Origin of the sequence: Paenibacillus sp. S02, from assembly GCF_019454065.1 — a bacterium.
Lineage (GTDB): Bacteria > Bacillota > Bacilli > Paenibacillales > Paenibacillaceae > Paenibacillus > Paenibacillus polymyxa_B.
On sequence record NZ_CP073682.1, the window covers coordinates 4,394,585 to 4,452,255 of the forward strand.

Genomic DNA, 57,671 nt, shown 5'->3' on the forward strand with positions numbered 1-57,671 from the left:
TCCCGCACGGCAGTCCCGTCGAATGGACCAGCCAATAATCGTCCAGGCGCTCCTGCCGTACCGGAGGCGTCATAAACAGAATATTGGAATGCCGTTCCTCCCGGATTCGGGAAGGCAGAGTTCCAGAACAAAAGCGATGCTCCTGTCACTTGAGCCACTTCCGACTCAGGCGTCATTCTGACTGCCCATGAATTGCCTGCCGCGTTAAAGGCTCTGGCATTTTCTCCTGTCCCGTCATCGTAGGCGATGCCTCCCTGGAACCCGATGAAAGGTTTCAACGTGACATTCGCTTCCACACTACCGTTCGGAGGAGCAATAACGGATACACTGTCGCTATAATAATTCTCAGCTGAAATAGACAATGTGTATGTTCCTTCCAGCACGTCCAGCGTAAATTCTCCAGCCTCATTCGTCTCTACCGGAGCAATACGTGCATCCTCCAGCACCAACACTTTCGCTTTTTGGATCGGTTCACCGGATTGCTTGTCGGTAATGACCCCGTGAATCGTACCGTGAGGTATGGCCTGAAGACTAAAGTTTGCTCTAATGACTTTGTTATTCTCAATCGTGACTGCTTTCGTTTGAGGCACGTAACCATAGGCTTCAGCCTTCAGCGTATAGTCGCCCGCTACATGGGTGAAGCTGTATTTGCCTGTGGTCGGATCCGTTTTCACCGAACGTCCGGTTTCCAATACCGTAACCGTAGCACTGGCTGGAAGACTGTCGAGCCCGACACGTCCACTATCCACCGTTGTTTCTGCCGGCTTCACTTTCTCCTGGAATTCACTCTTTTCAGTGCTTGTAATTTTGTACAGCGGGAATTGTTCTTCCGCTTTTTCCAGCTTGATATTCGACTCAGGTACGATGTCCTTGGTCACTGTCGCAGCTGGAATACCCAATACACGGAAATCGTCAATGTACCAACCGTTCTTGTTCACACTGTTATCCGATTTCAAACGGAAGCGAATTTGAATCTCATTGCCGGTGTAGCTATCCAGATTGTAATAAACTGGAGTCCACTTTTTTCCATTCGTATTGTGAGAGAACTTGCCCAGCTCGCTCCACGTGTCGCCATTGTTTTTGGACACTTCCACATAACCGTAATCATAGCCAGCCTCAATTTCAAACCAGTGATTGAAGGTCAGTGTTGCGTTGCGTACAGCCTGCAAATTAATTTTTGGAGAAACCAGCGAAAATTCAGCTCCGTTCTCATAATTGCTATCAAGATCGGTTGCCCACACATTTGGTCTGGACACTGCGCTCTCTGGTCCTACTTCCTTCGGAATGCCACGTTCCCACTCATCCTTGGTACCGGAATGAGTCCAGCCATTATCCGAGCTGCCGTCAAAATGATCGCTATACAGCGTATCCGGCACGTCTACTCTCAGAGAAGCCTCATTTGACTTGATTCCTTCATTGCCACTATAATCCTCAGCCGCCACTGCATAATGATAGGTTGCTCCACCGACCGTGATGGTATCTGTGAGTGTCAGTGCTGAGGTTGTACCGATGGAAGTATAATTTTTGCCTGATTGGGTAGAACGATACACCTTGTACTGCTTCACATCTTCATCGGAGGAAGCATTCCAGGCCAGCGTGACGTTGCCCACAGTATCTGCTTCAGCAGTCAAATTGCTCGGCGCAGCAGGTGCAACGGTGTCTGGCTCCTGAATCGACAGATCGTCAATATACCAGCCATCTTTCACAACCGTATTGTCACTAGTAAAGTTGAACAGGAGGTATACCTTTTGACCCGCGAATGCCCGCAAATCAAGATATTGTGTTTTCCAGCCGTTGCTGGTGCCAGTAAACGATAATACCTGCTCAAACGCATTCTGATTGTTTGTGGTTGCTACGTATACTTTGCCGAAATCAGAATTGTTTTCAAGATCGTACCAATGCTTGAAGCTGACCAGTGCCCCTTTTGAGCTCTCGGTCAGATCAATCGGAGGGGCCATAAAATAACTGTTGGAGTTGGCCTGATATTGGCCTTCGAGATTTGTCGCGATGACCTTTGTACCCGAATGTGCGCTTTTAGGGCCGCTTGTCGGAGTTCCCCATTTCCAAACACTGCCCTGTCCACCGATATTAATACCAGCAATGTCTTTTTCAAAGTCTTGTGTGTAGCCTGGTTTTACGCCTTTGGAGATTTTAACCTTGTATACTTCAGTTTCAAATCCGTTATTACCGTAATCATTTACACGAATATAGTATTCCAGACCAGCGCTGTCCACCAAAAAAGTCGGGATGGACGCTTGATATGTACCATCTTTGCTGTCGCCGGAGGTCCGTTCCAACGGAATATATACATAGTTTGACGTACCTGCTGTTTTGGCAAATGCCTCAACGGCTGTCACGCCGACATCATCCGTTACATGAGCAGTCAGAGGTATATCAATACCCTCGAATGCCGCTGCGGGCGGTGTATGCTCGAGAACAGGTGCTTCCAGATCGTCGCCACCCGTTACAACTTTACCAGACACGGAGCCCAGACCTTGCATGACCGAACCGACTGCATCCAGCGCATTAATGACACCATGTCCGTAGCCATTGTTTGGCGAAGTAGGATATGTGCTGTCCGTGCGCGGTGTAGCTGTGTTCATCAAAATTTCCTCAAGCTGGTCTACGGTAAGCGAATGATTCGCTTGCAGCAACAGAGCCGCAAGGGCCGCCACATGAGGTCCCGCCATAGAAGTACCGTTATATCCGCCTTTATAGGCGCCACCAGCGACAGATGACCGGATATTCACACCCGGTGCGGAAACTTCTGGCTTCACCTCACCATAGGGTGATGGTCCTAACAAGGAGAAGCTGGCCAGTTTATCATTGATATCGGTGGCTCCAGTAGCGAAGGATTCCGGATAGTTCGCCGGATTGGCTACCGAGGCAGGACCGCCCGGATTGGAAAGAGAGGTATTACCTGCGGAGAATTCGGGGAAGATTTGAGCATCCCTCCATGCCTGAACCACAGGCCGGAACCATTCATCAAGACCCGGTCCGCCTCCCCACGAGTTGTTCACTACGTCTGGAGCAAGCTCGGGATGAAGATTCCCTTGGGCATCTTTTGGCGCAAGCAGCCATTGACCGCCATCCAGTATAATCGCATCCGTCGTTTCCGGATTAAAAATCCGAACCGCAATCCACTTCGCACCAGGTGCAACGCCAACTCGGTTCGTTCCGTTTTCCTCAGAGCCGACCATCGTGCCCATCGTATGTGTACCATGGGAATCGTCTTCCTGATCGACCGGAAGCGTCGCATGACTATGCGGATCGTACCAGCTCAGCTCGGGATTCACGACATTGCCTGCCGCGTCCAGACCCCGCCATTTGCGATGAAGGGCCGGATGTGTATAATCTACACCTGTATCCAGATTGGCGACCACGATTCCGGTTCCGTCGATTCCTTTTTCCCACACTTGTGGTGCGTTAATATGGGATATGTTCCATTCCACCGTAGATGGGTCTACAGCGTTCTTACCTGCATTGCCAGGCTTAGCCGATGTTTTGCCATCGTCCTTCTCCAGCTCTACAGCTTTCTCTACCGTTGCAGACTTCGCCGTTGCTGCTGTCGCTGTTTCAGCCGTTTTGGCATTTGCTCCCTCTGCTTGCTTGTCAACCGTCACCTTTTGCAGATAACGCGTTTCATTCGGCAAGACTTTATCGACCTCAGGCAGCTGCGAAATATGATCCAGCACCTCCTTGGTGCTTGTTACAGCCAATGCATTGACAATAAAAAAGCTTTTATATTCCTTCACTCCGCCGCTCTCTGATTGCTTATCCAAATAATTTTCAAGCCCATATTGGGTTCTTGAAGCCGTTTCACGCAGAGAGCTGATCACATGGCTACGTGCAGCCATTTTGGCAGCGGAGGGTGTTATTTTCTCAAGTGAGGCCTTTTGGAGGGCATTTTTGGAAACCTTGTTGGTGTCTACCTGTTCTTTTAATTTGACCAGATAGGTAACATAGTTATTCTCCTCAAACTGTTTGGTCAGTTTCGGGGACACCTTCGCGGTCGTGACCTTGTGCGAGGCAGATTTCAGCTCCAGCTTGGAGCCATCCGGTGTGTTATTCGCCAAAGCAGGTTGAACAAAGGAAAAGGCCATTAGTAAAGATAGTCCGATAGATAGTGGTTTCTTGAATCGTTTAGGTTTAATCAATTACTTCTCCACTCCTTTTACTAGGTTTAATGTTTCTGGAATAACCTGTACAGAGTAAGACCTCATGCCTAGCACATCAAACACACGGGTTGCGCAACACGATGTGGTTGGCGACCACCTCCTTCATAGAATATAGAGGCACAAAAATATTTGGCTGTTCATAGGTGGCAGTACTTCATAGGTGAGTTTACAATCCCAATAGAAAAGCGATGAAATTCAGTAGAAACCAAGGAGAATAAGCAGGAGAACTTCGAAGAAAAACATGTTATATCATTACATTTTATATTAAAAATTGATATATAATCATATATTATGGAATAGTATAAAGTTATCAAAACAGATATACAAGTCATTTTTTTGCATTTTTCTTGAAATTCTATGACTTTTATATTCTTTTATGTACGAAAACCCCTTTTTTGCGGCTACGTAATAGTGCATTACACGGTTAACAGGTGTATGCAATCTCTGTACGAGCCGCTCAAAGGGATTTTCGGAGGTCTTTCTTAATCCTGTCTTTCGATCTATATCTTGTTCATTGGAAGTCGCTTATGGGATTTTTGTAAAATCCTCAGTTAAGTACTGAATTGACTGCAGCAAGCGCGTCGATCAGACCATATCCGTAACCATTGTTCGGTGAAGTACGATACTGGCTGTCTGTCAGCGGTGTCGCTGTTTTTGAAATAACATTCTCCAGTTGATCCACAGTCAAAGATGGTTTGGCCTGAAGCAGTAATGCTGCTAATCCGGCAGTATGCGGGCCTGCCATGGAGGTACCGTTCCATCCCCCCTCATACACTCCGCCCGGTACAGAAGAACGGATGTTTACACCAGGAGCCGAAATTTCAGGCTTCACTTCGCCATAAGGAGAAGGACCGCGCAGAGAGAAGCTGGCCAGCTTGTTGTTTACGTCCGTGGCTCCTGTCGCATAAGCTTCCGGTAGATTCGCCGGATTGGCTACAGACCCAGGTCCGCCCGGATTGGACAGTGTTGTGTTGCCGGCGGAGAACTCAGGGAAAATCTGAGCCGCTCTCCACGCCTTGGTAACTGGACGATACCATTCATCCAGGCCAGGTCCACCGCCCCAAGAGTTATTCACTACATCCGGTGCAAGCTCAGGGTGCTTTTTACCGTTTTTATCTACAGGAGCAAGAATCCACTGTCCACCGTCCAGTAAGATGGAGTCGGTGGTATCTGGATTGAATACTCGAACCGCAATCCATTTGGCGCCGGGAGCAACACCGATTTCATTCGTACCGTTGCTGTCCGAGCCAACGCTCGTCCCCATCGTGTGTGTACCATGTCCATTTGAATCAGTTGGCAGAGATGCCCCGTTAACCGCATCATACCAGCTCAGCTCTGGATTCACGACTTGACCGGAAGCGTTCAAACCGCGCCATTTTCTTTTCAACGCAGGGTGAGTATACTCTACGCCCGTATCCAGATTGGCAACGACAACCCCTTTGCCGTCAATGCCTTTGGCCCACACCTGTGGTGCTTTGACTTTGGTAATATTCCATTCAACCCGGCTTGGCGTTACAGCATCCTTATACACGGATTCTTCCACCGACTTCTGAGCATTCTCTTCCGTCACAGCCGTGTCTACAGCGACTTGATCTGCAACCGCCTGGTCAGCTGTCGATTCCTCAACTACGGGCTGGGCATCCTTATCTATTTCTACCTTTTGCAGTTCCCGCTTTTCATCCGGTAAAATTTTGTCGATCTCAGGAAGTGTGGCGAGATTATCCATGACCTCTTTGGTGCTGGTTACCGCAAATGCGTTCACGATAAAGTAACTCTTGTACTTTTTGACGTTTCCGTTATTGACTTCCTTCTTTAAGTATTCTTCCACGGATTGTTGCGTTTTTTCTGCTGTATCCATGAGAGAGTTCACAACTGTTGTACGTACAGAAAGCTTGGCGGCAGCGGGTGAAATTTGCTCTGCAGAGGCCTTTTGGAAAGCATGCTTGGCAACTGACTCCGTATCCACCTGATCCTTCAATTTAACCAGATAGGTGACATACTCACTGGCACTGAATTGTTGGTTCAGCTTGGCTGAAACCTTGGCGGAAATGGTTGATCCTCCTGCTGAGGTGGTTGTGCTGGAATCTCCATATACCGGAGAAATTAGAGAAAAAGCAAGAAGAGCGGTAAAACTGACCGACAGCGTCTTTTTGATATTTTTCGACTTAATCAATACTTTCCATCTCCCTTTACTTGGTTTTTTAATTCTCAAGGACAACCTTCCGGGCAGCTGCGTCAAAAGCTCACAAAATAGCCTCTGGTACTCACCTCCTTTAAAAAATATAGATTCCACTGGGGTGAAATCCATAGGTCATCATTCTGAGGTGAACAACCCTTGGTGCAGACCGCAAAGAACGAGCATCGGGTAGGAACAGGTGGACAAGTTTGAAAATGGTAAGTGAAAAAAATGAAGAAAAAGGTAGGGTAAGAAACTAGAAGTGATCGAGGAGGTTGATAAGCAAGTATTAAAATACAATTTAAAACAAAAGAATGAAACATATGGTATCTTTTGAATCTAGTATAGTGTCATAAAATCAGATATTCAAGCATTTTTTTGAATTTTATTCCTTTTTTTCTTTAAGAAGAGAAAAATCTCTTCCATTTTCGAAGCAAATGCAAGTCTTCATTGTGCACTTGGTTTCGGAGATTAGAAGAGATTTTTCGGCATTCAGCAACAAATTTAAAAGAGTGTTATCTGCCGCTATTTACAGGTATGGGAACCGAAACGGCTCCGTCTGGAAAGGAAGATTTGGTTTGCTGCGATCTGCGGCACAGACTCGTACATTCTCGGAAAGCCATTTGCCTGCATCCACAGCAATGATCCTGATTCACCAGCGCAAGGGCAGCCGTAAGGGCCTCTCCTGTATGTTCGAAAAAATGCTTTTGTCCAATCATGTCGTAGCATCCGGTTTTCTGTAGTAATGCCAGCGGTTGAGGCTGGAGTCCGGAAACAAGCACCGTCCCGCCAGACTTCCGGTATTTCTGAATTAATGCGGTAAAGTTACCTTCTCCCGTCATATCCATAAAAGGGACCTTTCCCATACGCAACAACAAAATCCCTTGTAGGTGGTTAGTCTGACCTCCCACACCTGAGTTTTCCAATACTGAGGCTGCACCAAAAAATAGAGGGCCTTCCACATTGTAAATAGCCACCTGCGGGCAATCATGCTGATCTGTGACCATATGCGCGCCTACTTTTTCATGTTTTACAGAAGGATCAGGAAGTACCTTGTCTACTGAAAGTGTATTGCTCATACGTTTAACAAACAATACAACCGCCAGAATTAAACCCACCTCCACAGCCGTTGTCAGCGTCGTAAAAACCGTCAGCAAAAAGGTGACCACCAGTACGATAGAATCCGCTGTCCGCGTTTTGAGAATATGCGCAAAATGCTTGCGCTCACTCATATTCCACGCTACTACCATCAGCACCGGAGCCATACTGGCCAACGGAATATTAGATGCATAAGGTGCAAAAAGCACCAGAATAAGGAGCACCACGAACCCATGTACGATGCCTGACATAGGAGAAACAGCACCGTTACGGATATTTGTGGCGGTGCGGGCAATTGCACCTGTCGCAGGAATACCGCCGAACAGCGGTGTCAGCAAATTAGCAATCCCTTGTCCAACCAGTTCACGATTGCTGTTATGCCGGGCTCCCGTCATACCGTCAGCTACCACCGCTGAAAGCAGAGATTCAATAGCTCCCAGCATTGCAATAACAAGTGCTGGCGGCAAGAGTTTCACGATCAAATCCCACGTCATCGCAGGAATATGTAGCTCAGGTAAAGATGCTGGAATTGCGCCATACGCAGATCCAATCGTAGCCACCTGCCCAGGAAAAAGTAAAGCTGCCACCAGCGTTGACAAGAGTAGGCCAACCAGTGAGCCGGGTATCTTGGGCCATTTTTTAGGCACCAAAATAAGCGCGGCAAGACAGATACAAGCCGTCAGGATACTATATACATTCAGTGAAGGAAGTCGATGGATGAGCTCTGCCATGGAAGGCAGAAAAGTTTCATGCCGCTCTACCCCGCGCAAGCCGAGAAAGTTAGCAATCTGACCGCTGAATATCGTCACGGCAATTCCGGCCGTAAAGCCAATTGTTACTGGCTTGGGAATAAACTTAATCAGTGCCCCCAGCCTTAGCACACCCATTAAAATGAGCATAATGCCCGCCATAAAACCGGCTATGAGTAAGTTCTCATAACCGTATTGCATGACAATAGCCAGCAAAATCGGAATAAATGCACCTGTAGGTCCTCCGATCTGGAATTTGGACCCTCCCAGCAGCGAAACCAAAATGCCCGCAACAATGGTCGTATACAGCCCATATTCCGGCTTTACTCCTGATGCAATGGCAAACGCCATACCGAGCGGAATCGCCACAATAGCTACAATACTTCCGGAAATTAGATCCTTTCGCAAAGCCCCTGCGTTATAGCCTTCGAACCTTCCTATCCACTTCATTCCTATAACCCTTCTTTTCTGTAATAGCATTACTTCTCGTTACGTATACCTTCCAGCAACGAGATAGCTTCGACCAAATGATTGTCAAAAATCCGCCGCGCTACCGCAAGCAGCTCCGTCAAAAGCGGATCACGTAGTGAATACACGACCGATGTACCTTCCTTGAAGCTGTTCACCAAATTTTTGGCCCGTAAAACGGCCAATTGCTGCGATACGGCAGAACCTTCGGAACCGAGCGCAGTCTGCAGCTCGTTCACATTCCGTTCTCCTTCACTCAGCACCTCCAAAATGCGGATGCGCAGAGGGTGAGCCAATGCTTTGAAAAAGTCGGCCTTAAACTTCTGGAGATCTCCTTCCATGCCTGCTCCGTCCCCCTCACAGAATTGTCCTATAAACGATCAACAATATCTGAATATTTGAATATTCAGTACAATAACAGCTTTGGGCCAATTGAACTATGATGTTACTCACACTTCACCATGAGTAAAGTCACATTCTCCCACACTTCTACCTTTCAGGGGTTGACAGCTTCCACAGGTTTCCATTAACATAGCAATTAACTTTAAGAAAAGGGGGCCGACAGACATGACCGAGCTTTACATGATAACGACAGACAGGCAGCACGATACAACCACATATTTGAGTTTTCGTCTCATCGGCCCCGCTCGGGCGACATGATGGGTGATATCACGCTGTCTGACGGCGTGATTAGCCAGGCTTTTTTATTTTTTTATGCTATTGGAAGAACAGGTTATTTTACGTATTTATGATGTATTGATCATAAAATGTAATGACACTTTCGGTGCAGGAAGCCGTAGACGACAAGTCTGCGGCTTTTTTTGTTTTTTAATTATTCTATGCAAGTAATATGAATTTACATGAAGAAGGGAACTACCCATTTATATGAATATACAACATACAACCGACTCGTCCTTGCATGAAGGAACATACAGCCATCTGATGAAGCTTCCGGCAGGTGATCTGACCGTATATGCTTCTCAGCAACTTTTCTCCTCACTGGACTATAAGGTGTTCGAGATGGCTAATAACAATTTACAAATTCCAGGTATCCGCTATATGGGATACACACCAGATGTACATGTAGGCATCGGAACCTGCATCGGTACGACAGCTGTATGGGGAATGGAGAACGGCTATGTATCTCCCTCCATCGTCGGCAGCGATATTGGCTGTGGCATGCGCGTACACCTGACCAATCTGCACAAGGATGCTTTGAAGGAAACCAAGCTGCGCCGTAAGCTGGTCAAAACCATCGACAAATACCTGCCTATGGAAGCCCACCAGCGCGGGCATTATTCGGATATCCGACTGGAGCATATTGTACGCAAGGGTCTACACGGCTTACCCAACAAATATATTCCGGACAGCTACACTCCTAAGAAATCCACCTCACTCACCCATGTAGAGCACAGTAAGTTCTCCTTTGACGAGGAGGTGCTGAATCTTGTCGAAGACCGTACATGGCATCGGGCTCACCGACAGCTAGGCACACTGGGTGGAGGCAATCATTTCGTCGAAATTCAGGCGATTGAAATCGCGGAGGAAAACCGCGAAACAGCTGAAGCGTGGGGTATGTTCGACGGTCAGGTGGCTGTGATGATTCATTCTGGATCGCGGGCTTGGGGTGGAGCAGTCAGCCAGGCCAGTTCATCTGCTATTGCCAAGACGATGAGCCGTCTCGGACTCGGTACCTCTGACCCGAGACTGGTATTCGCACCGCTGGACCATCCCGAGGCTGCACATTATGTCGATATGATGTATTCGGCGCTAAATTATGCCGTGGTGAACCGACATCTCATCGCATACTCGGTGCGTGAAGCCTTCCGCGATGTCTTTGGTACAAAGTGCGAGTTGCGTACTTTGTACGATCTAATGCACAATTATGCTTGGGAGGAATCCCATCCGGATCACGGCAGCGTGTTTGTGCATCGTAAAGGTGCTACGCGTGCTCTTCCAGCAGGACACCCCGACAATCCGCGGCCTTATCAGGCGACAGGGCATCCGGCCCTGATCCCCGGCTCTATGGGTACAGCCTCTTATATTATGGTAGGTTTACCGGGCGGTCAGGATAACTTCCACTCCATTTGCCATGGAGCAGGCCGGATTCGTTCGCGTTCTGCGACCAAACGACTCGTCAGTGTGGAGGATTTTGCAGGGGCCCTGGGTGTAGGGACAGACGACGAAATTGTGGTCAATCAGGCATCGCTGGAAAGCATTATCGACGAATCTCCGCAAGCCTACAAAAATGTAGATGATATTATCGAAAGTGTCACCGGGGCAGGACTCGCAGCAGTTGTAGCCAAATGCAAGCCGCTAGCCGCCCTGAAAGGAGCCAAATAATTTGAGTATAGACATCCCAGCTATTTACGAATTTGATGAACGTACAGATGGACGCATTACCGGTTATGCCGCTTATGCCCGTCTGATCGACGGTATCAGTGAAGCACTCTATAACCGCTACGGCGTAAAATACGTGCTGTATGCCAGCGATGATCCCAATATTGAGTATTGGGATCTGCTGGAGGAGGATATTCGTGCAGGCAGTCCCGATCTGGAGCATGTGGCACGGGTCTTCGATCGTTTGGAGGAACGCACCATCCAGTATGACGATGACGGGCCGACTCCTGAATATGGCGTGCATCTGTCGATGCGTAATAATGTATTCGCCTATCCCAAGTGGGGCATCGCGCTGGCGCGAGTTCCCTTTTTCCGTGATAATGGTGTGTACAATGAGGATTACGTATTTGCGATAGGCGACCAGGAGCTGCAAGGCTTCCTCGCGGGAGTACGCGGTCGTGAACGTAAGCAGAATATGAAGCGTGTCACCGTTTTTACCGACACAAGCCGTGGACTTTCTCGGCAGGCAGAGCCGATAACCCGCGCAATTACGCGGGATGACGTGATTTTAAAAGCGGAAATCAAACGGGATATTTTCCGATCACTTGACCAGTTTTTTGAAGCCGATCGTACCTTCTATCAGACTTATAACATTCCTTACAAGCGCGGTATTCTACTATACGGCCATCCGGGCAACGGTAAAACAACACTTGTAAAATCAATTGCCAGCAGTGTACCGGGTCCGGCAGCCTACTGGCAAATTACGGAGTATACAACCAGTGAATCGGTCAAAGAGGTGTTTGAGGCGGCTACTCGCCTGGCCCCAATGGTCCTGGTCATTGAGGACATTGATTCCATGCCTCAGGAGGTTCGTTCCTTTTTCCTGAATACCCTCGACGGCGCTACATCCAAGGAGGGCATCTTCCTGATCGGAACGACCAATTATCCCGAAAAAATTGACCCAGGTCTGATGAACCGGGCAGGGCGTTTCGACCGGGCTTATGAAATCAGTTTGCCTGACGAAGCGCTGCGACTGGCGTATCTCAAGCTGCGCAACTTCCTTGTTTTTGCAGGGGAAACAGGTACACAGAAGGCGGCATCCATGACTGACGGGTTTTCGCTGGCACAGCTCGGAGAACTGTATGTCAGCACTGCTCTGGAGTGGCATGAGCAGGGAAAAGCCGATATTGAACTGATTATCAAAGGTATGCGAGGCGAGCTCGATAAGAGCCGTAAGCAGGACTGGTTAAAAAATGTGGCCGAAGGACGAGTCGGGTTCTTCTGATTTATCCTTTCATTGCCTTATCAAGAAATTTATGTTACGTTTATAAATAATAAAGTATCGAAAGGGTGACCTTAAGCCAATGATCTACTAATCCTATTCCACCAAAGAAAAAAATCGTAATCTTACGAATTTTCTGGATAGGATTAGTGTAGGCTTTGGGTATTAACGATAAGAGCATTGCTTCTTTGACGGGAGCGGTGTATCTTCTTGTTCGCACGTCTACCTCCTATCCAGAAACCAATGGATAAGGAGGTTTTTTGCATGAAAAGAATACTTGGAATTCTAATGATTAATATCTTCATCGTTATGGTGGGCGTTGGTTTAATTACCCCCATCCTGCCAGAACTGATCATTGAGTTTGGAGCCAGTGGACGGGCGATCGGTTTATTGGTAGCAGCCTATGGCATGACACAATTCCTGCTCTCTCCCCTGACTGGACAGCTGTCTGATCGATATGGGAGAAAGGCATTCATCGTCGTAGGTGTCATTGTTTTTGCTGTGGCTAAATTTATCTTTGCTATTGGAGATGAGCTGTGGATGCTGTATACCTCAAGACTTCTGGAAGGAATGGCAGCAGCCCTGATTGTTCCACCCATGATGGCATATGTAGCGGATATTACAACAACCGAAGAACGCGCCAAAGGAAATAGCCTGCTCGCCGCAGCCATGTCATTCGGATTTGTTATTGGACCTGGACTGGGTGGTCTTCTTGCAGGATATGGAACGAGAGTGCCGCTTTACGTAGCGACAGGTGCTGCTATGGCTGCTGTTATTTTTTCAGTGTTTTGTTTGCCTGAAAGTTTATCGAAAGAGCAAACGAAAGCAGCGCGGGCAAGCATGATTCAGAAGGAATCTATTTACAAACAATACGCGAGATCGTTGAAGTCAAAATATACGATGCTCTTTGTGCTTGTCCTGGTGATGACCTTTGGGCTCGCTAATTTTGAATCTGTTCTTGGTTTATATGTAACGAACCGCTTCCAATTCTCACCTCAAAATATTGCTGTCATTCTGACCGCAGGTGCTGTGATCGGAGTCGGTATGCAAGCATTAGTTGTTGCTAAAGTAATCAATAAGTTTGGTGAACAAAGGGTGATCAAAGGATCGCTTCTTTTCACCTCAGTTGCTTATATTTTATTTCTCTTAGCCAAAGATTTTTGGAGTATCTTCCTTGTCACTTCCCTTATTTTCTTTGCCACAGCTATGCTTCGTCCAGCTCTTAATACACAATTATCGAAGATGGCCGGGAATGAGCAAGGATATGTAGCTGGTATGAATAATGCCTATATGAGTGTCGGGAATATTGTAGGCCCTACTCTAGCAGGATTTTTGTTTGATGCAAATCTGTTCGCTCCATTCATAGCAGGCTGTTGTATTCTGTTGATCACTTTTTTACTTACATTAAAATTGAAATAAAAGAGGACAACTGATGAGCAAAAGGCAGCTACGGGTTCGAGGCTTATTTTTCAAATGCCCGGCTGTAGCTGCCTTTTTATTCAGTCTAATCGCTTATAATTAACAAACACTCTAATACCCTTTATTCCGCTTCACCGCTCAGACGATTCAAAAACTGAATAGCCCGTGGACTGGTGGGCTGCTCCAGAACCTCATGCGGCGTACCCTGCTCAACGATTACACCCTGATCCATCAAAATCACATGGTCCGCGACCTCAGCTGCAAATTTCATTTCATGGGTGACAATGACCATGGTCATTCCTTCAGCAGCCAGTTGCTTCATGACCTTAAGCACCTCGCCTACCAACTCGGGGTCAAGCGCAGAGGTCGGCTCGTCAAACAATAGTACCTCAGGTTCGACCGCCATTGCCCGGGCAATACCGACTCGTTGCTGCTGTCCTCCCGACAACTGATGCGGATAGGATTCCGCTTTATCAGCCAACCCCACTTTTTTAAGCAACTCCAATGCACGTTTGCGCGCCTCATCCTTGCTCTTTTTCTGAACCGTGACTTGTCCCTCCATCACATTTTGTACGGCTGTCATATGCGGGAAGAGGTTGTAGGATTGAAATACCATCCCTGTCCGCTTACGCAGCGCCAAAATGTTTTCTTGCCGGAGCTTCGTTCCTTTCGCAAAATTCAGTGCAATATCCCCTACTTGGATCTCTCCTTGGTCAGGAATTTCCAGCAAATTCAAGCAGCGTAAAAGCGTTGTTTTACCAGAACCGGAAGGACCGATGATAACAAGCACTTTCCCCTTACCCAACATCACGTCAACACCCTTAAGCACTTCCAGCGAGCCGAACGATTTGTGTATATTCCGAATTTGGATCACCGGTACAATCTCCTTTATCTGACGGAAAAACGGCCTAGTCGCTTCTCCAGGTAATTTTGCAGCACAGTCAAAATGGTGCTAAACAGCAGGTAAATAACCCCCGCCTCGGTATACACCAATAGCGGTTCGTATGTGGTAGCTACAATCTGGTTAGCCGTTCTGAACATTTCCACATAGGTGATGGTCGCAGCCAGTGAGGTATCCTTCACCAAGCTGATGAATGAATTAGCCAACGGAGGTACGGACACACGGGATGCTTGCGGGAGCACGATACGCCGCAATACTTGCCAGCGCGTCATCCCCAGAGAGTATCCCGCCTCCCATTGGCCTTCCTGAATGGATATGATAGCCGCACGCATAATTTCAGAGCTATAAGCCCCTACGCTGAGGGTAAAGCCGATCACTGAAGCAATAAACGGGTCCAGTGTAATACCCACGGAAGGTAAACCATAGAAAATAATATACAATTGCACCAGTAAAGGAGTTCCTCGAATCACCCATACATAGAAGCCGAAAATCAGCTTGAGTATTCTCCATTTGGACAGCCGGGCCAACGCTGTAATCAGCGCCAGCACGAGTCCCAGAGCAAAGGAGATAAGCGTGAGCGGAATCGTAAAAGAAACCCCTGCTTTTAGCAGAGGCAATAATGAATCGATAATGATTTGTATTTGGCGATCATCCATTGTACAGACATCCTTTGAAAAGATAGGTTTGAGAAGATTCGGTTCGACTTGGCGAACGTCTATCTTCATTTATTATTTGGATACGTCGGCTCCAAAATATTTCTCGGAAATTTTCAGGTACGTACCATCAGCCTTCATATCAGCCAGCGCTTTGTTTACTTCCTTGATTAAATCTTCACTGCCTTTATTGAATACAGCTGCGCTGTGTGAAGCATCTGGAGATTCGTCCACCTTTTTGATTGGTGCGTCAGGCTTTTGCTTTTTCAGATCGAGATAGGATAATCCATCATTGACGGTCGCATCCACCCGTTTGGAAGTGAGGAGGTCAATGGCTTGGTTGAATCCCTCTGTTGCCACAATTTCCGCACCGTTGCTTTTCGCGATTTGAGTCAGGTTACTGGTCAGGGACTGCCCAGCCTTTTTTCCTTTTAGATCAGCAAATTTCTGGATGTCTGTATTGTCTTCGCTTACGATCAGAACTGCCTTGGAGACAATGTACGGATCGGAAAAATCATATTTTTGCTTACGCTCATCTGTAATGGATACTTCATTAAAAACCGTGTCAAACCGCTTGGAGTTCAACCCTGCGAATATGCCATCCCATTGCGTCTCGATAAACTCCGGTTGTACCCCCAGGCGTTTACTCACTTCAGTCGCAATATCGACATCGAAGCCTGTCAGTTTACCAGCAGCATCATGGTAGGTAAACGGAGCATAGGTACCTTCCGTGCCAATTCTTAGCTTGCCGCTTGCTTTTACAGATTCAAGAGTAGCTGTAGCAGTAGTATCTGCTTTTCCATTATTAGATCCGTTATCTCCGGTAGATGCATTATTGGTACTGGCGCCTTTATCGTTGTTACCGCAGGCCGAAATCAGCAATGCCATCACGATGAGTACAATCGGCAAAAAACTAAATTTTTTCATGGTATCCACACTCTTTCCCTTTTTCTTGATAACCCAGCACGCGGCTGGTCATTGAATAGTACATCATTCATTTTCACGCGTCAATGCTTTTATCCAATAATCCCTATGCAAAAGGTAAGTTATATATCTTTGCAGCCTAAAGTTATTCTAGGTTGACTCTTTCATTGGCAGGCTATTCATTACAACTCCCCTCACAGCAACTTTTTCTGTACCCTTACGTTAGAGATTTCGTATAATAGGTTTTAATATGCATTTGAATCCATTTCATAAATGATTAAACCAACGAAATGTATAGTACATATAGACAAATTAAACCATTTTGATCTATATGTACTCTTTATTAAAGCTACTGAAGGTATTATGAAATAGATTCAGTTTAGAAATATACCGGAGTGTGATCATGGATACCCAAAATTCAACCTTATCCTCTACTTCACCTGAAGGAAGTCACTCGGCCTGGGCTACCTTCACTTCACCTTTAAAACAATCCAAAGCGTTCACCCTGTTGTGGCTTGGACATTGGATCGCAATGTTGGGGAGCTCAGTCACCACAGTCATTTTGCCACTGGTTATCTATTCCCTAACAGGCTCGACTACTATCATGGGACTGGCGATGACTGTTTATATGCTGCCTAACGTACTTATTCTGCCTTTCGCAGGAATGATCGTGGACAGAATTGACCGAATTCGTCTCCTTCTGTTTACGAATATCGCCCGGTTTGGACTGATGTTCATTGCGGCGGTGCTGATGTTTACAGGCGGGATGAAATTGCCGGCTCTATTCGTTGGCCTAGCGTTGTACGGATTGATGGACGGTATCTTTAATCCTGCTTATTCTGCCTTACGCGCACAGGTGTTCACACCGGACATACGTAATGCAGCTAACGCGCTTAGTCAGATCAGTATACAAGCCGTCCGTCTACTTGGCCCTCCGTTAGGAGGCTTCATTGTATCTTTTTCCTCACCGGGTATCGGCTTTGGACTGGATTCTATCGCTTATCTCATATCTTTCGCCTGTTTTTGGATGCTGAGCGCTCATTTGGCCTCCATCATCGGCAAAGGTCAGGTAGATCCAGAACAGCAAGATCAGGGTGGACAGCATTTTCTCAAGGATTTTATCGCAGGCTTTACCATTCTCAAAAGCCACCCCTGGCTATGGATTACGATTCTTGCCTTTTCCTTCATTAATATTTGTTATTCAGGCATTATCGCTGTACTCATTCCGTGGCTGTTCAAGGTTCATCATGGCTACAATCCAGTCGTATACGGCATTGCGATGGCAAGTAGCGGCATTGGCGCCATGCTAGGGGCCTTTGTGTATGGATCACGTAAGCATTGGAAGCATCGTGGCCTGCTCGCTTACTTAGGAGCTTTTGTCAGCGGCCTTGCTTTACTACTGTTGTCTGTAGTCACCTGGATGCCAGGACTGATTATGAGCATGATGCTCGAAGGATTTGGCATTATGATATTTGCGATTATCTGGGAGACAAGCCTTCAGGAATTAGTCCCAGCCGAGTCTTTTGGACGTGTAGCTAGTCTGGATCTAATGTTTTCCTTTGCCCTGCTCCCTGTCGGCTATCTGGCCGTAGGTGCTGTAGCGGATAAGCTTGGTGGTATGTTCACAATTGGCATGTTTGCAACCATCGGCATGTGTATCGTGCTCGGCGTTCTAAGTGTTCCTCATATCAGGCGTTTTCAATAGGAAAAATTCGTCACTTTTCCTCAAAAAAAGCTGCTCCCACAGGTTCATTTTCGAACCTTGCGGAAGCAGCTTCTTTTCATTTTTAGCCTTGTGCCCCATAGGGGCTAGTCTATTCAATGATTCGTAAAGTTAGCCTCTACTCCGTCCAACGGAACGGAAGATCAAGCTTACAATTACGACCAGCACAATCGCACCAATTAATGCAGGAACGATGTAGAACGATCCGATTTCAGGACCCCAGTTCCCCAGAATCAAGCTACCCAACCATGCGCCGATAAAACCAGCGATGATGTTACCTATCACGCCACCCGGAACATCACGACCTGCAATAATTCCTGCCAACCAACCAATAATACCACCAACAATCAATGCCCATAACCAACTCATTTTGCGTCACCTCGTTTAAGTTTTTATCGTTGTGTTCTATTATTAACCACTCGAACTCCTTTTGAACACACAAAAGACGATTGGTTAATATTACCACAGAACGGAACACTGATTTAGGGACTTGATACCATCTTACGTGCCTCTACGACTATTTATACCCCTTGTGTGAAAAGTGTGTCTAATATGCGTTCATCCTTGTATTCCTGCTTTTTTTATGCCATCCTCACATTATGGCTTCATTAATGTCACTTCATGCATAAGTTACAAAAATAACAGATTTTAAGGAGTGACCCCAACTGGAGTGTCGAGTAGGATGTGCCGCGTGCTGTATTGCCATTACGATTTCTTCCCCTATTCCCGGCATGCCAGATGGAAAACCAGCTGGTGTTCCTTGCCCTCAGCTCACTTCCGATTACCGTTGCCGATTGTTTGGCAAACCTGAGCGCCCAGTTGTATGCAGTGGATTCCATGCTGATGAGGATACGTGTGGAAGCACTAATGAAAGAGCATTTGAGCTGCTGAGAGAGCTGGAGGAGTCAACTTTACCGGGTAAAGCTTAAGGAGAAGTTCATTCTATATGAAGGAGAATTTTAATTATGAATGTTATTGAAAAAAGAATTGCCGAATTAAAGCAATATCGGCCCGATCTTACCGCCCCGAAGGATATCGATTTATTCTGGGCCAAAACATTGGAAGAAGTACACACCAAACCTGTACGTGCGTTCAAAGCTCCCGTAGAAACACCTTATCCTCATATCCTTGCCTACCGGGTTACTTTTGAGGGTGTCGATGATACGCCTCTGCATGCCTGGTATGTACGCCCCCGATTTGCCGGAGATCAAAAGCTGCCGTGTATCGTTCTGTTTCATGGCTATACAGGCGGAAAAGGCTATCCTGAAGATTATTCCTCTTGGCTCATGCTTGGCTTTGCTGTATTGGCAGTAGATGTACGTGGTCAGGGAGGAGAAACGGGAGACCGTCTGGGTGATCCTCACGGTACGGTTAAAGGCTGGGTAACGAAAGGAATATTGGACAAGGATACCTGCTACTACAAAACGATTACAACCGATGCCCTTAGAGCCGTAGATTGGGTAGCGGAGCAGTCGGATGTTGATTCGGCTAAAATCGCAATCAGTGGCGCCAGTCAGGGCGGCGGACTTTCATTAATGGTGGCTGCGCTCAGCGATAAAGCTGCCATTACGGTCGCGGATATCCCCAATATGTGTCATATGGATTTTGGTATGATGAATTCTACCAGTTCACTGACGGAAGCAGCTGAATTCGTCAACCGATTTCCGGAGCATTTGGAGCAGGTACTACATACATTAAGTTATTTTGACGTGATGAATCTTGCTCATCGCATTCGTACCCCGATCATGGTATCGGTAGGGTTCAAGGATACTGTGTGTATGCCAGAGACGATTTTCGCCGCTTATAACCGTATTGAATCACCGAAAACGATTGAAATTTATCCGTTTACCGGACATTGGGTTGAAGGCTTTCAAAGACGCAAAACGGCAGAATTTTTAGTTCAGCATTTTTCATAATTCGCTTCCCAACGCTCGAAAGTACAATATATAGAATGATTCCTCCGGTGCACAAAAAAAAGAACACCACGCATCAAACTGCGTAATGTTCTTTTCTACGGTATCGGGGCCAGTCCCGCTTACGCTAGACAAACTCCTCGACACTTCACACGAAAAAATTTTCTAAGATTACGATGCAGCTCGCTGTTCTGCTGCCGAATCCCCTGTCCATTTTCGCACCCAAACAAAATCCATAATCATCAGACCAAACGGGATGAAGGAGGCAAACATAATAAAAAGAGGCCGCCGTATAGACCAGTGCAATGCTGTTTTTCCATAGATTAAAGCAACGAGGAGCAACAAAAAGCTCACCCGGTATATGTTACCAATCACCATAACCGTCTGGGTCATGCCCGCAGCTTGCAGGGGCTGGTGGGTGAATAGTATCGCCAAATAAGCTATAGCTTGAATCCAGAGCATGAGTCGGACACGCCCCAAAGGTGTTCTTAACACAAATTCAATCCCCTCTCCATAAGCAAGGATGTTCTCTCATCCTTTACACATCCTTTATTATAACGAAAAGGTCCCCAAACTCCAACCTATCCATTTTTGAGTTTTGACCTAATGAGTTGTGTCTGATACAGTTGTGTAAGAGGTGATTGCAAAATGCTTAAACTGGGTATACTGGACCAGTCTCATATTCCTGAAGGCGGTACTGCTCAGGATGCATTATCCAATACAACAGATTTAGCGCGTGAAGCTGATCAACTGGGATACAGCCGTTATTGGGTATCCGAACATCATGCGTCCAAAACACTAGCGCACTCCAGCCCTGAGGTGCTGATTGCGCATTTGGCTGCTCACACATCACGTATTCGTGTGGGTTCAGGCGGTATTATGCTGCCACACTACAGCGCGTATAAAGTCGCCGAAAACTTCCGCTTGCTGGAGGCTCTCCATCCAGGACGAATCGACCTGGGAATAGGGCGTGCTCCCGGTGGTTTACCGCTGGCTACTCGTGCCCTGCAGGAAGGCAAGTACCAATCTGTCGAACAATATCCACAGCAAATTCTCGATTTAATCGACTACTTCCATGATTCGGTGCCTGACAATCATCGATTTGCCGGTCTTCATGCCTCCCCGATGATATCGACCGTCCCTGAATTATGGTTGCTCGGCTCCAGCGGAGAAAGCGCTAGATTGGCTGCGATGATGGGTGCCTCCTATGCCTTTGCCCAATTTTTCGGGACTCCAGGTGGTGTAGAAGCTACCGCACGTTACCACGAGCAATTCCAGCCTTCGATCCTGGGTGATAAGCCCCATTCCATGGCGGCAGTTACGGTGGCCTGCGCGGAAACCGAAGAAGAAGCTGAACAACTGGCGTCCAGTGCTAGTTTGTATTTCCTTTTGCTCATGCAAGGTAAAGAAATGAGTTCTCTTCCGTCGGTGAAAACAGCAATGTCCTATCCGTACACGGAGTTGGATCGTGAGCGGCTGCGTCAGTCCGCATCATGGCGCGTTGTTGGTACCCCTGAACAGTGTAAGGAACAGCTGCTAAGACTGGCTGAGCAGTATCGTACCGATGAGTTGCTGGTCGTTTCATCTATTCATGACTTTGATAAACGTGTTCAGTCCTACCGTCTGCTGGCCAAAGCTTTTGATTTGGTATAGACGCAGTTGAACGGAGGCTGAGCTTCAGAAACATTAAAACCCCCGCCTGCCTATGATGGCAACAGCGGGGGTTTGTCGTAGAGAAGGGTCCATTGGAACCAACCCCTCTGCACTATAGAAGTAATTCAAGCACCACAAAAGTCGAATATCATATGGTACTTTAGTAGTATATACACTGAAACTAAAGTGTCAGTCGTTCCCTCCTAAAGTTCCAGTCCTCATATACCAAAGGCGCATATTCTATACTCCAAACCTTGGCAAGCTTGCACCCAAAAGTCCCATATCTTTACTCGTTCCGATAAAGTTAGTACCGGTTAAATTCTAAGGCTCTATACCCCAAACCAGCTTATCCTGCTGATATACAGTGCCATGGTCCCAGTCTGCGAATGCTGTTTGGGTAGCACCATAGGAGTAATCGTTGGTCTCATCAAAATTGCTCCAATTTGCAGCATGAATACGGGGTTGAATTTCTCCGCTTTCCCCGCCGGGCTGAATCGTTCCCGCTCCATCTGTGAAAGAGATCTCCACATATTTATCAGCCTTAGCCTTTGGATTCGGCAATGTTACAAATGTTGCTTTTACCTTTTCATTGCCAATCCTAGCCCAGTCAACAAAAAACTGCTGAGCTTGTTTGCTTTCATCTGTGTAATAGTAGCGAATTTTTAGATCACTCAACTTCACAGCTGTTTTCCCTGTATTTTTGATATTAAATTCAGGACGGATTGCGTTATCCTTGGCGTTCGTGTCACCGGTGCGATACTGAAGCACAATCCCTTGATCGTTACTGCCTGGTGTATTTCCTCCGTTACCGTTACCGTTACCGTTATCGCCGCCAGTGTTGCCACCATCTCCGCCGTTATTCCCAGCGTTGTTTCCGCCTCCACCATTGTTGCTGGAGCCTTCCAGAATCGCCTGTTTTACGAATTTGCCGGAAGCGGACAATTGTGAATCAGGCCATCCGCCCTTACGGTCAGCACCAGGCAACAGCGCAGCAGAGGTCTCATTTTTATCTGCCAGCGACCAGTTAGCCCAACTGATTCCACGGCTTGCAAGAAAATCAGTCCATACTTTGGATTCATTCAGGAACGGACCACCGTTACCCGAAGCATCGCTTGTACCCCACTCGGTAGCAAATATGCCCACGCCTTTGCTCAGCGCATAATCGACCCGATCGCGCAAGTACTGTCCATGCGTACCCGCATAGAAATGTACGGTATACATTGTATTCTTGTCTGGAAGTGGATGGTCTGCTGCATCATGTACATCCTGACTCCATGTGCCTGTTCCTACAATAATAATATTGTCCGGGTCCTTAGCACGAATAACCTGAGATACCTCAGACGCATAAGGTCGGATTTGATTGTTCCAGTTCACATTCCCATTCGGCTCATTGGCAAGCTCATAGATTACGTTAGGCAAATGGCCGTACTGAGTCGAAAATTCATTAAAGAAAGCTTTGGCTTCATTTTTATGAATGTTTGGATTGCCATCTGAGAGAATGTGCCAGTCAATAATGACGTACAAGCCCAGTTTCTGTGCTGCCTCAATCGCTTCCTTCACTTTATTTTTCAAAGAAGGATTGGCGATATAACCATCTTCTTCAGTGTACAGTGCAACCCGAAATACGGAAATGCCCCAATCGTCCCGTAGCCATTTCATAGAGTCCTGATTTACTAGATCCCCAAACCATTGGACGCCGTGAGAGCTAATACCTTTGAGTTGTACAGGTTTACCGTTTTTATCCACCAGTTTACCATTCTTTACTGAAAGTTGTCCGTAACGTTCCACAGGGGTCGTCCCAGCAGCCTCTGCTGTTTGCGTATTCCAGTTGAATCCGTTCGTTAACGTTAACAGTAATACTGCTGTTAGCATGACTGCTACTCTTTTTGCGATCCTTGGCAGGATCCATTGCCCATTCATCATTTACACATTCCTTCCTTTTTATAAAGTAGATGAGACTTATCAGTACGTTGTTCTCCGCTCTTTCGTCCCCTCCTTCATGCAGCAAGAGGATCAGGTCCAAACATAGATGTCACTTACCTGTATATGGATGATACTACTATTATAGTTAGTTTCATGTTACATTTCGACTTTATGATAGAAAATGAACAGGAAGTCACGGTTTTGGGATGTGTTCTGCTTAGTTGACTACTATAGAGTACTAAAGGGACAAAAGACTCATTTGCCAATTGCAATATTTGGAGAATTTTAGTTGTTTAATAAAAAAAGACTGCTACCCGATGCCTTGGCTCGGTATAGCAGTCTTATAAATGATCTTATATGTGATCGAATAATGTTACAAATATCGTCTTAACGTATGATCTCCCTATTACCCCTGAGCGGTTGCTTGAGGCTCTTTGGTCGTCTGATCTTCCTTCATATCGCCGCCATCCGTCGCTTGATCTGTCAGTACAGTCTCAGATGAGTTACCTATTACCTTGTCTATAAGTTGAAGCCAAGGTTCTTCACTACCTCCACAGCTCTCAATATCACCGAGCAGGGACTCTAGCGTGGTTCCTTCTTCTGGCAAATCAATAACTAAACTGTCTTCGTCAACTTGGATGGTGCAGCAGGTTTTCATTGTAAATCCCTCGCTTAATTCATATTTGAGCATGCAGTAAGCTAGCTCAGATGGGATGAACTCCCATGGATTCCGGGATAAGCCCTTTGAATCCGTCTGAAATTATAAACCTAATGCACATCAATTGCAATGAACAAACCTTGAATTTTTAAGAATTAGCGAGTGTTACAGAATGGATATCTAAACGAAGTGTTCGCAACAGTAATTTTTGGATATATAAAGAATCAGTTCAAACTTTCAGCAAGCTCCGTAAAAATCACCCCAAGCGCATAAGCCCCCGCATCTGGATAACCGAGGCTTCTCTCTCCGACCGTTCCGGCACGGCCCATGCGCGCCACGATGTCTTCCGTCTTTTTGGCCCCTGATACAGCGGCTTGAGCACCTCTTACAAAGGCTGCCTTCACATCAAAATCTAATTTCGCGCTCTCCAACCAGCTATCCGCACATGGCACTAATGCATCTATAAGCGTTTTATCACCAACGACGGCTCCTCTGCCGAAAGAACGTTCGCCTGTCGATTGTATGCCTTGCACCGCAGCCTGCATCATATTCGCGAATTCGGAAACGGTGAGTTCGGTTCGTTCGCCCGCAGATCGTGCCGCTGCGCGAAATGCTGAACCCCAGATCGGACCCGAAGCGCCACCGCAATATTCCATGATGACGAGCGAGCATGAATGAAGAAAGGCTCCCATCGTCAAAGAATCTTGATTCAGGATGTCTCTCCATTCCCGTTTTAGCTGACGAAATCCCTTAGCAACGCTCATTCCAAAGTCGCCGTCGCCTGCATGAGAGTCAAGATCGCAGAAAGGTACCTCATTCTTGATGATAACCTCGCTCATCTTATCTACTAAATAGATAAGATTGTTCAACGTAACTTTGTTGTTCTCAATAACCGCGAAAGCAGGGTCCGTTTCCACCTCAAAGGATACTTGCCGCTTTTCGTCTGCTACAGTTGAAATATCCGTGAATACGACATGATCAACAGGTCCAGCCACCTTGAACGCAGGGGCGTTGCTTTCATGGGAAAGGAGCGTTTTCAGTTCGTTGTCCAGCTTCATGATGGAAACCGAGATACCTGCCATATCGATGCTCGTCATATAATTGTTGACAAAAGTGCGATCGATCGTGATCCCCTTCGCTGCTAGTTCGCGAGTGACCGAATGATTGAAGAGGTACAGTTCTTGCAGAGGCGTACCGCCGAAACCATTGATCAACAGGGCGATTTCTCCACTGAATCCAGTTTCAATCTGCATGTCTCGAAGGAGATCGGTTACCATTCTGCCTGCCAACGTATCCGCATCCGTCAGCTTCTCACGGCTGGTCCCAGGCTCGCCGTGAATGCCGACGCCGTACTCGATTTCATCATGCCCGAGCTCTAATGTTGGCGTGCCCTTCGCCGGCACGGTACACGAAGTCAATGCGAATCCGATACTGCGTACATTCGCAGCGGCTTTCTCGGCCACTGCTTTAACTTCCGCCAGACTCCGGCCCTCTTCCGCCGCTGCACCCGCGATCTTATGGACGAGTACCGTTCCCGCCACCCCGCGCCGACCGACCGTATATAGGCTGTCTTCTACAGCGATGTCGTCTTCAACCTTTACATAGTCCACTTCCAGACCGTCTTCAGTGGCCAGATGGGCGCCGTTTCTAAAGTTCATAATATCGCCGCTGTAATTTTTAATAATCAGCAGCGCACCTTTTTTCCCGGTTGTCGCTCGGATGGCCTGATATACTTGAATTTGTGAGGGAGAGGCGAAGACATCACCGCAGACCGCGGCATCGAGCATCCCTTTGCCAACGAAGCCGGCGTGGGCGGGCTCATGACCACTGCCACCGCCGCTGATGAGCGTTACTTTTTCCACGTTCAATTCCTTTTTTTTGAGCACTTTGTATTTTGGCAGAAATTCCAGTTCGGGATGCGCGAGCGCAATACCGCTGCACATCTCAAGGACCAAATTTTCCGCACGGTTGATGACCTTTTTCATGCTACTTTACCTCCGCTTTGTACTGGCTCCCGATACGGTCGGCCGCAGCGATTGCCGCTGCAACCTGCTCCACTGTGACCGGAAACGGCATGGAATGAATCGATTCCTCCAGAATGCAGGCCTTTGCAGCTACTTCCATGAGTTCTTCCTGGCTGATATGATCGACGCCGATATCAGCCAAGCAGACCGGTAAACCGACGGCTAAACAGAAATCAAGTACCTGATGTAATTCTTCCGTCGGTGCGTTTTCGAGCACCAGCTGTGCGATCGTGCCGAATGCAACCTTCTCTCCATGATAATAATGATGCGTGCCTTCCAAAATCGTGAGTCCATCATGAATCGCATGGGCCGCCGCAAGTCCGCCGCTCTCGAAGCCGAGGCCTGAGAGTAAAATATTAGTTTCAATGATATTTTCGAGTGCTTGCGTAACTTGGTTTTCATCACATGCCGCTTTTGCTTTGGCACCGTCTTTCAACAGCATTTCATAACATAGCGTTGCAAGTGCAATCGCCGCATTTGTACCTACTGCTGGCGCACACTGTCCTTCGCGTACTCCGTTAGGCAGTCCGGCATTGACCCTGGAGTAAGAACGGGAGGTCGCACGGGCTTCAAAGTAAGTCGACAGTGCATCACCCATGCCTGATACGAGAAATCGGGTTGGTGCATTAGCAATTACGGTGGTGTCGACTAATACGACATTCGGACTTTGCTTAAAATAGGCGTAATCGTCGAAAGCACCTTCCGGGGTGTAAAGAACGGCCGAGTGACTTGTCGGTGCATCCGTCGCAGCAATCGTTGGACAGATGATAAGCGCTTCCCCTTGGGCCACGCATTTCGCCGCGTCGATCGCTTTCCCACCCCCGAGACCTACGATACAATCGCATCCATTCGCAGTAGCAATTTCCTGAAGTCTAGACACTTCTTGTCTGGAACACTCACCCATAAAACCGCTTTCAATAAAGGTCACGTTATATTTATCCAAAGTGGAATCAAGCTTATCTTTTACCCGCGCCACATCGGCAGGATGCGCAATCAGTAAAGCGGATTTGCCAAAGGTGCTCACATAGTAACCCAAATTCAACAATTCGTTTTCACCTTGTACATATTTGCTTGGGCTGATAAAAGCTTTTCTCATCTATAATTCCTCCTTATGATTGTGTTGGCTTCGTTACTGATTAAAACTATAACCGAACCATGTAAACTTTACATTGGAGGAATCAAGGAATATATTATAATCTACAATCGTATTTTTTTGCACTGAAGATCACGAATCGTACTTTTTTGTTATTGCTTACAGGATAATTTACCATTAAGGGATGAGAATCTTGATACGTGAACATTTGAGCATCCAGAAAATCTTTGATTTGAAAAAGTGGGAGCAGTTGCAGGATTCATTAGCATCCGTTACCAAATTAGCTATTCTCACTGTCGATTATAAAGGGAATCCCGTAACTAGCCACAGCCAATGCCAATCGTTCTGCAAGAAAGTTCGCCAGGATGAGAGTCTCCTTCCCTACTGCCAAAAATGTGACTCTCGCGGTGGACTTGAAGCGGTGCGTTCCAATAAACCTTATATTTATCTCTGTCATTATGACATCGTCGACATCGCGGTACCGATCATTATTGACGATAAGTACATCGGCGCCGTCATGGCAGGTCAGGTCCGCTTAGCCGATCCTTCGAGCGCCTTACAGTTGGAGCAAATCCTCACGTCAAAAAATGAAAAACTGTACAGTTCCAAATGGGAGGAACTTAAGAACGACTACGCCGATCTCCCATCCATGACCTATCAGGAAATTCAGACGATCTCCAATATGTTATCCTTATTGTGTAATTATATTGTTGAAGAAGCCATGAACAAAAATCTTCTCGCAGAAATGTTCGAGAAGGCGTCGGCCACACAGTCCACTCCGCAGTTGTCCGAGATCCTTCCTGGCTACTCGCTGGAGCATATCGAAAGCCTTAAGAAAGAAATGAATAATTTCTTAGCAGATGCCTATCTGAATTCCTCAGGAGATGTGGATATTCCGTGCGGAAATCCCGTACTAAAACCCGCCTTTGAATATATTTTTGAGCACAAGGGTGAAACTTTTTCTCTCAAAGCCATGGCTGACTTGTGCCACATTAGCCCAAGCTATTTTAGTCGGCTGTTTGCCAAGGAAACGGGGGAGAACTTTTCCAGCTATCTTTCCCGCCTGAAGATTAAATGGGCGAAGCAATTGCTCGAAGCTACAGATATTCCTGTATCTCAGATCAGTAGCGAGCTCGGCTTCAATGAGCCGGGGTATTTTATTAAAATATTCAAGAAGTATGAAGGCACAACGCCCGCGGTGTACCGAAAGTATTACAAGGGATAAAATAAACGAAAAACAGATGATTCACGGGTCTATCGTCTCCATGATCATCTGTTCATGTAAATTAGTTCTGCTCAACTACTTATGTCCTAGTGTGCTTCTCAAGCTGCAAGAGATGGTGATTTGCGCTCAATCACCATCCCCTTTTTATCAGCAATTTTATGTTGGATTGTTTCTTTATAGTTACTGTAGTGTTTCTGACTGATCCTGAACGTTCGTTTCATTGTGCATGGATTCCGATTTTTTCTTACGAATAATTTGGCAAAAAACTTGCCTATCACACCAAACATACCTGCACAAGCTGCACCGATAAGTATGATAACCTTAATTCCCGCGCCCTTAAAAAAAGCAATGAGTAATGCCAACAAGCCTACTTTTTTAGCTACTGCCAAGCCTGCTCCTCCCAAAATCAATCCGGTTAGGCCGTATTCGGAAATTTTGTCCGTTGAAGCATTAAAATCCTCGTACCGCTCACCCGATTTGACTGTCAGCTTGGGTAATATGTTCTCATTCAAAAACTTCTTATCTGCGTCTAAATGCGCAGGATCGGACACTAATATTGCAGAGATATAACCCTGACGAGTGAGCAAACGAACATTATAATTGATCAGCTTTTCCTTGTTCCCATCCTCCGCCAACATAGACCAGGTTAAATTATGGGTCGCTTCATTATAAAAAGGCTCCACATCCCAACCCGTAACATACAGGCGATCACTTTCCGCTTTTTCCTTGTTACTCTCTTCCGTACCCTCTTTATAACTATCTAGAATGGCATCCGCATCAATGTCTTCTTTTTCATCATCCTTGATGTGTCCAAGTTCATAGTATTCAAAAACAACTTCCCAATTTTGATTTTCATCTTTCGGAAATATACTCCCAATCTCCTTGCCGGATGGCTTCTCATGATTCATCTCGCTTACCTTTGCTGTGTTAGCTGCATCCAAGAAAAGAAGAGATGAGTCCAGTTCAGGAGTTTCTGAGACTTAATACTCATTTTTATACATATGTATGCAAATATTCTAATCTAATCGAACTGAATTAATAATATGTGAATGAGCGATAAGAAATACTCATAAAGGACAAGCACAATTGCGCAATGGCACTACTTCTCCGTTCCAGTTTCCTACTTATGAATTCCTAAACGGGGCTTATTCCTTGATACGACAACCCCATTGACTTCTAGCTTAATTTCGAACAATCCATCTAGCATAAAAAATGTCGAATTTCATCAGATTAAGGAATGTATAATTCATCTAACAAGAGACTTTAGTCTTGGTGACTTTTTGCCTGTTTTTAAACATATGTCAACTTTTTTATTTAAAAGAATGTATAGGCTTTCATAAGGTTGATTGATTAGAAATAAGCTAATTATTGAAAAGCTCCCATACAAGTTTACTGCTTGTTTTGGGGGCTATGAGTTATTCACCAGTATTTGATAGTGTCACCATACTACTTATTCAGCTTGCCAAAGCCCGCTCCGAGACTGGGACAGATCACCTTGTCTGACTTTAGCGATATCACTAGTTCCTTCACTGTACTCGCTGGTGGCAACAATCATGCAGCGACACCAGTTAATAGCCGTGTTGTGAATGTTATCGGAGCCGCCGTTGAAATTGCTCCACCTGCCCCCGCCACACCCCAAGAGAGCAGCCAGAGTAAAAAACAGATCCCCTAAAGCGGATTTTTGGACTTTAGAGAGTCCTGTTTCCATATTAGAAAATTACTATATTTGGGAATCAATCTGGCTGGAAGAGTGAATTTACAACCTCACTAAAACTTGAAGATACTAGTTTAATGAATTCGGGTTTCAACTCATTGTCCTCTTCGAAATAATCCATATCACGAAATAAACTATTCCTTGATCCTCCTCATTAACAGAAAGACATATAAGACTATCTGCAGGATCTATTCCAATAGGAATAAAGTTAGAAAGGATTATTTTGCCACCATTATATTTTTTATAGTAGTATACTAGATTACTCTCCGTTTCTTTACTAAGTGTAGAAATAACATAATAGACGATGTTATTTTCCGATCTTTTGTTTCAAATCTTCTTCGAACAGTCTTACCTCCGTTACGATACATTAAAATTTGTTTATAATAATTTGGCAAGACAAGATTGCACATTTCTTCAAAAGTTTTTAGGTTCTTGGTTTTGAATTGGTTTAAATGATGATTCAAATTCTATATTAACAAAACTCCACCCACTATTCTTTAGAATACAATTTAGCAAGTAATATTTTAAAAGCATCTTCTATAACCTTCCCATAAGTTTCTTGATGTTTGCCCTTGGATACTTTCTCCGAGCTCTTTTCCATTTCCTCGTTATGGTCGATCTGGTGACCGTTGTTATCAATATTCATAACGATGATGTAGGAACGAACTTCCGTCCGGCCATTAAGTTTACAGCTTCGTGACATTTCCGTCTGCATCAAATCATATGCCATCTCAATACCGTTGCCGTATAGAACGGAAGCTATACGGTTACCATGCCGTATCCTAGCTCCTGAGCCTGAAGATTACAGACACTCGTCCGACCAGATCAGTTGTATTCTATAGTCCGGTCTCCTGCATGGTCTGAGCCGTCGCTCGGCCTTGCGTATCATATTCGTAAGCTAGGATTTTTACAGCCTGACCTACGATTTCCTGCAGTTTTGTTACTAAATACTACGCTTATATTTCTACTATTATTAACCTAATATTATTTGCTGTTCACCAAACCGTCTTCACACATAATCGTATCGTGTATGCTCGTTTGCCGACATATTCAGCAGAAAGAAATTCCACTCAATTACATGATATGATAGGATAAATCGCTATTTGTAAAGAAGAAAAACACCCTTTTTTAGTGAAAAGACAGTGTAGAACAATCATCACTATATAAAAAGGTGTTTTGCTATTTTAATTTTTTTATTTAGAATCAATTAACTTAATTGGTTTAAATTTAATTATAAAACATTGAATAAATTGCTTCACTAAACTACTTCCCAGTTAAATGATGGCGCTAATATATCAAAAAAAACATCATGGCCTAAAATTAACCAATGTCTTACACTTAAAGAATCAATACCTAATCTACTTTTCAAATTTGAGTTTATTACTTCATAAAAGCTAGGATCCGGACAAATATTTGTTTCATTCCACAGATCATCATCTAAATTTGCTATTTGACTTAAATCAAATTTCTCTGAATCTAACAGTCCATATTCTTGCTGTGATACAGTTTTGCTAAAAAAGTGAACCTGAGCAAAATTAATCTCTATAATTGCATTTCCAACCCTATTCCAAATCTCATCTGGTATTTTCTCTTCGTTACCATACTGTCTACATAAATGTTTAATTTCACGCTCCCTTATTTTAGCGTTATAATTAATTAAAAATTTTGTTTTAACTTCTGATTCCTCTCCTATAAATTCTATAAAATCGTGAGACGGGCTTATTTGCCAAGGTACTTCTACTGCATGAAGTATTGATTTTTCCATTGATTTGCTCCTTTCAATTACTACTCCGGAAGTGTGACTATGTCTATTATTTCGAGATTTTTAGGGCCAGGAGTTATCGGAATACTTCTACCCGGCATCTCAAATTTTTGACCGCGTTGTCTTATTGGAGCCTCTGTCAAACGATTTAATATGGCTTTATCCGGTATTATTTCTTTTGTTTTAGTTGGTTTTATACCAGCCATACTCAAAACAGTGAGGGTTCTATTGCTCTCAGCAACCTTTTTCCCCGTTTTTGGATCAATAAAGTATTTGACTTCAAATTGGTCCGAATGCAATACTCCTGTTCTTAAATCTTCAGCAACATCCGCAAGCTTTCTGCCCACAATATATTCTGGGGCCCCACTATTCATATTGAAAGTGTCAGATACACGCTTTTGTCCCAAAAGTATTCCATTTGAAGAGTCCTTACCTTCATAAACATTCCCATTACCACAGTCGCGCATGTACCCGCTCGGGTCCACGTAGTGGATCGAGTTGTTCCCCACATACGCATAGAGGTTCAGTCCATCTCCGCGATACGTATCTTCCTGGGTAAAGCGGGCAATGGCCGGATTGTAGAACCGCGCTCGCAGATAATACTGCTGCGTTACACTATCCCACGCCTCTCCCGCATAGCGGAAGCGGTTCTCGATCTGTTCCGCCATCGACAGCATATTCCCGAATGCATCGTATTCGTAGCTGTTCTGAATTCCGCCCTTACGGTCGGTCAGATACAGGACATCCTCGTGTGGGTTATTTACATAATAAGACGGATTCCCTACCTCGTCTATCTGGGCCAACCACTCATGGCCGCGTAAAAGCGGTTCTGAAATTTCTATGACTAACCTGATAACGCAAAAAAGCTTATTCCTACTCACACATTCAAGTCGGAATAAGCTTTTAAAAGGTGGTTATACGTATTTTTGTTAAAGTTTATGGTCTATTGATTGTATTGGGTGATTCTTCTGTAAATTTCAAAATACCCAACCAACTTGCTTGGTCTTTTCTCGATTCTCTTGCAATCTGGTAAGTACAAAGCTATTTTTGTACCGTCAATTTTACCAAGTATATTATTATTGGACAATGGGATTATAAATCGTGTTTTAGACTATAGCTTTCTACATAAGTAGACCCCAACACGTAATAAGATAGTTGTGCTCTTCCACTTCTATACACAATCCATATTTCAGATCTTCAGTAGTAACTAGTAAGTCTGAGGTCAAAACAATATCAGATCCAAGAATATTATTAAGAATTAATTCCAAACTTAATAACACTCCTCCACTGATATTATCCATATAAAAAAGGACAACTGGCTTTTCAACTAGTGAATTTAATTTGGAACGATTTACATTAACCCAGTTTAGAACCTCACTGTACTCAGTGCAACTTAAATTTTCTTTGCTAAAAACCTTCTCGTATCCTTTTCTTTTCAAATTATTTGACTGTTGATAATCAATAAATTGATTATCAGATAATATTATATGATAATCGTTGAGATATACATCTTTTAATTTTTTTCTTTCTGCCAAGACTTCTTTTTGAAACAACAACTTCTGTAACTTCTCTTTTTTTTCTTCCAATCTACTTTTTCGCCTCCTTAAATCCACCCTTATCTTCTGGATAATGTCCTTGAATATGTGGGAAATTTGGATCCTTACCTAAATTCTTGTATCTCTGACCGTTTTCAAATAAATCTTGACCTTCATATTTTGTACCTGCAACATGAAAGTGTAGACCTCGACCATTCGGATCATTTCTATGTTCAATAATGTATTTCTCCACAAAGCCCGTTTTCTCTTTCAATATAAATTTATATACTTTCATGGCCTCACCAGTTTTACCACCATTATTAACATTAACCCAGCCTTGTTTCACAGGACTTGTAGAAGTAGGTATGCCAGCATCTATTTTTGCTTGATTAAATACTCGTTTTCGTGAAGGATCCTTCCCTAGATTATCAGTAACTTCTTTCGTCCCCTCATTATCTAAAAAACCTTTCTTTTTATTACCATCATAAACATTCTCTTTACCACATTCGCTCTTGTACCCGCTCGGGTCCACGTAGTGGATCGGGTTGTTCCCCACATATGCATAGAGATTCAGTCCATCTCCGCGATACGTATCTTCCTGCGTAAAGCGGGCAATCGCCGGATTGTAGAATCGCGCTCGCAGATAATACTGCTGCGTTACACTGTCCCACGCCTCTCCCGCATAGCGGAAGCGGTTCTCGATCTGTTCCGCCATCGACAGCGTATTCCCGAATGCATCGTATTCATAGCTGTTTAATATTCCGCCCTTACGATCGGTTAGATGCAGAACATCTCCATGGGTGTTATTTACATAATAAGACGGATTCCCTACCTCGTCCACCCGAGCCAGCAGTTCATGTCCTCGTACAAATGAGGCCTGGACTCGGGCTTCCTCATCCAGCTCGTTCACCATATACCAGCCGTCATACACAAATCGACGACGCGTGCCGTTCTCTTCTACGCCATTACGAAGTCCTTCCGGATCATATAGATGACGGATATAGCTGCCATCCGACTTCTCTGCCTTCACCGTTCGGTTAAAGGCATCGTAGGCATATGAGATACTTTCCTGTCCGCTTCGCTCTCGCAGCAGGTTCCCCTGCGCATCATATTCGTAACGCGTCTGCTGCCCTTGCGATCCCGCTGCCTGATCCGAACCTTCACCCAGCGCCTCTTCCAAAACCGATAGCAGACGGTTCCGTGAATCGTACGTATAGCTCGCTTTGTGGTCGTTCCACATCCGACCTAGCCGATTCCCCACTGCATCATAGGATAAACATTCCGTACCCCATCCCGGGTATTCCGCTTCCACCAGTTGCCCTATGGCATCATAGCGATACTTCGTTCGTTTTCCGTTTTCGTCCCGGGTGACCTGATGTCCGTTGTTATCATATTCGTAACGGTGCTGTAGGAGCGGACTTCTGTTTGGTGATCGAGCTTGCAGCTTCGAGACATTTCCGTCCGTATCATAGTCGTATTCTATATGAATACCATTACCATATAGTATGGAAGCCACACGGTTACCATGCGCATAACCATACTTCGCTAGTAGCTCTTCATCCTGCCGAATCTCAGAAACACGTCCGACCAAATCGTACCGATATTCGGTCGTTCTACCTCCGGCATCGGTCTGAGCCATCACTTGGCCTTCCGCATCATAATCATAAGCCAGTATTTTACGACCTGCCCCACGATCTTCTGCCGCGTTGTTACTCATCAGGCTTGCAAACGCTGCGCTCGTACTTCCATTGCTACTGCTCATATATTTGCCCGTCAGCAAACCATCTTCATTGTACGTATAATCATATCGCGTATGCTCGTTTGCCGCTGTTTGCAGCAGGCCGTCTTCCCGGTACATATAGGACTCTTCCACACCACTCGACATTTCACGACGCTTGAGCAACTGGTCATTGAAGTTATATGCATACTCAATGACTTTGCCGTTACGGTCCGTTTGGCGGGCCAAGCGGCCTTCAGTGTCATACTGGTACAGCATCTTCTGCTTGTCCGGGTCTAATATAGCAGACAGCTTACCCAAGCTATTGTAGTCATACTGCGTCGTTTGACCGTTTCCGTCCGTCGAGCTGACGATATTCCCCGCATAGTCGTAGCGGTAATGCTCCGTGCTACCGTCCGCTTTGTGGAGAGCCGTGATCTTACCCCAGCCGTCTACAATATGCCGGGTCAGATGGCCTTCACCATCCCGAATGCCTGTAATGTTACCTGCCGCATCGTATATATATTCTTGCTTTACAATGCCTTGTCCTGCCCTCCCTGGTGTCAGCACTTGCTTCACTCGGCCACCAAGGGTGTACGTGTATTCTACTCCAACGCCACTCTCCATTTTGCTAACCAGTTCACCGAACTCATTAAATCGGCTTCGCTCCATGATCTGACCATACGGATCAGCCACTTCAATTAACCGGTTCAGGCGGTCATAAATGAAGGTCATCCCCGGACCGTCATCGATAGCCGGATCATACTGATTCGGCGTGACTTGCTTCACGATATTCCCCGTCTTGTCATAGAACAGACGGGTCGTACCGCCACGTTTTCCGATCATACGGATACGCCGATTCCTCGGATCATACGCATAGGTTACCTTGCTGCCGTTCGTATCTGTCTCTTCTATCACGTTACCCGTGCGGTCATATTTCAAATAGACGCTGCTGGTCCGGGCATCTGTACTCTCCCGGCGGCTAATCTGAACCATTCGATCAACGGCATCGTAGCTAATCTCAGTTTGATATCCTTCCGGGGTCACGATCTCGACCACATTGCCGTTACGGTCATATCCATAAGATGTAACTGCATTCACCAAGCCCGGTACACGATCGGTCAGATCATTAGCATTCAGCACTTCTACGCGCCGTTGCAACCATCCGGTTTTGTTATATTCGTAGCGGATCAACCGATCCTTTTGCTCGTTCAGTTTCTGTCTTTCCGACGTCTTCTGGTTCAGACAATCGTACGTATAGCGAATTTCCGCTCCAGTATCATCCGCAATGACGATCACCCGGTTATTCCGGTCATAGCTGTAACCAACACTCTGATAGCTGTCCGCATAACCAGCTTCGCTAACATACTCTTGTGTCCGTTTCTCTTCCAGCAGGTTTCCCGCTTGGTCATAACGATACAAGGTTAGACGATACAAGACTTGATCGGATTCCTCCACAGGCTCACGCTTTTCAATTAGCCAGCCAGCAGTATTATATACATAAAGCGTGCCGAAACGTTCACTATCGTTTGTTCCACTAGCATAACCCTTGGCATCTATTGCTTTTATTATGCGCCCTGCATGATCATACACGAATCGGCAACTGACATGACCTTCTGCATCGGTTATTTGAACCAAGCGATTCATGACATCATATACATACTCGGTGCCAGGTCCATCGTCCATAATCGGATCATAATGTTCTGGTAAGATCATTTTGATCATATTTCCGTTCGCATCGTATTTCATGCGAGCGATGCCACTATCTGGATACCTTACCTTGATCCTGCGTCCCCGATGATCATACTCATACTCCGTGCCAGGTCCATCATCTTCAACATGGTTATAATAATTCGGTTCAATCTCTTTTAAAATGTTACCGTTTATGTCATACCGAGTACGGGATACGTTCTGAGCCAGATCCGTCATCCGAACCAGACGATCCATCGCATCGTAACGATATTCGATGCCTTTGCCATTGTCTATACGGGCGACATAATCGTTAGGGAGCACTTTTTTGACCAAATTGCCCATCTTATCATAGAACATTAATGTAGTGTTGCCTTCAGCATCTACGATGCGTGTACGCTTATTCAAATGATTGTATTCAAACTCTACCGTGCCGTAGACCGTGGTAATGCTCATCATTCGCGCAGCATCATCAAATGTATATAGGTATTTATTGCCCTCTGCATCTTGCACCTGAGTTGGCGCATCTGTATGATCTGTTCCATACGAATAAACCGTCGTGTGACCGAGTGCATCCGTGCTGCTCAATATCCGTCCTTGCGGATCATACATATAAGAAATGACCGCATGCGTTCCATCCGCAATACTGGTCTTCTCTTCGATCAGCCTTCCCATGGCATCATACGTGAACCATTTCTCTGTTACTCCGTTAACAACAATCTGAGTCAGATTTTGATCCTGATCGTATTGACGCTCAGTACGAGTTCCGTCTGGACGGATTTCTTCCACAAGATTACCAAAGATATTATATGCCCATTTTGTGGTGTGACCCATAGTATCCGTATGACTTGATTTATTTTGATGCGCATCGTACGTAAAAGACTCACGAGTTCCATCACTGTAGAACGTATCCGTCACCAGATCATCAGTATTGTATTTAAAATTCTCGACGACTCCTGTGGCATGATACGTAAAAGTAGTTCTCCGTTTCGCCTCATCGTATTCAATATCCGTAACGTGATCGTCCGCATCCCACTGCCTGATTACCCGATCATGTTGATCATATTGATTTCGGACATACCTATGCCCATTCTGGTCCGTGATTGCGTCGATTCTTCCCTTAGCATCATAGACATATGACGTCACTCCCGCATTCGGATACGTTACACGAGTCAGAAAATCTCCTTCATATTCGTACTTTACTGTTCTGCCTATATTATCAGTGATACTATAAAGTTTGCCACCTGAATAGGTGAAGGTGATTTCCTTACCACCTGGGGTCGTTAACTTGCATAATCCTTGCACATCGTATTCCAGCAACGTTTCATTGTTAGAGCGATCCTTGATTTTCAGCAGTCGTCCATCCTGATCATAGATATAAGTTCGACGCTCTTTATCGGTTAAGCGATACTCTTTGGTAACAGAATTCTCCGAGAGGTTGTAATCCTGTTTTCCTCCGATCTCATTAATCCACTGACCGTCTTGCTCAATAAAATGTTCATAATGTCCATCCGTGCATATGACCAGGATATGATCTTCCACCCGCCGAATGGAGCTCTCATAGGTAAAGGTAAAGCCACGCCCCGTGCCGCCTGTCATGGAGTTGGTGGAAGTATAACTTCGGACCATCTCAATCTGACCAATATCCTGAACCACCATATCTGTAGCCGTAAAATAAAATCTACCCTTCACTACATCAATCGGATCTCCGCGTGTAACAAGATTTCCTATACTAGATATCAGAGACTTTTTTAAATTCTCTACCGTTAGCGACTCTTTGACATTCCCATGCTTTCGGTAATCATCCGCCATAGAGCCTGACATGTCGCCTACCACTGAGGATAGATAAGAGCTGATCTTGTTATTACCTGCAAAAGAAAATGCTCCTCCTACAAGGCTTCGGGTCAAGTTAGATTTGAGATCTGTTTGTCCGGTATTCATCACATCTTGAACCGTTCCCGCTGCGACTCCACCTGCCACTAGACGTGAATAGATGTTGAGAGCACCTGTACCGCATTTTACTCCTGTCATAAATTTCCCGGCTACTGTTGCACTGATAAATCCATTACTAAAGCTGCTCATGTAGTGTCCAATCAACGTCTCGCCTGGATGGGCATTAGGATCAAATATAGCCGTAATTCCTGTATTAATTCCTCCACCTATGGAAGGGACGATGAGAGCACTCGCACCTCCAGTGAGAAACGCTACTCCAGCTACCGAAACTGTTACAGCTCCATATTTAACCACATCATATAACTCTTGATTTCCTCCCAGAACGGTATCTCGCATGAAGTTATACGATTGAGAGAGATCACCTACTCTCGCTTTGGCGATATCCTGCTGTCCCTCACTAGACTCACTGGCAGCGACTACCATCGTTGTAGCTCCTGCAGCGAGTGTGACACTGGCAGCAGCCACAACTAAAGGAGCGGCTGCACCCGCTGTTAAAACAGTTACCGCAACACCCACAGCCACTGCTCCAATAATCATGGCTATTTTTCCAAAGCCTACTTTTTGCTTGCCTGCCTCCAACTTATTCACGAGGGCTTGACGTTTAGCTGCCGCATTATTGTTTACCTGTTCCATCACCTGCTGATCCTGAGCAATTAGAGCACTATCATCGTATTGTACTGCTGGTGCTTTACCTGGTTCTCCCTCATAATATATCGTGGCAGCTTGAGCGTTTGTCGTGTCTTCGATCCAGATCACCTGTTCAGGATTTACGCCTTCAACTGGGCTACGGGAGATTGCAACGAGTTCGCCAGCTGTCAATTGAATTTGTTTTGGAGCTGGCATTTCACCGACAAGATTAATTTTAAAATCCGTGGCAGCCTTAACACACATATCCGTATCGGAGAGGATTTCTACCTTTCCGTCACCTGTAAGCTGGAACTTAATGCTTTCCTGACTATTAGCCGCAAATACAATATCCTGCCCAGTTAGCTTCATTTCTTTATCTGAGTCATTGGTTAATGACTTGATAAGAGGATCGGAAGATTTCTGACTATATTTGCTTTGTTCAGCCCCTCTTCGAACGGAGCTTACCGCAATAGCTCCTGTTTCCAAAGCTGTTGGGAAATGAAGCTTGACTGGAGAGCCTGACTTAGGCATCATGTAGGCACTTTGATTGTCCATACCTGTGGAATAGGGGAACCAGCAAGTACCTGCATCGTCATTTGTGGCGTCAATATCCAAATGCAGTTTGATTTGATTACGGGATATCTGTGTGATCCGCCCCTCCAAAGAAAGCCCCTGTATAGCAGTATTCATTATTTTATTGGTTTTGATCGTACTTCGCGAAGTTAAGGTATATGTATATAGCAGTTCCCCTTTGACAACAGATGCTGCTACTTCACATACAACATACGGTTTATGTTGAAAATCAACTTGTGCTCCCAGCCTTAATGCCACTCTACTCTCCACACTAACCAAAGTATGATTAGCCTCGTATCCCATTTGGGTTGTTGATCCAAAACGACTTTGCATCGTATAAGAGTCATTTTCCAACTTACCAGTTTCCTGCCCCTCTGGTATGCCCAGTAAAAGAGACGGAGTTTCTTCGGACATAACAGAGATCACAACAGTATTTAAATGAGAGGCCATACGCTTGATGAATTGCCAATCCGTCTCTTCATATTGTAGTAGTAACTGCCCTGTCTCAATATTCCCTATTGTTTCATCTGAACAATGTGCTCCAGGGTAATCTTCCAATAGGTTGTCTACAATTTGCCCGTACGTTTTTTGCTTGTTTTGAAACGATCGCTTCTTCCACTCCAAATCCATCTGGTACGTGAATGATACAGCTTCAATCTCTAAAAAATGAACTCCCTGCACATACTTTACGGCTGCTCGCTTGATCATCCCTTTAAATAGTGGATTTTCCTTTTCAGCATTTATCGGGTGAGCTTTAAAAAGTGAAACCTTATCATCAACATTCATTTTCTGCAGGCTTTCGCTTTGAGCATCAGGAATAATCGCTTTAAAACGAAGAACTGCATGTTCATTCATTTTATGCAGTAAATTTAGTTCTTCAATCCTCTGAATGTTATAAGGAAAATCCAGTATTAAGCCAGCATAAAAAGTTTCCATAACGACTTACCTCCTCTCTTCATTGGCTTTCTTATTTGCGCTGTCCATTATCAATAATGGAAATATTTCCACCAAACAAGCAGGAGTTACAGCAACTGCTTAACATCGCATCCGCCGGACCCACTTTGACATCCTCTTTTCCAAAATCCCAAGGCCTTACTATTTTAGGAGTACACATAGCCACACATTCTGGTGGAGGGAGCTGCTCGAGAGGAATATCTTCTTCTTTCATAAATAATGATTTAAACCAGCCAACATCCTGTTTAGGGGCCTTGACGGCTTCTTCCACCTTTTTCATTTCAGCTTGTACTGCCGGGTTACTGAGACTCTTGCACACTCCAAAGGGACGAACATTTTGCTCAGGAAAAAAGTCATGAATATTCAGTTGAGGCTGTTCATGTATGTATTCCCCATGACTCGCAGGCACGATGATTCTCGCTGGTCTTGATCCCTGATCACAAAATGCAAAGGCACCGTGCACTACAAAACTCTGGTCTCCGCTCATAGCGACAGCCTCCTACTGTAAGTTTCTACCTTCTCTATTTTCATGCCAAACAAATCCCTCCTTAACATGCTCTCAGTTATGTCCAGGTTGATCACAAGCATCGTCTCATCAATACCTTTAATGCGAAAAGCAGCATGTCCACGTGTCTTCTCCGAATCAATAACAATATGTTGTATTCTTCCTGCCTTATCAAAAACAGTTTGATCTGATAAGCAGTCCAATCTGTCAACAAGCATCAACCAGTAGGTGCTCTGGGTTTCCATTTTGATATTTGTTAATACAGCACACTTAAAAATCACATGTTCGTCATACATAGAGATCACTTTTTTTAGCGCGTCGGATACGAGTAGTACTGGACGTTCAATGAAATCCGGACAAACACGGTTTTCATCACCATTTACGAATACAACCGTCAGGTCTTTAATCGAGTCTGCTTGATCCGTTGTTACCTCCAACGTAGAGTTGGCAGCTATTAGTCCTTCGAATGTGATCAGATGATCCTCAAGACTTTTATCCTGTGAAATGATAAAGTACTCCATATTCCCCTCCTTGACACACCCATTCATTGTCTAGTAATAGTGCGAACATCAGTCATTAGAAGATACTTGTATGCCATCAAGCTGCTGATCATTTAACTTCAACAATTGAATATCTTTCAGATAGAACGATGCACCTTCCAGATTGGCCTGGGAAAAATCCGTCTGTTTTAACAAAGCCCCTCTAAAATTAGCACCCCTCAAGTCCGCTCCCTTGAAACTCGCATCTTCTAAATTGGCTCCAGCAAAGTTCGTTTCCATAAACGGGGGAATATGAAATTCCTTTTCTGTGGGCACAACAAAACTTCCCTGAACCTCTTCTAGTTGAGCTTTACATAAATTGGCCCCTCTAAAATCCGCACCATGGATTAAGCTGTAATCCAAGCTGGTCTCTTGTAGATTAGCACTACGGAAATCTGCACCGATGAGAGGGCACCCAACCAAATAGCTCCCTACCAATGAAGTTTTGGAAAAATGGCTGTAGCATAAGTTAACTAACTTGAAATACATGTGACTGAGGTCTACATTCTTAAAACTTTCGTGTGCATATTGATCATTTTCATTAGGGTCCAGCCTGCTTCTAACTTCAGCACTTTGCTGCTCTTTAGAGTCAAATTTATACACAAGCTCATTAAAATCCTTATACTCACCCACACGAATATACACCTCGCTGTCCTTGCCTAACGCTAAAAACTCATCTGTCTCTACTGCATCTTTCATGACATGTCTTATCAAGTTAGCCATGTAGTTTACATAAAACGATGCTTCTTCTCTCTTTATTTGAGATATATCTGCAGAATAAATTTTATTGACATACTTTTTACTATCTTGTGTAAGCTGACGTTCAAAGATATCCAGAAATTTAAATACCCAGTTTGCATTAAATTCCTTCGCGCATTCTACCGAGTCCATATAGCCTTGATGATCATAAAAATATATCCGACAGCTTGCATCATGATTAATCACGCGATGTCTGAAAAAAGTAAAATGTATATGCTGAATCTTTCCTTTATCACATTTCTTCTGAAGGTTTAGAGCTTGTATACAACTATCCTTAAAAACAGAAAGAATTTGCCTCGCAAGTTCATCACGATTAATTATCAAATATTCATGCAAAGCCGCAATCTGCTCTACACGATATTTCAGGACACTATTTTCTCTTAAATGTAATAAAGCTTCCTGACGTTTCATCGTTCATATGGACCTCCCTTGCTAATTCAGGCTGACGAGAAAATTAGTTTGTGAACACTTCAGTACCCGCAAGTTTAGCATTTCCCGACTGATCCAGAGTGATCTTTCCACCCTTATCACTTTCAATTACAATTTCATCTGTCGCGGTCATCATCAATGTCTTTTCAGCTCTGATTTTTACGTTTTCTTTAGAATGCAGCGATACTTCTTTTTGTCCAATGATTGTAACTGCACCACTAGCCTCCAGCTTCACAAGCGCCTGTCCCCCGTTAGCTGAAATCTCCACATGATCTGGCGTGAGCTTAATTTCCATCCCTGCTGGATTTCGGAAATATCGTACATTCGGATCAGACATTCGATCACCTGAAGAATTGCTACTTGCCCCCGATGTACTTCCTCCCTCACCGGAAGTGCTTCCGCGCTGGGCAGAATCCTCCGAGTACGAATTGACTGAACTGAGGGCAAAAGCCGCATCTTCCCATTGGCTCGGTAAATTCACTCGTACGCTGTCTCCCTTTTCCGGCATACAATACCAACCGCTTCCGTCCTCTGAGGCATACACTGTTGAATATGGAAACCAATAGGCAGTTCCTTCATCCTGATGATTATCAATTTCTAAGTGAACTTTTACTGTATCCCGTTTGATCGCCAGTACCCTTCCCCCTATGGAAGCACCACGTATCCGTTCGTTATAAGGGTTCGCACGATTAATGCCTAAGCGACTTGCCACCGTATAGCGGTGAACGAGCAGTCCCTTTTCCATCGTTGATATACTTTTCTGGATAAAATATGGCCTATCTTGAAAACGAATAGCATCGCCCAGGTTAAATATTTTATATGTTTCAATCTCGTAATACACAAAATCCGTCTCATGAATGTCTGTCTGATAGTTTTTGGAATGCACCAAATATTCTGACAAATTCTTTTTGACGGTATAATTAAAGTTTTCCAGGCGTTCAGTTGCTTCATCATCAGGAATGCCAAAGAATGTTTTTATGCTTTTAAATTTGCCCACTGGCAGTAGCACCGTGTTCACACGGGCAGCCATCCGTTTTAAAAAGGTCCAGTCTGTTTCGTGATATTGAAGAACAAAATTTCCAATACTCTCATCACGGTCAGCGGAATATTTAACATCATAATCGTCATATCCCCTACCAACTTCTTTAACCAGACGTGAATAGGTAACTGATGCATTCTGATAGGATCTGGTTTTAATTTGCATATCCAATAAATAAGAGTAGGTATAGGCCTCCACTTTAAGGTAATACACATCAAGCACTTTCTGAATTTCCATCATGCTAATTAATCCGCAAAACAGCTCTTTCCGTCCACCGCCCTCCAAAACCTGGTATACTTCCACCGGTGTCTGAGCTTGAATGGAGTGAACATAGTTATCCTTTTGTCCTTCAGTGATCGTACCAGTAAAGGAAAGCTTGCCATGTTCATTCACCTGATGAATAATTTTTAACTCTTTTAACTTCACCTGCTCAAAGGGACTTATTTTGACGTTGTCATAAGCAAGAATAGGCATACTCATTTGCTGTCCACCTCCAGTGATGAAATCATACCTTCGGTAATCCACTTCCATAAGTTTCGTTGCCGATCACTACCGTTCACATTAATAATGAGCTGATGGCTGCCTTTTTCTACAAAGCATAAATAATTGAACACGACTCCATTAGCCACGTTATTGGTGAACAGACAATAATGAGGCTCTAATAGGCCATGATTAACCGTATCATCCTCGACCCAACTGATCGGCATCTCCATCGCATGAAATTGTTGAAGCATAGAATCTTTCATATGCTTCATAGAAAATTTTTCTTTTACCTCTATCCAATTAAAAATAACGTTAATTTCATGTTCTTCATTGCTAAAAACCATATGCTCATCAGTTTCAAGAGTGCAAACAAAGAAATCTTTTGGAAAGTGTATGCTTAAACCTGTCTTCATTACATTCAACCTTGCAAATTCCAATTGAAGGGCATCAATGTCCAAGCTCCCTCTCTTTACTCCTTTAATGATATCTTCAGCCTTCCACTTCTCCTCTTCCGTGTGCTCTATATCATTTATTGCAGAGTTAATAGAAGTTTCATTCAGAATCTGTGGGTTCTGTTGCTCCTTTTCCAGCTTGGCAATTTCTTCGTCCAAATATTTCATAATGCACACTCCTCTACCTGATTTTCTAATCCACAATCATCCGTCCTGCTCCGCCGCCCTGCCAGCGGCCTGCTGTTCGTTTTCCACGTCCGGCGCCTTCTAGAATAAGAACTAGCTGTCTATGCAACTGAGCATGAGAATAATCTCTGTATTCCGCACCATTTCGGTTTGCGATGTAATGCTGAATGGACTCCCTGTCTACGGCTTCTGAGTTCAGGCATATGAGCGCAAACATACAATCCATCGGATCTGTGGCACCACTTTTAAGCAGCTCGGATGCGAAGTAGCGCATCGTTTCTGGGCGCAATGTACTCTGCTCCAAACCCGCAAAAGGAGCATAAATATCGCTCCATGTATTGAATTCGGTAGCCATGTCAGCAAAATCCTGATAATCCGAGCGAAGCACGGCTCCATCTTTGAGCTTGAATCGGCCTAGCTCCATCTCATCCAGACCAATCTCTGCCTCATCCTCCAGCACGATATCTGCATGATGGGCTGTGAAATCCGGGCGATCTGTTTGTTCCAAAAAGAGCAGCTTCAACACCGATAGCCGCCCCGTGGCCGCATACGGCACTTCCTGCTCTTGCTCCAGCAGATATAGTCTGTCCTTGTGCTTCACGATGCCTCTACCAATGGTCAGCGTGTACTCCCCGACAGTTACGTTCATTCCTGTAATGATGCCATCCGAAAAATCCTGATACCGGATATCCAGAAAACTGCGAGGGTAGTCTCGCAGGTTCTCTAGCATCTCGGTTTTAAGAATACGGCCCTTCTCAAACTTCGGAACGATATGCGTTAACATGGTGCTCCCCCTCCTTTCTCTATTCTTCTTTATTTAGGGGAACAGATAGCCGATTCACACCGGGTGCAGGAGGCGGAACAGGAACTGCATCATCGATGGGTTGAGCTTTACTTACTCCAAGTAATCCAGTAAATAGGCGAATATTCTTTTCTAAAAATCTGCGTATATCCATCGTGCTCCCCCTGATTGAAAACTACGGTTCATAATAATCTTAGAATCTATTTATCCACCTTTACATCCCGGCTCCGCGTTGAGCCTGCTCACGAAGAATATATTCCAGCTCGCGTTTGTCCACAACATAGGTACGAGCGATCAGATCGTGGAGGGCCTGTTTTCTCGTCGTAAAGGCTGCCATGATAAAACCGATGAACAAAATGATGACCGATATAAGCTTACTCCAGTAGCGGGCACTTGCACGTCCAAAGCTCAGCTTGTGATTAAACTCATCTACCACAACGATGCCGAGAGCCAGCTTGCCCACCGTGGCTCTGCATTTGGATGATTCCATAAGCGCATAGTATAGCCATATAGCTCCCCAATTCAGCAAGGTCTGTCCTATTGTTTTCATTGTAAAAATATAAGGCGATCCATCTGAGAGCAAAGAGCTTTCTGCCGGAGACGGTACCCAATCCCCTAAGGTCCGAATCACAAGCCAGATCAATCCAATTATTAAAAATACAAACCATAGAATAAGACTATCGATGATATAAGCTAAGGTGCGTTTCCAAAAACCCGCATACAGCATGCTGTCCCCTCCAAATGTGTTTACTTTTCTTATTCATTTATTTCGTGCCGTCAAAGAAATCCAGCTCGGAGAGATCATTTTCGAAGGCAAAAAAGCGTTTGGGACCCAGATGCAGCAATTCATCTCGGCGGGTAATCGGCACTACATAAAAGCCCCAGCGGCTATCCCCGACAAAAACAAAATATTTCGTTTCCTCATTGCGGATGGAGTCCGTATCATCTTGCGGAATATCCCGCCCGTACAGCACGGCAATTTCCTCATACGGCATGGGTTCAAAAGCTTCTGGCCGACTACGATACACATGGCGCTGGCGCAGCTTGCCGCCGTCGGCCGTCAGGAAGAACTCCACCTCAGCTGCATGGGACGGCCGGGAAATGGAACCGCGCACCCGGTCGCTCTCCAAACTCGCAATCAGCTCCTTTTCGCGTCCCGTATGTGTCCATGCGCTGACCGTGTACGGAATAGCCGGAATATGATTGGTAATGACAGGCTCAATCGTGCCCATTTTTTTAGCGTTCAGATAACGGATAGCCCCGCGCAGACAGGCCATTTTCAACTCAGGTACCCGGCTGAGGTCCTCTGCCTTTTGACGAAACTCAATACTGCGCCCCGGTACAAATTCCTTGAGTGCTTCGCGAAATACGTCAATCCGGCAGGACTGCCCGGTCAACTTAATAATCGAATAATCCTGCAAGCGCCCCTCCTGATAAAAATCATCCAGAAACTTGCGCACAATATTGTAGATATCTGCCTTAAGAAGCTGCTGTATTTCCCGAATGTTAAACACCACATCAGGCAAACCATATTCATCACGAAACCGTCCGTTCTCGATGACTGAAACCAGCCAACGGTCCATCACTGCAATGTTCAGGTCGCTTTCAGCAGATAATACCTGCTCAGATTCGAAGCGGCTGCGCAAGATCCCCGTACGTAGAAAAAATTCCTTTTTCATATTTTCTGCCGCGCTCCACAACAGATGAAAATTACTCAGTACCCGCTGATATTCATCCCGTGTAGCATGTTCATACTGTTTGAATGCGGTAGGCAAGATGGCCTCTGCCTCTCGGTAGCGTGCCTCCAGTCCCGCATATACAGCATCTACACCAAACTCATCCACATGACGGTACAAATCTCCCGAAGGAATGCCAATCAGGGCATCAATATCGGTGTCAGGCAAACGAGTCTCCGCAGCATAATAACCTGCAAATACAATTTTCATAAACTGCATAATCCGATACGTCAGATTGTTTCCGCCAAAATTGGTATCCCCATTTTCATACGTTGTGTGAATATCCAGCTTGTAAGCAATACGTCCGTCCTCAATTCGGAATCGGCAGGAAGACAAATCTGTCGTGCCTCCACCACAATCAATGACAAGTGCCTGATACTCCTCACCGTCCGCAAAAGTCCCTCGTTCCATCTGGTCTGCCAGCGTGTTGTACAGCACAGCCAGCCCTTCGTCCAACGCATCCTCCGCTTCAATCCGGTAATCAGGCAAAATATCGCTAAACATCTCTATAAACTGGGGCTGCAGCTTGACCGGAGCAGAAAAGTGCAGATTGCGGAACCGACACTTAAATTGCTGCTCGGCTGTAGCAATCACATAACGGATAAAAGCAGCTAAAATATCGCTGCGGGAGGCAGTTGCTGTATTCCCCTCGGAATCCATTAATTCCTCGATTCGCTTGTAGTCGTTGACCCACCGCTTGATTCCCCGTAATACTGTCGCACGGCTGCCTGCCACGTCAGATCCACGTAATGCATCCTCCCCAAATACATAAAGGATATGTTCCGGATTGGAGCAGTCTGCGACGCGAATAGCAGTCGGCAATACTTCGATCCAGTCGCCTTCTGCCCCTTCTGGGCCGGGGAATGACACATAATTGATGGCGTTCAGCCTTACTGTGCTGCTCATACCTGTATCAGGGGCCGTAACGTAGGAGCTATCCAAATAAGCACCTGCTGTGGTGTTAGAGGTGCCAAAATCAATCGCAAGTACCGCATCTGTAGTTTCCGTGCCTCGAATGATCAGCTCTGCCACCGGAACCCGGTGACCTTGAAGCTTCAGCGGCAGCATCGGCTTATCTCCATAGTAGAGGTTATAAAAATATTCTGATTCCTGTCTTCGCAGAAATAGCAGGCTATAACTATGATTGGACGTCTCTCGCAGTTCAGCGTCGCGATGACGAGAAAGATAATATACGCCTGTTCGTCCCTCATCCTTCACCAAATTCAAAACACCGCACAGTTCTCCTGTCGCATTCACCAGCAGCACATTAGATGAGCTCAGCCAGGACAAATCGGATTCGATCCGGTAGTTGTCCATGCGACCTGTGCGTACACCCTGATACAGCGTGATTTTAGCGGGAACCCGGATACCGCTGCTCTCCTGCCGACGGTCGTTCCAGTTTCGCTGTAGTGCCGATTCCATGCGTTCAAAACCGCCAGGGTTTGGCCTTGTGATGAGTAAATGCTCTTCCGCGCTCCGAAATCGCAAAATCACGCGAATCAATTCTTCACGTGCCAGGCGATTGGCAAAGCCCTCGACCAGTCGTTCCTTATCGCATATTCCGCGTAACTGAAAGGTCGTCATTTGCTCCAATTCCGCCCGCGTGTATTTCGCCGTGAAGCGTATGCTTTTTCGATCGGTGAGCGGGTCTAGCAACCTGTATGTATAGGGTCCGTTCATCGTTCACATGTCCTTTCTTAGCCATTTAGCTTTAATAGAGGGCGATAGCGTCTATTTTCATCGTAGGATCTTCCTCTAAAATGCCGAAATGACTTGTCCAATACAATTCCGTCGTAAAACGTGCCGGAAGAAACAAATCCAGAATCAAATCCACTTTAATCCGTGACAACGGTGTCTCCTCTTGGCCGATATAGATGAGCAGTTCGTCTTTTTCCTCACAATTGGTGTAAATGATTGAGCGATGAAAGACGCGCCGCATCGTTTCTTTTAGCAGATGTACGGCTTCTCCCGTCTCATACAGGCGCAGCAGTCCTTCAGCAATCGCGTCCTGATCCTCACGGTTTAATTGTCCAAAGCCTTCCTTTACCTTCGGGCCAAAAATGCCCTCTGCAATATCACGCCGAACAAACCGAATATGGTACTCCCGCCGATTCATCCCTTGATACAAGTCCATTTCCGCCAGAAAATGCATCATAATATCAAATAGCGATTCTCTCAGCTCCAGATACTCTTCAGCATCCGGTGGAAACAGATCCCGAAAAATAGAATAAAAGCGGTAGTACGGATTTATTTCCACTACCTGCTCCAAATGGGAAGTATTCAACTCTGCCAGACTAAGCTCCATATACGGAGAGTAGCTGACAGCGGGTACGAAGCGGAATTTATCTACATCCAGCCCCTGTTCCCTCGCGCGCATGAGCAAATCCCAGACGTAATTCACACCCATTCTCCTTCACACTTGTACTCCGGAAAATACATCTGCACTTCCGATACCAGAAAGCTCATTAAATCGGATAAAATATAAGCAGGCGCGGTGGGCAAAACATCGTCAGAACCACGTCTGAATCCCAAACGCATGATCTGCTTGCCTTCCTCTGTCCGTACATTATCGCTGACAAACGGATTTAATGGATACGTCTGGGTTTTGGTTAACAGGTTGCTTACATCATTTCTCCCTGCACCTCCCCAGATGTCCACACGTTCCAGCTCCAGCCCCTGTGCTGCTTCAAACGAGTTTACAATGCGCATGATTTCCGCTTTGGCACGGACAATCACGGCCTGTTTTCCTGCATAGCGGCCCAAAAAGCTGTCCTGTCGCCGATTGGACAATAACGGATAAGTCTGACGACTAAGTCTCGTTGTAACAGGCTTCGTAACCTTCAACACATTCCATTCGCCAGACTTATCACGTGGTGTGACAATCGTCAGTTCCTCTTCTGTACGCTTGATATACCGGATATCACCTTCAGTTCCGTCAATCAAATAACCATGCTCAGGACCTGTTTTTCGCAAAGGCAGCACATGCTCATAATTCACACGATCCATAGCGGGTATAGGAAAACCGCTGTTCTTTAGAGATAGCCTTTCAATGTTCCAAAGTGGAAAAACGTCGCCCTTTTTAAAAACGTCGAATTCCTCCAATGAAATTGTAATTTCATGAATTTCTTCATGGGCAGCCGGCTCGCCGTCTCCACCAATCAATACACAGTCCACAAACTTATAAGCATACGGGTGATTAATTGTTTTCCACGGCATGCCATTTTGCATAAAGGTGTGATATAACTGCTCAATCTCCAAAATATAAGAACGGTTATGCTCCAGACGAAAACGAATCGGATAATTGCCAGTTTCCGTGACCAACATTCCTGAGAAAATTCGCTTGCTGCGCACCAGCGCTGAGATTCGTTCGGTCTCCATCTCAAGAAAAAGCGTAAACAGCGGCATCGCACCGCCTTCGCGTACCACCTCTGCCACACGGCTGATGTCCATCTGCTTTTCCTCCGTATCAGACGGTAACACAGGATATAAGAATTCATGAATCGGGTCATAGTCCTCACGCGATGTCAATGACACGTACACATCAATCTTTTCTTCCGTATTCTCAATTTCCTCAAATACCCGCCGTTCTAGCTGGCGGGTCATTTCTTCCTGATATTCGACGAGGTTCATAAATACCCCCGCCATCATATTTTTCAGTAAACGTCTCTGCTCTAAATCGTCCATCTTGCTCAAACGGTCCTGTACCAGCTCTTTCACGACGTCTCACTCCTTTCCGGCTCCAGCTTCAGTGAACATGAAAAACTTAACTTCCGTTCGCAGCAGCCCGATCTTGGTTCTCTGAATCAGACGCCCCTGCTGCTTTAGAAGCGGAATCAGCAGTTCCTTGCTCTTTGTTGGTATCCACCTTGGCCGAAGGGGCAGTTCCATCGCCTGTACCTATGCTCTTTGCAGCCGAAGAGGCTTCCTTCTTCGCGGGTGTAGTTCCCGCTGAAGCCGTTGGCGCAGCCTTCGTTTGCGATTCTGCAGCAGGGATTGCAGCAGCGGAAGATGAAGCTTCACTCGCTGCGTCCACGTCGTTCAACGCTCCGTCAGACAATCCCAATCCAGCAGGAAGCTGACCGTTTTTCTGCTGCTCTGCGCTCTGCTTTTCCTCCGCCTTGGCTATGCTCCGCTCCAATGCCAGAACACTTTCAAGCTTATCGATCTCCTGATAAATTTCCTGTGCCCCGCTATAGGCATCAATGGCTCCTTCATAATCGAGATCCTTCATCATCCGATCCCCTTTGGCCTGAAGTTTGCCAGCTTGAATCTCCTTGAGCTGCTGCTGAATAGCTGTCAATTTATCGTTGGCTTCGGTAATTTTCTTCTCCAGTTCTTTTTGCGCGGACGTATAACCGGATTCCATCGCAGCCTTGTTTGCTTTCTTGTACAGCTTAAGCGCATTCGTGTAATCTCCGCCCTGAAATTTTAAATCTCCGTCCTTCATCCAGCTCGCTGTCTCGGCATAGCTGTCCAATTGGTCGATTTTATGCTCAATATCCTTCACATTAAATGGTGGATATAGCCCGGCACTTTTCCGTGCTTTAGCATAGCTGGCCTCAGCTTTGGTGAAGTCCGCCTTTTCCACATAGCCATCTCCATCAACCATTAATTGAGACAGTTTCTGCTCTGCAGTATACAGTCGCTTGTGAATCTTATCGTTAATTTTAACCGCCGCGTTTTTCGCTTCGCTGTAGGACTTGAGCGCCTTCGCATAATCCCCTGTCCTTGCATAATCGTCTGCGGCTTGGGCTGATTCGATCATCGTTTCCAGCGCAGCTGCCTTATTCGCAGCCATACGAGCCAGCGTAATCCATGCTCCCCCGCCCACAACAATAAAGACAAGCAACGCAAGCAAAATCCGTTTGATCAGCTTACGGCGGTTTTTAGGCTTTTCCTGAAAAACTTTATTTACATAAATGGCCGCCGCCGTGTAATTATTCACCGTCTGGTGCTGTTTGCTTAGCAGAACCTCTTCCAATGTGTCCGTCAGCATGACCGGGTCCTTCGCTTCCTCTAGCGCCCCCAGCATTTCCGCCAGCTCGACGTCCCCCCACATCCCTGACGTAGCGAGCAGGATTACATCTCCATCTGCAAGCTGCGTCTTTTTGGCGTAATGGGCATGAACTCCATTCGGATTTCCCAAGTATTCCAGCAGATTGCCTCGTTCCTCATGTGTGCTGGTCGTTTCGTCTGGAATGCGTCCATCATCTGCCAATGACTGAGCCAAGCTATGATCCTTACTGCGAAAATTAAGCCTTCCATTGCGAAAATGATATAGCCGCACATTACCGCACGAAACATACACCATTTTGTTGTAGTTGGTCACTACCATCAGCAGACTAGCTTTGAGCCGAACACGACGGCTTTCAAATTGCAGCCATTCCTGCGCTTCACGAAGATCTCTCATCAAGCGCCGTTTGGACATGGAAGGCTTCTCCATGAAGTTTTCCAGCACCGTTTTGACAACCATTTCTGCGCTGCGCAGTTCCTGATCCGAATCCAGACCGTCTGCGAGGACATAACAGGCCATGTCGTCCGTCTCCATGAATGCAAAATAGTCCCGGTTGTCTATGTAAGAGCCCGCTTCCGACACAAAGGCGGTACTAAAATCGCTGTTGTCCTTGCGCATCGCTACCCCCGTCTTTCTGGTTTCATCCTATCGCCAAAATAAGTACTGTCGCATTATCCTGACTTTTAAAGCCTTTATCATTAATGGCGTCGATCATGGCATCCGCTGTTTCCTGCGGTGTTCCACCCTTGCGCATAATCTCTTCCAATTCAATCTCCGTCAGCGCCTCCTGAATGCCATCGCTGCACAGCAGCACATGATCGCCTGAATACAGACGAATCGGTGCACTACCCAGTTCCATGCTCTCAAAGCCCTCATAGCCCAAATAGTTGACCAGTTGATTGCGCACTGGACTCGTTTTGGCTTCCTCCGAGGTCATTTGTCCAGCAAGCACTCGTTCCTCCAGCAGTGTTTCCGCTGTATGCTTGGAATTGACTGTTTGGAAATGACCATTGCGGTAAATCGTAATCAGGCTGTCGCCCACCGCTCCGTAATACAGCTGATAGCCGCACACAATGACCGCAGCCAGCGTCGTTCCTCCGCCCTGTCCATTCAAATTTTGCAAAATGCCGCGATTGCTTTGAGTTGCCGCCTCTGCAAAATATCCGTTCAAATTCGTTGCATCCTCCAGCTTGGCAAACGCCTTCGTAAAAGTCGTCACAGCTAAGGTACTGGACATACGTCCATTGGCCAGTCCACTAATACCGTCTGCGACAACAGCCAGCGTACCGACAGGTGTCGTCATACTGGAGAAATAATCATCCTGCTCGCTCCGGCTCCCGATCGTTTGACCATTTCCGATCTCAATTCCACTCACGGTACGGCTGCCGGGACTTCGCGTCAGTCGTATACGGATCATGAGAAGAACAGCGAATAGTACCGCAGCTCCACTTACAACAAAATAAGGCTGCATATCGTTACCTCCCTGCACCATTGCCCAATTCCGTCCTAGTTTTCGTTGTCCCACTCAAAATGGGCGCCACACAGCGGGATAAAGATAAATTTGCTGTGTCCCAGCTGAATCACGTCATAGGCAGCCAGCTCTGCTGGTGAATATACCGCCTCGTTATTGTGGTACGCCAAACCTGATGAATCGCCTGGCAGCAAGTAAAAGTTACGTTTCTTCGGATCATACACAATGACCGCATGATTTCTGCGGGAAATCGTGTTATCCCCGATAATGCGGACATGCATTTCCTCTGCGCGCCCGATAAAGTTTTTCTCCGCCATAATGCGATAGTCCTGACCCACCTGTGCTCCTTCGATGCATACCAGCCATCCAGTTACTGGATGAATGCCCACCGTCTCGCCCAAATACGGCATTGTTTTGTCATTATCTCCCGCGACGTTTGTTTTCGCTGCTGGCTCCGCGCTCTTGGGTGCAGCTACATTTACTACCGTGTTGCAATATGGACACGTATTTCCGTGCTTTCGTGTACTGAACATGTGTCCGTTCGGGCATCTTGTCAAACTCATAGTCGGTTCCTTCCCCCATTGTCATGATTGTCTTTTCAGCGATCTGAGGATTTTGCAGCATCCTCATCTATTTAACGAGCAGTCTCGTATTGGCAATATATAATAAGTCACCTGAGTAAATCCGGTATGGCTCACCGCTTTCCAACTTCTTGGTTACACTTTCGTTGGCAGACCGCAAGCCTGTACCATTACCGGAATCCACATCCTCCACAAACCAGTCGCTGTTCACCCGGTTGAGTACCGCATGCTCCACACTTACCAGGGAGGCATAATCTGTACCTACCAAATCAATATCCGCTTCCGAACGTGACGTTGTTTTACCGATTAAGAGCGACGTTTCGCCTTCGATATACCATTCTTTAATGGACTCGCCCTCCTCATCAATCAACACCAGCTTGGCAATCCGATGACGTTGTGCCTTTGGCTTGGCCACGGGTACAACGGACACCAGATTGCGCAATATGTATACAAGCACGCCGATTCCAATACCTATCGCGACCACGGTTTTCAAACCGCTGTAGCCTGTACGATTAAACACATAAAAGGCGATCGCCAGCATCAGCCCGAACATGGCAACATCTATGATGAAAACCCATCTGTTCTGCGCCGTTTTCACTGCTTGCTTCCCCCATTTCTATCCTGAAATCATCACTTTTTACGAATACCGAAAAATTGGTTAAACATCGCTGAGGTATCCGTCGGATCACCGGGTTTTTTCGTTTTTTTCCCTGGTGAGCCCTCCTTCGTTTTCGGATGAAAACCAAAAAACTGCTCAAAATCAGTTCCTATATCAGCCGGATTGAATCCTTTGGCTGCCGTACGTGCACCGCCGGAGGATGCAGCCCCTCTGCCTCTCTCTCGCTGTTCCCCGCCAGCTCCCTCAGTTTTTCGGATGAGCTCGGCATCGTATGCCTGCCGCAATGCTTCGTCACGCAAGGTATTGTAAGCCTCGTGAATCAGCTTGAACTTGCGCGTTGCTTCCTCGCTTCCCTGGTTGGTATCAGGATGATACTTTTTGGCCAGTTTACGGTAAGCCTGCTTAATCTCTGCCTCCGAAGCATCCCGGCTGACACCGAGCAGCTCATAGTAGTTGGTCATTGTGTGATGTTCCCCTCTCCGAAAAAAATAAATATTAAGAGACCCGTAGGCCTCTTAATATTTATCCACCCTGCACTTGTGTGCCGGGTGAGTGTGTGTTTAAGCTGCACTTAACGTGAAGACGTTAAGTTTAAACCGGATATCCGCCGTCGATTGTAGCCAGCTCGGTTTTGTCTTTCTTTTGTTTGATGTAGAGTGTAAATGCACCTACACCTTCTGTGTCGCCAAAGTGCTCGTTGTAGTCTACAACGAAAGCATTCGGGAAGTGGATTTTACGCACAACTTGATCAGCTGCGATAACTTCCAGTGTTACTTTACGGTAGCTGTCTGCTTTTTCAGCAGGAACCAGAGACCACAGAGCCAGTTTCAGCGTGTCATCCGCGCTGTCACCGTCTACTGCTGTGATGATTTTGCCGCTGATACGCAGCGTGGAGCCTACGTCAGTGGAGCGTGCATTGGAATCGTCCGGTGTATCGGTGTCATAAATAACCGTTTGGATGTTATCCAAGCCCAGCTCAATTGTTTCTTGTCCTTCTACTTTCAATCTGAATCCCATGTGTGTTGCCTCCTTGAAATTAGGTAATATGATGGCGGGAGATGCAGAGCTTCTCCGCGATTTATGTATAAAGGCGGTTCTGGATAGAAACGCCTCTAACATCTTTCGTAGTGCTCGGATCATGATTTGACCGAGCTGGTTCCCTTAGTGATCATGACTTCCAGGTTCTTCACATTACCGTTGAATACCAGGTCGATATGGCACATATTGCTTTTCTCATCAATAATGAAGCTCATATCGTCTCCGTCCTGAATGATCGAGTTAACAGATCCTCTGCTGCTCAGCCACTTGCTCTTCTGACTGCTCGGATTGTTACTGAAGAAGCGGACGATATTTTCGTGTTTGAAGTCTCCTGTCTGGTAGCGCAAAATACGTTCAATGTACGTGCTGACCAGCGTCTTGTAGATGGAGTCAAAACCGTCCTCGGACATCGCCATGCTTCTCGCCTTGTAGACGGTAATCCGGCGGATATCCTTATCCTGAATCTGAGCATTCTCCGACGAGAATACAAAGCCGAAGTTTTTACGGTTGATGGCATCCTTGATCGTGTTGGTGAATCCGGTGATTTCCTTGGCCATCGTCGTCACCGTGCGCAGACTGTTGTCTCCTGCTTCGATGTCGAAGCGTACGCCAGGGAAATTCTTATTGACCGTTTTGAACGTCTCACGCAGGTACTCAGGACACTGATAGGAAGCGACCAAGCCGGCGGCAACGTAGGCTGCACCCACATAAACGCCCTCGATCCACAGCTTGAGAATATCCTCTTTCTCCTTAGAGAGCTGTACACCGTCTTCGGTTTGTAGCATTTTGCTGTCGATAATGACACCCGATTTGTCCTTCGGAATAATCGTAAAGTTCGGTACACAAGGAATGGCAAATTCGCTATATTCTCTGCGAACGAGACTGGCACATTTATCGACATATTTATCGATGCCTGCTGTCGCCATACTGTTGAAAGTCGTTTCTTCACCGGATTCAAAGTTAAAGAACATTTGAATTTTGTAATCCTTCACGACTTGCAGCAGCATCGAGAGCGATTCCATAGAATTTCCGCCCTGCTTAACGACCTTCTCGTTCCCCTTGAAGCGTTCACGTGAAACTTTTACCTTACCGGC

The 57,671-nt window shown here is 45.7% G+C and carries 45 protein-coding genes and 1 pseudogene (2 of these 46 running past the window's edge); 9 read left to right on the forward strand and 37 right to left on the reverse strand.

The window, feature by feature from the left end; genetic code table 11:
• From KAI36_RS19515 to KAI36_RS19530, 4 genes are all read right to left on the reverse strand, one after another.
• Window positions 1–4,157 carry the 5' portion of a S8 family serine peptidase gene (locus KAI36_RS19515; RefSeq protein ID WP_220025778.1) on the reverse strand. 1,342 nt of this gene lie to the left of the window's left edge, so the window shows 4,157 of its 5,499 coding nt (coding positions 1–4,157); its start codon is at window positions 4,155–4,157; the stop codon falls past the left edge of the window.
• 568 nt (window positions 4,158–4,725) lie between these two features.
• The gene (locus KAI36_RS19520; protein ID WP_220025779.1) at window positions 4,726–6,351 is read right to left on the reverse strand and encodes a S8 family serine peptidase; all 1,626 of its coding nucleotides are present in this window, start codon (window positions 6,349–6,351) and stop codon (window positions 4,726–4,728) included.
• A gap of 518 nt (window positions 6,352–6,869) precedes the next feature.
• Window positions 6,870–8,651, reverse strand: coding sequence for a SulP family inorganic anion transporter (locus KAI36_RS19525; protein ID WP_220025780.1), 1,782 nt, complete (start codon window positions 8,649–8,651; stop codon window positions 6,870–6,872).
• Window positions 8,652–8,680: 29 nt separating this feature from the next.
• Window positions 8,681–9,010, reverse strand: a complete 330-nt coding sequence (locus KAI36_RS19530) for an ArsR/SmtB family transcription factor (RefSeq protein ID WP_013311437.1) — start codon at window positions 9,008–9,010, stop codon at window positions 8,681–8,683.
• Between the two features lie 544 nt (window positions 9,011–9,554).
• On the opposite strand from KAI36_RS19530, the gene KAI36_RS19535 reads away from it, so the two are divergent.
• From KAI36_RS19535 to KAI36_RS19545, 3 genes are all read left to right on the forward strand, one after another.
• Window positions 9,555–11,012: an RtcB family protein gene (locus KAI36_RS19535; protein WP_220025781.1), complete on the forward strand. Its 1,458-nt coding sequence runs from the start codon at window positions 9,555–9,557 to the stop codon at window positions 11,010–11,012.
• Between the two features lies 1 nt (window position 11,013).
• Window positions 11,014–12,294 carry an AAA family ATPase gene (locus KAI36_RS19540; RefSeq protein ID WP_025724327.1) on the forward strand — a complete coding sequence of 427 codons (1,281 nt, stop codon included), beginning with the start codon at window positions 11,014–11,016 and terminating at the stop codon, window positions 12,292–12,294.
• 261 nt (window positions 12,295–12,555) lie between these two features.
• Window positions 12,556–13,710, forward strand: coding sequence for an MFS transporter (locus KAI36_RS19545; protein WP_220025782.1), 1,155 nt, complete (start codon window positions 12,556–12,558; stop codon window positions 13,708–13,710).
• 121 nt (window positions 13,711–13,831) lie between these two features.
• Here KAI36_RS19545 and KAI36_RS19550 read toward each other — a convergent pair whose 3' ends face one another.
• From KAI36_RS19550 to KAI36_RS19560, 3 genes are all read right to left on the reverse strand, one after another.
• Window positions 13,832–14,584: an amino acid ABC transporter ATP-binding protein gene (locus tag KAI36_RS19550; RefSeq protein WP_220025783.1), complete on the reverse strand. Its 753-nt coding sequence runs from the start codon at window positions 14,582–14,584 to the stop codon at window positions 13,832–13,834.
• A 14-nt stretch (window positions 14,585–14,598) separates the two neighbouring features.
• Window positions 14,599–15,267, reverse strand: coding sequence for an amino acid ABC transporter permease (locus KAI36_RS19555; RefSeq protein WP_023989825.1), 669 nt, complete (start codon window positions 15,265–15,267; stop codon window positions 14,599–14,601).
• A gap of 72 nt (window positions 15,268–15,339) precedes the next feature.
• Window positions 15,340–16,191, reverse strand: a complete 852-nt coding sequence (locus tag KAI36_RS19560) for an amino acid ABC transporter substrate-binding protein (RefSeq protein WP_025724330.1) — start codon at window positions 16,189–16,191, stop codon at window positions 15,340–15,342.
• Window positions 16,192–16,591: 400 nt separating this feature from the next.
• Between KAI36_RS19560 and KAI36_RS19565 the strand changes: the two genes are divergently transcribed.
• Window positions 16,592–17,893 carry an MFS transporter gene (locus KAI36_RS19565; RefSeq protein ID WP_220025784.1) on the forward strand — a complete coding sequence of 434 codons (1,302 nt, stop codon included), beginning with the start codon at window positions 16,592–16,594 and terminating at the stop codon, window positions 17,891–17,893.
• Between the two features lie 129 nt (window positions 17,894–18,022).
• Here KAI36_RS19565 and KAI36_RS19570 read toward each other — a convergent pair whose 3' ends face one another.
• A complete protein-coding gene (locus KAI36_RS19570; protein ID WP_023989828.1) occupies window positions 18,023–18,280 on the reverse strand; it encodes a GlsB/YeaQ/YmgE family stress response membrane protein in 258 nt (85 codons plus the stop codon).
• 296 nt (window positions 18,281–18,576) lie between these two features.
• Here KAI36_RS19570 and KAI36_RS19575 point away from each other — a divergent pair, with 296 nt between their 5' ends.
• Together KAI36_RS19575 and KAI36_RS19580 are read left to right on the forward strand one after the other, a co-directional pair.
• On the forward strand, window positions 18,577–18,840 hold the full coding sequence (locus KAI36_RS19575; RefSeq protein WP_013311446.1) for a YkgJ family cysteine cluster protein: 264 nt from the start codon (window positions 18,577–18,579) through the stop codon (window positions 18,838–18,840).
• 36 nt (window positions 18,841–18,876) lie between these two features.
• Window positions 18,877–19,827 (forward strand): acetylxylan esterase, encoded by a 951-nt coding sequence (locus KAI36_RS19580; RefSeq protein WP_053325927.1) that lies wholly within the window; start codon window positions 18,877–18,879, stop codon window positions 19,825–19,827.
• Between the two features lie 168 nt (window positions 19,828–19,995).
• Here KAI36_RS19580 and KAI36_RS19585 read toward each other — a convergent pair whose 3' ends face one another.
• Window positions 19,996–20,319 (reverse strand): DUF3817 domain-containing protein, encoded by a 324-nt coding sequence (locus KAI36_RS19585; RefSeq protein ID WP_220025785.1) that lies wholly within the window; start codon window positions 20,317–20,319, stop codon window positions 19,996–19,998.
• Window positions 20,320–20,472: 153 nt separating this feature from the next.
• Here KAI36_RS19585 and KAI36_RS19590 point away from each other — a divergent pair, with 153 nt between their 5' ends.
• Window positions 20,473–21,477 carry an LLM class flavin-dependent oxidoreductase gene (locus KAI36_RS19590; protein ID WP_220025786.1) on the forward strand — a complete coding sequence of 335 codons (1,005 nt, stop codon included), beginning with the start codon at window positions 20,473–20,475 and terminating at the stop codon, window positions 21,475–21,477.
• 321 nt (window positions 21,478–21,798) lie between these two features.
• On the opposite strand, the gene KAI36_RS19595 is transcribed toward KAI36_RS19590, so the two are convergent.
• From KAI36_RS19595 to KAI36_RS19610, 4 genes are all read right to left on the reverse strand, one after another.
• Entirely contained in the window at window positions 21,799–23,400 is a 1,602-nt protein-coding gene (locus KAI36_RS19595) for a cellulase family glycosylhydrolase (protein WP_220025787.1), read from the reverse strand.
• Window positions 23,401–23,806: 406 nt separating this feature from the next.
• Window positions 23,807–24,091 (reverse strand): hypothetical protein, encoded by a 285-nt coding sequence (locus KAI36_RS19600; RefSeq protein WP_230486410.1) that lies wholly within the window; start codon window positions 24,089–24,091, stop codon window positions 23,807–23,809.
• 191 nt (window positions 24,092–24,282) lie between these two features.
• Complete coding sequence (gene dhaK, locus KAI36_RS19605; RefSeq protein ID WP_220025788.1) at window positions 24,283–26,043, reverse strand: dihydroxyacetone kinase subunit DhaK; 1,761 nt, start codon at window positions 26,041–26,043, stop codon at window positions 24,283–24,285.
• A gap of 1 nt (window position 26,044) precedes the next feature.
• Window positions 26,045–27,178 carry a glycerol dehydrogenase gene (locus tag KAI36_RS19610; protein WP_025724335.1) on the reverse strand — a complete coding sequence of 378 codons (1,134 nt, stop codon included), beginning with the start codon at window positions 27,176–27,178 and terminating at the stop codon, window positions 26,045–26,047.
• Between the two features lie 190 nt (window positions 27,179–27,368).
• On the opposite strand from KAI36_RS19610, the gene KAI36_RS19615 reads away from it, so the two are divergent.
• Window positions 27,369–28,400, forward strand: coding sequence for a PocR ligand-binding domain-containing protein (locus KAI36_RS19615; RefSeq protein WP_025724336.1), 1,032 nt, complete (start codon window positions 27,369–27,371; stop codon window positions 28,398–28,400).
• A gap of 180 nt (window positions 28,401–28,580) precedes the next feature.
• Here KAI36_RS19615 and KAI36_RS19620 read toward each other — a convergent pair.
• Window positions 28,581–29,365 (reverse strand): annotated as a pseudogene (locus tag KAI36_RS19620) (DUF2167 domain-containing protein); the annotation flags it as partial.
• 494 nt (window positions 29,366–29,859) lie between these two features.
• On the opposite strand from KAI36_RS19620, the gene KAI36_RS19625 reads away from it, so the two are divergent.
• Entirely contained in the window at window positions 29,860–30,072 is a 213-nt protein-coding gene (locus KAI36_RS19625; RefSeq protein WP_220025789.1) for a hypothetical protein, read from the forward strand.
• Between the two features lie 532 nt (window positions 30,073–30,604).
• On the opposite strand, the gene KAI36_RS19630 is transcribed toward KAI36_RS19625, so the two are convergent.
• The 23 genes from KAI36_RS19630 to KAI36_RS19740 form a co-directional block, all read right to left on the reverse strand.
• Window positions 30,605–30,817, reverse strand: coding sequence for a hypothetical protein (locus tag KAI36_RS19630; RefSeq protein WP_220025790.1), 213 nt, complete (start codon window positions 30,815–30,817; stop codon window positions 30,605–30,607).
• A gap of 555 nt (window positions 30,818–31,372) precedes the next feature.
• Entirely contained in the window at window positions 31,373–31,879 is a 507-nt protein-coding gene (locus KAI36_RS19635; RefSeq protein ID WP_220025791.1) for a hypothetical protein, read from the reverse strand.
• A gap of 20 nt (window positions 31,880–31,899) precedes the next feature.
• Window positions 31,900–32,679, reverse strand: a complete 780-nt coding sequence (locus KAI36_RS19640) for an RHS repeat-associated core domain-containing protein (protein ID WP_220025792.1) — start codon at window positions 32,677–32,679, stop codon at window positions 31,900–31,902.
• Between the two features lie 318 nt (window positions 32,680–32,997).
• Window positions 32,998–33,462, reverse strand: coding sequence for a YxiF family protein (locus KAI36_RS19645; RefSeq protein ID WP_220025793.1), 465 nt, complete (start codon window positions 33,460–33,462; stop codon window positions 32,998–33,000).
• A 1-nt stretch (window position 33,463) separates the two neighbouring features.
• Window positions 33,464–40,906 (reverse strand): RHS repeat domain-containing protein, encoded by a 7,443-nt coding sequence (locus tag KAI36_RS19650; RefSeq protein ID WP_220025794.1) that lies wholly within the window; start codon window positions 40,904–40,906, stop codon window positions 33,464–33,466.
• Between the two features lie 31 nt (window positions 40,907–40,937).
• The gene (locus KAI36_RS19655; protein WP_025720806.1) at window positions 40,938–41,411 is read right to left on the reverse strand and encodes a DUF4280 domain-containing protein; all 474 of its coding nucleotides are present in this window, start codon (window positions 41,409–41,411) and stop codon (window positions 40,938–40,940) included.
• Window positions 41,408–41,950 (reverse strand): hypothetical protein, encoded by a 543-nt coding sequence (locus KAI36_RS19660; protein WP_220025795.1) that lies wholly within the window; start codon window positions 41,948–41,950, stop codon window positions 41,408–41,410. Before KAI36_RS19660 ends, KAI36_RS19655 begins: the two co-directional genes overlap by 4 nt.
• Before the next feature lie 48 nt (window positions 41,951–41,998).
• A complete protein-coding gene (locus KAI36_RS19665; protein WP_220025796.1) occupies window positions 41,999–43,138 on the reverse strand; it encodes a pentapeptide repeat-containing protein in 1,140 nt (379 codons plus the stop codon).
• A 43-nt stretch (window positions 43,139–43,181) separates the two neighbouring features.
• Window positions 43,182–44,675 carry a phage baseplate assembly protein V gene (locus KAI36_RS19670; RefSeq protein ID WP_025720809.1) on the reverse strand — a complete coding sequence of 498 codons (1,494 nt, stop codon included), beginning with the start codon at window positions 44,673–44,675 and terminating at the stop codon, window positions 43,182–43,184.
• Window positions 44,672–45,298, reverse strand: a complete 627-nt coding sequence (locus tag KAI36_RS19675; RefSeq protein ID WP_025720810.1) for a hypothetical protein — start codon at window positions 45,296–45,298, stop codon at window positions 44,672–44,674. Before KAI36_RS19675 ends, KAI36_RS19670 begins: the two co-directional genes overlap by 4 nt.
• 25 nt (window positions 45,299–45,323) lie before the next feature.
• Entirely contained in the window at window positions 45,324–46,100 is a 777-nt protein-coding gene (locus KAI36_RS19680) for a hypothetical protein (RefSeq protein ID WP_025720811.1), read from the reverse strand.
• A 19-nt stretch (window positions 46,101–46,119) separates the two neighbouring features.
• Complete coding sequence (locus KAI36_RS19685; protein WP_023989850.1) at window positions 46,120–46,272, reverse strand: hypothetical protein; 153 nt, start codon at window positions 46,270–46,272, stop codon at window positions 46,120–46,122.
• Window positions 46,273–46,332: 60 nt separating this feature from the next.
• Window positions 46,333–46,845: an RDD family protein gene (locus tag KAI36_RS19690; protein ID WP_220025797.1), complete on the reverse strand. Its 513-nt coding sequence runs from the start codon at window positions 46,843–46,845 to the stop codon at window positions 46,333–46,335.
• A gap of 37 nt (window positions 46,846–46,882) precedes the next feature.
• Window positions 46,883–49,534 carry an Hsp70 family protein gene (locus KAI36_RS19695; RefSeq protein WP_220025798.1) on the reverse strand — a complete coding sequence of 884 codons (2,652 nt, stop codon included), beginning with the start codon at window positions 49,532–49,534 and terminating at the stop codon, window positions 46,883–46,885.
• 31 nt (window positions 49,535–49,565) lie between these two features.
• Window positions 49,566–50,255 carry a hypothetical protein gene (locus tag KAI36_RS19700; RefSeq protein ID WP_028542472.1) on the reverse strand — a complete coding sequence of 230 codons (690 nt, stop codon included), beginning with the start codon at window positions 50,253–50,255 and terminating at the stop codon, window positions 49,566–49,568.
• On the reverse strand, window positions 50,252–51,571 hold the full coding sequence (locus KAI36_RS19705) for a hypothetical protein (RefSeq protein ID WP_023989854.1): 1,320 nt from the start codon (window positions 51,569–51,571) through the stop codon (window positions 50,252–50,254). The genes KAI36_RS19700 and KAI36_RS19705 overlap by 4 nt, the downstream gene beginning before the upstream one ends.
• Window positions 51,572–51,617: 46 nt before the next feature.
• Entirely contained in the window at window positions 51,618–53,486 is a 1,869-nt protein-coding gene (locus KAI36_RS19710) for a PP2C family protein-serine/threonine phosphatase (protein WP_220025799.1), read from the reverse strand.
• Between the two features lie 22 nt (window positions 53,487–53,508).
• Window positions 53,509–54,339 (reverse strand): PP2C family protein-serine/threonine phosphatase, encoded by an 831-nt coding sequence (locus KAI36_RS19715; RefSeq protein WP_025720818.1) that lies wholly within the window; start codon window positions 54,337–54,339, stop codon window positions 53,509–53,511.
• Window positions 54,340–54,374: 35 nt separating this feature from the next.
• Window positions 54,375–54,902: an FHA domain-containing protein gene (locus tag KAI36_RS19720; protein WP_025720819.1), complete on the reverse strand. Its 528-nt coding sequence runs from the start codon at window positions 54,900–54,902 to the stop codon at window positions 54,375–54,377.
• A gap of 67 nt (window positions 54,903–54,969) precedes the next feature.
• Entirely contained in the window at window positions 54,970–55,518 is a 549-nt protein-coding gene (locus KAI36_RS19725; RefSeq protein WP_028542469.1) for an FHA domain-containing protein, read from the reverse strand.
• A 32-nt stretch (window positions 55,519–55,550) separates the two neighbouring features.
• Window positions 55,551–56,000, reverse strand: a complete 450-nt coding sequence (locus KAI36_RS19730; protein ID WP_025720823.1) for a J domain-containing protein — start codon at window positions 55,998–56,000, stop codon at window positions 55,551–55,553.
• 130 nt (window positions 56,001–56,130) lie between these two features.
• Complete coding sequence (locus tag KAI36_RS19735; RefSeq protein WP_013311475.1) at window positions 56,131–56,556, reverse strand: hypothetical protein; 426 nt, start codon at window positions 56,554–56,556, stop codon at window positions 56,131–56,133.
• A 119-nt stretch (window positions 56,557–56,675) separates the two neighbouring features.
• Window positions 56,676–57,671, reverse strand: partial view of a hypothetical protein gene (locus tag KAI36_RS19740; RefSeq protein WP_023989860.1) — the end only. Its footprint extends 1,173 nt past the window's final position; the window shows 996 of its 2,169 coding nt (coding positions 1,174–2,169); its start codon lies beyond the right edge, outside the window; its stop codon occupies window positions 56,676–56,678.

Coding starts and splice junctions, on each gene's coding strand:
- KAI36_RS19535 (WP_220025781.1), top strand. CDS start 9,555: ATGAATATACAACATACAACCGACTCGTCCTTGCATGAAGGAACATAC.
- dhaK (WP_220025788.1), bottom strand. CDS start 26,043: ATGAAAAAGGTCATCAACCGTGCGGAAAATTTGGTCCTTGAGATGTGC.
- KAI36_RS19580 (WP_053325927.1), top strand. CDS start 18,877: ATGAATGTTATTGAAAAAAGAATTGCCGAATTAAAGCAATATCGGCCC.
- KAI36_RS19650 (WP_220025794.1), bottom strand. CDS start 40,906: ATGGAAACTTTTTATGCTGGCTTAATACTGGATTTTCCTTATAACATT.
- KAI36_RS19560 (WP_025724330.1), bottom strand. CDS start 16,191: ATGAAAAAATTTAGTTTTTTGCCGATTGTACTCATCGTGATGGCATTG.
- KAI36_RS19670 (WP_025720809.1), bottom strand. CDS start 44,675: ATGAGTATGCCTATTCTTGCTTATGACAACGTCAAAATAAGTCCCTTT.
- KAI36_RS19595 (WP_220025787.1), bottom strand. CDS start 23,400: ATGATGAATGGGCAATGGATCCTGCCAAGGATCGCAAAAAGAGTAGCA.
- KAI36_RS19690 (WP_220025797.1), bottom strand. CDS start 46,845: ATGCTGTATGCGGGTTTTTGGAAACGCACCTTAGCTTATATCATCGAT.
- KAI36_RS19630 (WP_220025790.1), bottom strand. CDS start 30,817: ATGTCACGAAGCTGTAAACTTAATGGCCGGACGGAAGTTCGTTCCTAC.
- KAI36_RS19735 (WP_013311475.1), bottom strand. CDS start 56,556: ATGGGATTCAGATTGAAAGTAGAAGGACAAGAAACAATTGAGCTGGGC.
- KAI36_RS19525 (WP_220025780.1), bottom strand. CDS start 8,651: ATGAAGTGGATAGGAAGGTTCGAAGGCTATAACGCAGGGGCTTTGCGA.
- KAI36_RS19555 (WP_023989825.1), bottom strand. CDS start 15,267: ATGGATGATCGCCAAATACAAATCATTATCGATTCATTATTGCCTCTG.
- KAI36_RS19570 (WP_023989828.1), bottom strand. CDS start 18,280: ATGAGTTGGTTATGGGCATTGATTGTTGGTGGTATTATTGGTTGGTTG.
- KAI36_RS19730 (WP_025720823.1), bottom strand. CDS start 56,000: ATGACCAACTACTATGAGCTGCTCGGTGTCAGCCGGGATGCTTCGGAG.
- KAI36_RS19675 (WP_025720810.1), bottom strand. CDS start 45,298: ATGAAATATTTGGACGAAGAAATTGCCAAGCTGGAAAAGGAGCAACAG.
- KAI36_RS19635 (WP_220025791.1), bottom strand. CDS start 31,879: ATGGAAAAATCAATACTTCATGCAGTAGAAGTACCTTGGCAAATAAGC.
- KAI36_RS19565 (WP_220025784.1), top strand. CDS start 16,592: ATGGATACCCAAAATTCAACCTTATCCTCTACTTCACCTGAAGGAAGT.
- KAI36_RS19710 (WP_220025799.1), bottom strand. CDS start 53,486: ATGCGCAAGGACAACAGCGATTTTAGTACCGCCTTTGTGTCGGAAGCG.
- KAI36_RS19695 (WP_220025798.1), bottom strand. CDS start 49,534: ATGAACGGACCCTATACATACAGGTTGCTAGACCCGCTCACCGATCGA.
- KAI36_RS19680 (WP_025720811.1), bottom strand. CDS start 46,100: ATGTTAACGCATATCGTTCCGAAGTTTGAGAAGGGCCGTATTCTTAAA.
- KAI36_RS19665 (WP_220025796.1), bottom strand. CDS start 43,138: ATGAAACGTCAGGAAGCTTTATTACATTTAAGAGAAAATAGTGTCCTG.
- KAI36_RS19715 (WP_025720818.1), bottom strand. CDS start 54,339: ATGCAGCCTTATTTTGTTGTAAGTGGAGCTGCGGTACTATTCGCTGTT.
- KAI36_RS19660 (WP_220025795.1), bottom strand. CDS start 41,950: ATGGAGTACTTTATCATTTCACAGGATAAAAGTCTTGAGGATCATCTG.
- KAI36_RS19720 (WP_025720819.1), bottom strand. CDS start 54,902: ATGAGTTTGACAAGATGCCCGAACGGACACATGTTCAGTACACGAAAG.
- KAI36_RS19600 (WP_230486410.1), bottom strand. CDS start 24,091: ATGCTCAAATATGAATTAAGCGAGGGATTTACAATGAAAACCTGCTGC.
- KAI36_RS19590 (WP_220025786.1), top strand. CDS start 20,473: ATGCTTAAACTGGGTATACTGGACCAGTCTCATATTCCTGAAGGCGGT.
- KAI36_RS19610 (WP_025724335.1), bottom strand. CDS start 27,178: ATGAGAAAAGCTTTTATCAGCCCAAGCAAATATGTACAAGGTGAAAAC.
- KAI36_RS19685 (WP_023989850.1), bottom strand. CDS start 46,272: ATGGATATACGCAGATTTTTAGAAAAGAATATTCGCCTATTTACTGGA.
- KAI36_RS19545 (WP_220025782.1), top strand. CDS start 12,556: ATGAAAAGAATACTTGGAATTCTAATGATTAATATCTTCATCGTTATG.
- KAI36_RS19655 (WP_025720806.1), bottom strand. CDS start 41,411: ATGAGCGGAGACCAGAGTTTTGTAGTGCACGGTGCCTTTGCATTTTGT.
- KAI36_RS19530 (WP_013311437.1), bottom strand. CDS start 9,010: ATGGAAGGAGATCTCCAGAAGTTTAAGGCCGACTTTTTCAAAGCATTG.